Here is a 57,671-nt window from a genome sequence, read left to right as displayed (position 1 = left end):
TCTGCGAAGGTCGCACCTACCCGCTGGAACACCATTACAACCGTACCAGTGTGCCGGTCTCCGAGCGGGTGCAGGCAACCATAGACACCTGTTTAGAGGTTATCGATACACAAGACGGCGACATCCTCTGTTTTCTGCCCGGTGTTGGTGAAATTAACAGAGTAGCGGAAGCCCTTTCTGCCCGCTGTCAGCAAACCAATATCGACCTGCGCCAGCTGCACGGTCAGCAGAAACTTGCGGAACAGCAGGCGGCGCTGGCACCGGCGCAAAACGGCCTGCGTCGCTGCATTCTCGCTACCGCCATTGCGGAAACCAGTCTGACCATTGATGGCATCACCTTAGTGGTGGATTCCGGCCTTGCCCGTGAGGCGCGTTTTGATAAAGAAGCCGGTGTGGTGCGCCTGCATACCCGATCCGTCACCCGTGCCGAGGCAAAACAGCGCGCCGGTCGTGCCGGTCGTACTCAGGCGGGTACGGTGTTCCGCTGCTGGAGCGAAGATCAGCAGGGTGCACTCTCTGCCCAGCCGGAACCTGAGATCAACCGGCAGGATCTGTCGGAACTGGCGCTGCAGCTGATTCAGTGGGGCTCAGATGATCCCCAGGAGTTCGATTGGGTGACACCGCCACCGAAAGCGCGCTGGCAAAGCGCCCTCGCCCGTCTGCAGCAGCTGAAGCTGGTCGATAAAGCTCAGGGCAGCAGCAGTCTGCAGCTGACAGAATGGGGCCAGGCCTCCCGACAACTGGTGCTTTCTGCCCATCTGGGACGGGGCTGGCTCAGCCTGTTAAAAGCGGCGGATCACGCAGCACAACAACTGAATGCTGATCAGCTGGCCGCCTGTGCCTTTATCTTCAGTTTGTTACAGGAAGGCGCGCACCTGCCGGAAAATGAGCTGCTGGCCGCCTGCGAGCAACTGATTCAGTCCCGCGATACCGGCCATAAAGCCCTGTGTAAACGCATCGAACAGGGTGCGCTTCGTCTGCTGAAAGAGAGCCAGCAACTGATTCAAAACGATCAAAGCGATGCCGCAAATCCGAATCCAAACATAGACACTGTATATAAAAACAGTAAAGACTTACTATCGCTGTTAAGTGCAGCCCACAAGCCTGCCACCAGCCTGATAACTCAGCTGCAGAATGCCGCCTTTATCGACCTGATGATTGAAGGGTTGTGTCATACTTATCCTGACAAGGTGGGTTTAAAGCAGAGCTCTGCTAATACCCCTTCCGGCGATGCAGGTATCTACAAACTGAGTAATGGCCGACAGGCGCAGCTGAAAAGCCATCAGCAGCCGGAATTTGTGATCGCCCTGCACGCCCGCTCTTTCAGCCAGGACAGTCGGGAAACCCTGACCCTATGGCTGGTACTGGATAAAAAAACAGTGACTACTCACTTAGCAGATCAGATTGAGCAAAAGCCTTTCTGTCACTGGCAGGCTGACCGCCTGATTAACAGCGTACAAACCCGACTTGGGCAGCTGGTGTTGGATGAAAAACAGGGTGAGAAACCGGATCAGGACGCACTGAATCAGGCGGGTATTCTGCGGGTTCAACAACAAGGGGTTGATGCCCTGCCCTGGCAGGAAAATGATATCGCCCTGCGCCAACGCATAGAGTTTTTGCGCCTGAATGGTACGAATCAGAATGACGAGGAGCAGTGGCCGGATCTGTCTGATCAGGGTTTGCTCGCTTCAGTGGAAGAATGGCTGGTGCCGTTTCTGAGCGGCGTAAACAATCAGCGTCAGTGGCAACAGTTGCCGGTCAGCGAGATGCTGAAAAGCCTGCTTAGCTGGCCGCAACAGCAGGCTCTGGACAGTTTGGCACCGGCGGCACTTAAAGTAGCCTCTGGGCGCACAGTGAAGATCGATTACAGCCAGAATCCGCCCACCGTCAGCACCAAACTGCAGGAGATGTTCGGCACGGAAAATGTCCCGGCTATCGCAGGAGTTCCCGTCAGTATTCATCTGCTCTCCCCTGCGGGGCGGCCGTTAGCAGTAACGTCCAACCTCGCCACCTTCTGGCGGGAAGTTTATCCGGAAGTACGTAAGGAGATGCGAGGTCGCTACCCGAAACATCCCTGGCCGGAAGACCCGTTAACTGCAGAAGCAACTCATAAGACCAAACGAGCGTTGGGGCATTGAAGCAACAGTAAAGGCTCGTTCCCATGCTCCGCGTGGGAATGCATTCCAAGGCATCGTGCTTGCAATACTTCAGATTGAGTTAAAAACGGTGGGTTACCACGCAGAGCGTGGGAACCAGTTGCTGTGTGGTGTATTAAGCCGGGTACAATCGCACGACTCGCTCCTATGCTCCGCGCGGGAGTGTCGAGCCACTACAACTCAATCCCGCTTAAACCCATAAGGCACGTTGCGGCGTTTCACCGGTGTGGATTTGACGATAGAGGTATTGGTATCTGCCAGCGCGGAGACCTGATCGAGAATATCATCCAACTGCGGCATGCTCTGGAAGCAGATACGGGCATAGAAGCAGTCCTCGCCAGTAACTTTGTCACATTCGATAATCTCGGGGATATCCGCGATCAGGGCTTCAAGCTGTTTGAGTTTGCCGGGGTACTGGCGCATACGTACCAGCGCCGTTAGCGGGTAGCCAAGACTTTCCGGATCAAGTTCCAGGGTGTATTTGTTGATCACGCCCAGCTCTTCCATCCGTTTCAGACGTTCGTTAATGCTGGGCGAGGACATATTCACCGCTCGCGCCATCTCTGCGACGGAGATGCGGGCATTGTCATCCAGCAGCGCCAGCAGGCGGCTGTCGATGGCATCCGGAGACCAATTTTCGTTTTTAAGGATTTTCCGCATTTTCTCTCTCTTTTTTAAAGCCCGAAGCTTTCACAGCCTTATTTTTGCCATTAGAGTCTGGCTCAGTGACTATTAATCTATGTCTAATCAAAACGGTTAGCAAAGGATTTAAGAAATGATGCAATCTGATAAAAAAGGCACGCTGGAGATGGTCACCGCAATGGTGCTCTCCGGCACCATAGGTTTTTTTGTGATCGAGTCAGGTCAGTCGTTCTGGAATGTGGTGTTTTTTCGCTGCCTGATCGGCGCGCTATTTCTGGGGGGCTATATCGCTTTAAACGGTCAGTTCCGTCGGGAACAGTTCGATCTGAAAGTGCTGGGATTGATTATCGCAGGCGGTATCACCTTAGTGGGTAACTGGGTGCTGCTGTTTGCCTCCTTCGATCATATCCCCTTCTCTATCGCGACCATCGCTTATCATCTGCAGCCTATTATGCTGGTGATTGCCGGTGCTCTGCTGGCTCGTCAGCTGCCGGGGCTGCATATTCTGTTTTGGCTGGCGGTAGCTTTAGGTGGCTTATGGCTGGTGGTGGGTCTGGATTCAACTCAGCTGACGGCGCTGTTTGACGGCCAGTCCGCCACAGAATCTGTCATGACAGGCCTGCTATTGGCACTGGGCTCGGCCTTGTTGTACACCATCACGACTCTGCTGACCAAGAAAGTCAGCGATATTCCTTCCGGGGTGATCGCCTTTGTACAGGTGCTGTTAGGCGGTGCATTCCTGCTGCCTTTTGTGGAGTTTGGTGATCTGCCGACAGAACTACCTGCCTGGGGTTATCTGGCCTTTCTGGGTCTGATCAATACCGGCTTTATGTATGTGATTATGTACGATGCCTTCCAGCGCCTGAGTACCTCGCTGATTGCGATTCTCTCTTTCATCTATCCTGTGGTCGCGCTGTTTGTGGATTATGCCGCTTTCGATCATGCAATAACGCTGGCTCAGGGAGTGGGTGTGGTGCTGATTCTGCTCGCGGTCTGTGCGGTGAAATTTGACTGGAAACTGCGTTTTAAAGCACAGGTATTAGGAGCTGCCAGCTAAGTTCAATTTCTGCTGTTCGTTTCCTGTTGCTTGAGTTCTGAAAAATAAACCAAGCAAAACAAAACGGCCTCTGTCACTTCACCATGAGTGACAGAGGCCGTTTCAGATCGGTTATTTCAACCTATTCGGCGATTTCGACCCGGTTGCGACCATTGGCCTTCGCCTGATACATAGCTTTGTCCGCTCGCAGGATAATGGAGTGGAAGGTATCTTCAGGACGATACTCCGCGACTCCAAAGCTACAGGTGGCATGACCAACCTCATTTAACACCAGTTCACTGATACTGGATCTCAGCTTATCCGCGACGGTGATTGAATCTTCAAGCGCAGTCGAAGGCAGAATAGCAACAAACTCTTCCCCGCCCCAGCGGGCGAAAATATCGGTAATACGCATCTGCTTGCTGATACAGTGACTGATCTTCTGCAGCACCAGATCACCGGCAGCGTGGCCGTAGGTATCGTTCACCTTTTTGAAGTGATCAACATCGAAAAAGATGATGGAAAACGACTGAGACTTGTAGCGACGCACCCGGTCGATCTCTTTCTGCAGTTCCAGCTCAAACTTGACCCTGTTATAAACACCGGTCAGATGATCCACCACGGACAGCTCTTCAAACTTGGTGGCGCGAACCTTAAGGGCACGATTCATCTCTTTCAGACGGGCATCGTTGTGGCGCACCAGCTCCGACCAACGGGTATAGATACGGGAGATAAGTTCACCCTGAGTAATCTGCCCCACGATCATGCCTTCATGATCTTCCACAATCAGACGCTTAAACTGACGGGCCTGAATAAAATCCAGCGCTTCTTTGATGGAGGCATCGTAGGCAATTGTTTCGATAGGCGAACTCATATAACTGGAAACCGGCAGCTGAAGATCTTTGCCCTCACCAAACAGTCGAACCACCTCTTTGGTGGTGATAATGCCGACGGGCTCCGCCACATCAAAAATCATCACGCAATCATTCAGCATGTGATCCATCAGTCCGATCACATCGATAGCAGCATCAGTCGCCTGAGCACACTTTAAGTGCTGACTATGGATAATCTCACCGATGGAGCGCTTCTCCAGCAGCAGCTGAGGATCAACGCTGGAGATAATTTCAGTGTAAAAAACCACACCGCTCAGACTGTCGTTTTCATCGGTAACACAGAGACATTCGATATCGTGACTGACCTCATCGAGAATATCCGACAGCAGTGCCTCTTCGCTCACCGCAAACAGGCGATCATATTTAATGGTGTTGATCGGCAGGCTAAAATCGATTTTTGCTAAACGCAGCCGGATCAGGTCGTTGGCGGTCAAAAGGCCAAATCGGTGGTACTCGTTGTCTGAGGTAACAATGATATTCCGGTGGTTTTCCTGATACATCAGATCGATTGCACTCTGAATTGAGCACGTATCCGCAATCTTAATGACGTTTTTCTGGGCAATATCTCTGATTTTCAGGTTGTTCAACAGGCTGTCCTTCTCTTACAGGGTCGCTGGATGGTGGGCAGGAGTGTTTCCGGTCGGATAACGCAAAGATCTCCGATAAGGGTTACAATCCATGCCCTTTCAGCGTTTTAACGCTCTTTTTATAGCTTTATTGTACTGCCAATCAACATCCGGAAAGTAGCGCCAGCCGACAGTTTTTATGGCCAAAATAGAATTTGAATATGCCGACAGTCTGAAAAATGATTTTGAGATTAAAGGTGAGTTTTACCGCCTGACTCAGGATGAAGAAAATTCCCTTATCTGCCGCCGGCGGGTGGAAATCAGCCTGAAAGGTGCAACAGGTCATAACACTCAGCCGGATGCCGTTGCCGTACTGATGAATCCCGGCAGTATTCGCTTTGCTGACTCCGTTGAAGAAACCAGTCTTCCTCTGATAACAAATGCTGCTCAGCTGTCGCTGCGCGACACCCATCTGAAGACCCTTAAGCCGGATAATACTCAGTATCAGCTGATGCGCTTAATGCGTCAGATGGGCTGGGCACGACTTCGCCTGATCAACCTGTCTGATCTTTGTGATGCCAATAGTGATTCTTTCGCCCGTCTATATCGTGAGCTGAATGACGATAGCCAAGCTGAAGCTATCCCCCATAGCCTGCTTCACCCAAGCCGGGAAAAGGAACTGAAACGGTTGTTAAAAGCAGATCAGTTGATCCTTGCCTGGGGCAGTAATCCGGTTCAGCAGGCTGATGCAGAAGCATTTCTGAAATTGGTTAAACGGCGCAAACCGGTCGGACTGGCACTGGAATATCCCTGGTACCGCTTTGCCAGCCCCTACCGAAAAGATCAGAAAATGAGCTGGCTGCAGGAGATGGTTACTCTTCTGCAAGCAGACTGTTATTAGAAAGAGCAGGAAACCTCTACTACACAGTTTCGTCCCTGCTCTTTAGCCTGATAGAGGGCACGGTCCGCTTCTCCAGTGATCAGTTCGAAGTCGCAATTGGACTCCTCATCAAGTGAACCATGGATCATGCCGATACTGACCGACGCTTTGACACTGGCGTCAGAGTTCAGATCAAGTTTGATCTCTTCCTCAAGAGAATACCTGATCGCCTCTGCACAGCGATGATAGTCACTTACCGGAAGATTCCAGAGTAAAACGGCAAACTCCTCCCCCCCTAAACGCCCTAATATCGCGTTTGATGGCAGCTTCTCCTGCACCCTGCTCACGAAAGTTGCCAGTACCTTGTCTCCTGCAGCATGGCCACGGGTATCGTTGATCTGCTTAAAGTGATCCAGATCTATCATCATAAAAGCAAAACTGTGAGGCTTCTTCCGGCGTACCTGATCACTGATTGCTTTGTAAAACCCACCCCGGTTTAAGGCTCCGGTGAGACCATCGTGGGATGCCAGATAGGTGAGCTTGTCGATCTGCTGTAGGCGCTTATGAGCCATAATGGCATTCATCAGCGGTGCCAGTGCAATCATGGAGACACTGAGACGAAGGGACATCAGATTATCCCACGACACCAGATGGGCATAGGCAGAGATATAACCCTGTGCCACAAACAAGAGTGTCCAGAAGCAGTAGATCAGCGTCAGAACAGCTGTGGTAAACAAACTGTACGTCAGGCCACACCAGAGCAGCGCCACAATAGGAATTGCCAGAGACCCGGGGCCATCCACAACTGAAACCAGAATACAAAGCAGCACGAAAGCAATAAAGGGCAGCAGATCATAGAGCATAGAATGATCAGCCTGACGGCGATTACGATAGGAGCTTCGAAACTCCTGCATTGAGCCAGGAGCTGTCAGCACCAACGGCAGAAAAGCGATATAGTTGACGAATTCTGAGACACTCCAGAAGATTGCCCCTTCAAGCGGTGTACCATTCCAGAAGTAGGGATAAACAAAAATCCCCGCGATAGATGCCGAGAGTGATGCGATAAGGGCAACGCCGATCAGACGCAAAATTCCAAGTTTCTGGGTGATGGGAAACAAGCCGCCGGGCAGCAACCGAACCAGAGCCAGACCACCTGCTACACCTAAAAGATTACCAAGGTTTAGCAGCAGGTTTTTATCCCAACTAGAACCGGTTATCCAATCCGCCAGAAGATATCCTGAGAAGGCGGCAAGCCAGCCCGCTGGTCGGGTAAAACCTGGTTGGCGCGCCATTATCCCCAGCAGTAAAGCATTCGCCGGCCAGACCGATGCCAGTGAACCCACCGGACGGGAAAAAATCCCCAACAAGGACAAAGCAAAGATTGGAATCAGAATAAAGATCAGCAGCTGCACCAGACTTGGTGTCAGCGCCGGAGGGTTGAATGCTTCTGAACTGAATTGACGCCGCAAGTGATCCACACACACTCCAATCTTGTTGTGCAAATCCTTTGCGGGCATATTTCCTGATCATTATCGGTCACTTACCTGAGGCTATGTTATGCCTGCTAATAAGCGACCGACAGAATACTCTTTAACCTCAGTATAGAAAGATCTGCTTTTTGTACCAGACAAGTATGAATTGTAAGAATCGGGGAAATTGTAAGCTTTACTTTTAATGCCGCCCAAAACTTACAAAAGACAACATTGAGTTACAACAACCTTGATCACGGAATAAAGCACTAATAAAATACATCTATCTTCGGAACAGAATCAGGGTAGCGTTATGCCGATCGTGACATCCAACACCACCATTACTGCGGTTTTTACCCCTCGAAACCTGGATTCCAACAAACAAAACGAATTTCGTGCCTCTGAAGTTCAGACACGCCCCAACAGGGAATCCTCTGTCGTTGCAGATACCAATCAGCGCACCGGAACTCCCAACGACCTTGGGCTGTCATCCACCAGCCGTGTTGAAGGGCCGTCCAAACTTCAAAGCCTGAACGACATTATTCCGACAGGCCCTGAAAAAGCGCCTTCAGCGGTAGTTGATATCTCTGCAGAAGCGCAAAACGCACTGAAGAATGCGCAAAAAGAGATTCCGGCTCAGAGCAAAATTCAGGATGCTGAATTTGCCGCAGACCTTGCTGCCAGCACCGGTAAGCAGATGAGCGAACAGCCAACGACAACGGTAATGGCACAGGCGAACACAGCTCCTCAGCAGGCTATTGCTTCACTGCTTTAAACAGCCTTTTACCGATAGTCCTAATCGAACAAGCCCCGTTCAGTTGCCTGACGGGGCTTGTTTTTTATTGGGATGAGGATTGAGATTGGGATTGGGATTGGGATTGGCAGAGCGATAAATTGCTCAGAACACCGATAGCCATTGGTTCAGCAGATACAGCCCCGCCGCCAAAAGCCCCACGGCAAAAACACCAAATAGCGGGCTGATCTCATTCTGTTCCGGCGTCACCAGATTCCAACGATGACCTTCAAGACGCAGCGCCAGCTGATCAGGGGCTTCGCTGACTGATAGCTGAAGCTGATCGGCTACAGGTACTCTGGGAATCTGCTGCCAGAACTCAGGGCGCGGCTCTGCTGCAGAAAGGTCACTCAAGCCCTCACAAGCAGAAACCGGTAAGCAGGCTTTGATTCGGATATTTCCAGCCCTCCCGGCCTCGGCGGGATTTTTCAACTGCTGAATCAGGCTTTGGAAACTGTCACGATCCCAGGCAGCGGCGTTGCTTACTACAGCATCTTCATCACCGACAGCTTGCTCGACATAATGTACCGCCACCTGTTCGATATCCTGTGCCAGCTGCTCTTCCATCAATACAGGCAGGAGTTTATTAAGATTGCGCTTTACTCCTTCCGGTACGTCGACCTGATGAAAGCTCACCAGCTCATCCGCAAGAAACAGATAAAGATTAATCGGCAGATCACCTGCTGTACCAGCTTTCTGAGCCAGATGCTGTTGAAAACTATCAAACCCACCCTGCAACGCATTCCGAAATCCCTGATCCGCAAGGGAAGCTTCCAGTGGAAACCAGATCAGAGGCTGTTCCGGGTCATCATAAGGTCGGTAGATCACCGCAAAATTAAGACTCATGACAGGCTCCTTAGAGGTTTACGGCCAGACATTATTACTTTCTGAACTGTCAGATAGGTTAAGACGAAATTCATTCCTTCGACTCCCGGGAAAAACGCTGCTGGGACACCGGCTGAAACCGACGCTGCAAAATATCGATCTCACCAGTTTCAAGATTACGGTGCAGTAAAGTCGTCAGCGCCAGACGCTGCTCCAGCCAGTCCACCTGAGAGGTGATCATAAAATACTGGCTGCGGATGCTGAAGAGTTCCGCCAGAGCAATATCCATGGAACGGGCCGAGAGAAATTCATTAACCGAGGTAACCGGAGTGTATTCAATTCCCGCCAGCATCTGCTTTGCCTGATCGACACTCATCGCTAACACCGCAGCCAGCGCTTCGGGGTTGGCAGTATTCAGGTTCAGGGGGGTATGGTCTGGCAAGGCAACCATCAGCTCCCCCATACGGTAACGATCCTGTGGCAAAGCAGCTGTGAGCAGCATCAATTCATCGGTATCCAACAGGTACTGGTCAGCAGTACGGTAGGCAGGCTTTATCAGCAGATAATCGTTATCTTCCGCCCCGGTCAGCCCAGTGGGAATATTGTTACTGTCGATCCAGTCCAAAGCCTGATCCGCCAGCACTTCAGAAATCTGATTAGCAGCAAGCATGCGGCGCAGACCAGAGAGGTGACGGGCATCGGTATGCTCGCTCTCACCTTTCAGCAGGTTATTAATGTTGAAATAACCATCCAGAGGCAGAATCCGGATACGCAGATTATCTGCTTCTGAGGCAGCATCGCTGGCATCCAGAGCAAACTTATCTAACTGCCCCCATGGCTCGGAGGGATGATCATAAGCCTGATCACCAGCAGACTGATCCTGTTGCCAGTCTTCCTTAAGCAGCGCGATGGCGTAACTTTCTCCGCCCCGTACATAAGCTTCAAGCTGCTGTTGCTGCTGATAGTCACCGGCGCGCTCCGCCTGAATACTACCCTGACTCATCATACGAGTGGCCAAAATAGCGGCGATGGCAAAAATCAGCAGTACACTGATCAGGGCAACACCGGATTCTTTAGTATTCCCCGGTTGACCTAAACTCTTGCGGTTCAGCGAGACGGCCTGAGCGTTCAACATCAGATCCCCTCCCGGGCAAAGATACGTTGAATCTGACCATGGGTTTTATGGCTGAAGCGCACATCGATACCATCAGGCAGACTTCGGAAATCGATCTGTCCCTGCTGGCTTTCTACCGGCCAAAACTCCTGCCACTGGCCATCGCCCATCAGGCGTACAGAGAAACCGGAAACATCCTCCAGCAAGACCTGCACCTGCGGCTCACTGTCCTGAGCCCTGTCGAGTACAGACCAGACCAGACGCTGTAGCTCATCATCCTTCAGCCGGTAGCCAATACGCTGCTTTACACCGGTATTTACGATAGCGGATTCAGAGTCAGAATCTGACGCTGATGAACTCTCCTCCCCCGCAACCATCGACCAGCTCCCAGAGCGGGTAAACTCCAATGGCAAACCACCGCGATAATTAACGGAGAAAGCCGGTAGCGGGTCGCCCAACTCATCTCTGATGGAACGTCGGGTGAGTTGTTTCAGATCCTGCTCAATCACAGACACAGCTTTTTGCAACTGGCTGAAGCTATCGGAGCGATCTCGGGTGTGCTCGTAAGTGCGGATCACACTGTTCAGCATCCGGTAGCCGGCAAGGCCGATCAGCGCAAAGATCGCTACCGCGATCAGAAGCTCTAAAAGCGTGAAACCGGACTGGGATTTTGCTTTCACGCGGCGCGGATAATGAAGCGCTTTAGGCTTCGAAGCAGCGAGCATATTAAAGCTCCGTTCGCATAAAGCTGGTGAGTTGGGCCAAAGCAAAGTCAGATGCTGAGCCCTCACCCTCTTCATTACTGAAAACCTGCAACTCTACCCGAACCAGCAAAGGCGATTCTGTGGCACTGGTCTGAGCCTTAAGCAGAAATCGGCGACCTGCTAATTCAGCTTCGGCACGACTTTCACCAATTCTTGGAGGCGTACCGGCAAGACGCAACTCATTCATCCAATTCTGTGCCGCCCAGTTAGCGACAACCCGTTGCTCCAGTTGAGCACTCTGACGCACAAAACCACTGCTGGCGGTTAAGAGTCCAGCAGAGGTAACCGCAAGAATCGCCAGAGCGATCATAACTTCCAGCAGGGTAAATCCCTTCTGATGAGAAAGTATAATTTGGCGTCGGGAATGATGACTCATCATAAGCGAGGATTACTGGGTCAAATCCACGTAATCGGGCTCAGGTAGGTAGCTAAAGCTGATGGTACGGCGACTCTGATCAACATCGATCTGACTGAGTTTGGCAAAGCGACTCATAGCGAGCATAAACTCATGGGCTTTTCGGCTATCGCTATAGCGGATCTGAAGCTGACCCGTCTGTTTTGACTGAGCACCAGAGCCAGTTGCTTTATGCTGAATCAGACTGAGGCGATGCGCCGGTAGCTCCTGTTTAAGCCAGAGATCCATCGGCAGAAGATCGATCATGCCAAACTGGTTTAACCGGTTATAAGCTGCCAGTTGAGCGCGTTCAAGACGTTCACTCTGTTTCGTCTGCCAGTTTCTGCGTTCCTCAACCCTCTGCATCACTGGCTGCCAGATCGTGAGATACAGCAGCACCAGGAAAAGTACACCCGACAACAGCTTTAAGGCATTTCGGTCACGAACCGGCAGATTATTCCAGCCGGACTTCAGCCCATCAGGCAAACGGGCAGCAACAGCCGAGAGAAACCCACTGATTCCCTGACTGAATTTGCGGCCGATGTTTGCTGAAAAATCCCGATTAAACGCCATAAATTATCCATTTTTTCTAACTGCCAGCCGTTTGTTCTAACTGCCAGTCGTATGTTCTAACTGCCAAAAATAAAAAAAGATGCTCGAAAAAAGTAAGCGGCTCAACTCTACTGTGACTGTAACTGGTAATCCGGTTGCCCTGCGCCATCGCCGGAGAAAACCAACACTCGGTCCGGCATCTCAGGAAAATAAAAGCTCAGGCTAAAAGCCTGAGTCAGACCTGAAGCTTCTATCATCAATTCTGATTGCGCCTTGTCGGCTACCTTCAGCGTAAAGCGCATCTCCCGCTCAGGCTTATAGAGGCTCAGTGAGCGGAATTCGGCTTCCGTCCAACTGCCTTCCGGCTGGCGCTTCAACGTGGTCAGGGTCATGCCAGTTGCAGGTACTGCCCCTTCAGCCAGTGCAGGAGGTTCATCGCCATATTCCGGTTTAAAGACTTCAAAACCGTAACTGCCCGCTTTTACTTTTAGCCTTAAGGGCAAACCTGTGCGCACCGCCTGCTGCTGAGCGCTGATAAAAACACTACGCAGACGTTCGCCTTCAGCAATCAACGCCCGTTGACCGGAATGATCCCCGCGCAAAGCGATGGCAGCGGTCAGCAAAATGCCGATAATTACCACCACCACAAGGATCTCAATCAGGGTAAAGCCCTGCTGCCGGTTAACGGGTTTCACAGCCGTTTATTTGTCCCAGTTACCAATATCGGCGTCAGTGCCTTCGCCGCCTTCCTGACCGTCAGCACCCAAAGAGTAAAGATCGAAATGACGACTCTTCTGACCCGGACGCTGGTAGATATAAGCATTGCCCCAAGGGTCTTCCGGCATTTGCGGCAGGTAACCATCAGGATTCCAGTTTTTAGCCGACGCAGGCTTTTCAACCAGAGCCTTCAGGCCTTCTTCATTGGTCGGATAGCGAAAGTTATCCAGCTTGTACATATCCAGCGCATTGCTGATGGAACGGATATCATTCTTGGCAACGGTGACACGGGCCTCATCCGGACGACCCAGAATAGATGGCGCAACCAAGGCACCCAAAATACCCAGAATGACCACAACAACCATAATCTCAATCAGGGTGAAACCCTGTTGTTTTTTGGCCACTGCCTTCTTATCAGTAGAAACAACCTGTGATTCGGTTCGGGACTGCATCTGAATTTCCTGATCTTTCATAAAGATTCCTTTAAATATTTCACATAACGCACTGAACTGAATTCAACCAATCAGCTGATTCATATTCAAAATCGGTAACAGGATCGCCAATACGATGGTCAGTACCACACCACCCATGGCGATCAGAACGACCGGCTCAAATAAGCCCACAACGGTAGCAACCAGAGCTTCCAAAGTCTGTTGCTGCTGCTTAGCCGCCCGGTCCAACATATTTTCCAGTTCGCCACTGCGTTCACCACTGGCGATCATATACAGCATCATTGGCGGAAAACGACCGCTCTGCTCAAGGGCCTTAAACAAAGATGTGCCCTCTTTCACTTTACCGGCAATCTCGCTCACCTGCTGACGCATAAAGTGGTTTGGCATCACTGCCGCTGCAATACTAAGCCCCTCAACGAGAGGAACGCCACTGCGGGAGAGAATACTTAAGGTTCCGGCAAAACGGGAAGCGTTAATGCCCCGGCTGATCTTTCGGGTCAGGCGAAAATCGGTCAGCCAACGATCCACCGCCAACCTGAAACCGGGCTTTCGGTAAGCTGATGAGAAGGCCAAAAAACCTAGACAAAGCAGCAGTAAAAGATGCAGGCCAAACTGATTGAGAAAGTCGCTTACCGCAATAAGTCCTGCTGTCAGCGGCGGGAGATCGTTTCCGGTTCGGGTGAAAACCTTGACCACATCAGGCACGACTACCGCCAGAAGGAAACTGACAATCGCTATCGAAGCCACCGTCAGAAGCCCCGGATAGAGCAGTGCCAACTGAATCTTCTGACGAGCCTGCTCTCGCTGTTCGGTGTAATCTGCCAGCTCATTCAGTACCAGATCCAGATGACCGGCATGTTCACCGGCTGCCACTGTTGATCGGTACATTTCCGGAAAGGCATTGGGGAAGTCAGCCATGCCATCAGCAAGGGTATGACCTTCCAGAACGCGGGATCGAACCCCTAACAACAGGCTTTTCACTTTGGGACGTTCCGACTGAGCGGCAACGGCCTGCAAAACCTCTTCCAATGGCATTGCCGCCTGAACAAGGGTTGCCATCTGGCGGGTACAGAGCGCCAGCTCTTTAACGGACATGCCAGGACCGGAGAGGAAACGACTCTGCTTACTTTTTGACTCTGCTACCTGATCAACAGAAACCGCGATCAGGCCCTGATCTCTTAACAGCTGACGAATATGGCGAGGGCTCTCCCCTTCCATCACGCCTTTTTTCTTCGCGCCGGATGCGGTCAAAGCCTGATAGTTAAAGGCTGCCATTATGAATCACCATCAACCTTAATCATCTCGGGTCACACGCAAAACTTCTTCGACCGTGGTGATACCAGCCAGCACCAGACGCAAGCCATCCTGACGTATGGTCTGGTAAGCATCACTGCTATCAGCTTGTGAAGACTGTCTCAGATATTGATCGATCTCCTGCTCACCTGCCTGCTGATGGATCAATCGGCGCACATCTTCATTAACGGTCAGAAGTTCGTAGATACCGGTTCGGCCACGATACCCCTGCTGATTACAGTGCTCACAGCCTGCGGCATGGTAAAGGGTAACGTCAGCGTTATCACTTAATCCCATCAGAGCCCGCTCGGCATCATCGGGCTGGTAAGGCGTCCGACAATCAGTACAAAGCACCCGCACCAGTCGCTGTGCCAACACACCCAGCAGACTTGAAGCCAACAGAAAGGGTTCAACCCCCATGTCCTGCAAACGGGTCACAGCACCAGCAGCGGTATTGGTGTGCAAGGTCGAAAGTACAAGGTGACCGGTTAAACTCGCCTGTACTGCGATTTCCGCGGTTTCGATATCACGGATCTCACCGACCATCACCACATCCGGGTCCTGACGCAGCATAGCGCGCAACCCTCGGGCAAAGGTCATATCAACCTTAGGATTCACCTGAGTCTGGCCGACACCTTCAAGGTTGTATTCGATAGGGTCTTCAACCGTCATGATGTTACGGCTGGCATCGTTCAACGCCGTTAACGATGCATAAAGCGTGGTAGTTTTACCGGAGCCGGTGGGACCGGTTACCAGAAAGATTCCGTGGGGCTTAGCCAACAGTTGACGGAGACCACTATGAATCTGTTCAGACATACCCAGCTGAGCCAGATCCATACGACCGGCATTTTTATCCAGAATACGCAGCACAACCCGTTCGCCGTTACTGGACGGAAGTGTTGATACACGAACATCCACTTCACGGCCGCCCAGACGCAAGGAGATACGACCATCCTGTGGCACACGTTTTTCGGCGATATCCAGCTTTGCCATCACCTTAATACGAGAGGTCAGAAGCGGTGCCAGAGCCCGTTTAGGCTCCACAACCGGGCGTAAAACACCATCGACACGAAAACGAACGACAAGGCGCTTTTCAAAGGTTTCGATATGGATATCAGAAACACCTTCTCGAATCGCTTCCTGCAGCAAGCCATTGATCAGACGGATAATGGGCGCATCATCCTGTTGATCCAGCAGGTCTTCTGTCTCTGAAACAGAATCTGCAAGACTGGCCAGATCCATCTGATCACCAATACCCTGCACCATCTGCAGGGTTTCAGAAGAGTCAGACTGATAATGGCGGGTAAGTTGCTGCTCGAATTCTGCGGCAGGAAGGAGTACCACCTCACTCAGAGGGCCACAAATTCGCATCGCTTCGCCGAGCGCTGATGCATTCATCGGCTCTCGGACATAACAGATCTTTGTGACACCGTCGGGATCATCAACAGAAGAGCTGACCAAAACTCCCTGTTTTTTGGCAAAGGTAAAAGGCAGCGATGCCAAGAACTTTGAGTCACTTACGAAAGGCAATTGAGGCTGCTCTGAAACCTCAGCAGGCAGATCAACCGACTCGTGCGATTCAATGCTTTCTGAAAAATCAGCTCGCATATCAGTCTCTACCGCCTTCAAAGAGCTGCTCGACGCTGCCTTTTGGCTGCCCTGATTCCTCTGACTTTTTATCACTCAAGTCACCATCACGGGCTTCTACACGATAGATACCCTGATACTTGGCATCTGCGACAGCCTTAAGGCGGTTACTATCACGAATAATTTTTGGTCGCAGAAACACCAGCAGATTACGCTTGGTTTTGGTGACCTGAGTACTACGAAAAAGAGCGCCGATCAGAGGGATATCGCCTAACAAAGGCACTTTACTGACGGATTCCTGCACATCATCCTGGATTAAGCCGCCCAGAACGATGGTCTCTCCGTCAGAAACAAGAATTGTGGTATCGATAGAGCGTTTATTGGTAATACGATCCGCAGATCCGGTCGCCAAAGGGTTATCAGATGGCACCAACGATGACACTTCCTGCTGAACCTCGAGGCGCACGCTATCATCGTCATTGATCTGTGGTTTTACTTTAAGAGTGACACCGACATCTTCACGACTGATGGTCGTGAATGGATTTGTCGTCGTGGAGCTTGTTGTCGTTCCTGTCAGGAAAGGCACATTCTGACCAACAACAAACTCAGCCTCTTCGTTATCCAGCGTCATTACACTCGGCGTGGAGAGCAGGTTTGCGTTAGCTGTTGTTGCTAAGGCCTGAACTAAGACTCCAATATCCTGTCCTCCGACAGAGCCAGCCCCGCCCAGAAAAGCACCATTAACCTTTCCAATTGAACCTGCACCGCCAGTGGTTGCAACATCAGAAACTAAAGAGCCTGTAGAAACACCGGCATTACCAAAACTGGTTCCGCCAACTGGCCCATTCTCAAAATCACCCACCAGCCATTGAATGCCCAGTTGCTCGCCATTACTGCCACTGACTTCAACAATAACCGCTTCAATCAATACCTGAGCACGGCGGATATCCAGCTGGGAAACCAGACTTTTCACCTCAGACATCACAGCTGGTTCAGCCCGGATGACTAAAGCATTCAGGGACTCATCGGCCTGAAACTGTGCTTTGGTGACTGTTGGCGGGGCTTTCTCAGATGATGAGGAAGAATCGTTAATCACCTTGCTCAGAAGTTCAGCAACTTTGGCTGCTTCAGCATAGTTAAGCTGAATAACCTGAGTGACACCTTTGCTTTCAAATGGTTGATCCAGCTTAGAAATCAGTGACTTGATACGCTTACGATCCGGGTCACTGCCTTTGAGAATCAGTCGGTTTGAGCGTTCATCTGCAACAATAGTAAAGCGTCCCGCCTGGCCTTTTGCAGACCGCCCCGACTGAGGAACCAGTTCTTCCAGTAATTTTGCCAGATCACCAACCCAGGCATGACGCAGACTGATAACTTCAATCTGTTCGTCCTTGCCACCGTCGATACTCTCGATAATACCTTTCAGACGCTCAATATTAGCGGCATGGTCGGACAGAATGAGTGCATTTGAAGACTGCACACCGGCAAGATGGCCGTACTGGGGAACAAGGGGTCTTAATACAGGAACGACTTCGGCAACGGTTGCTGACTTGAGCTGAATGACCTCAGTAATAAAGCTATCGCCTTTGCGCAAGCCTGAACGGGTACCTTCCTGTTTACTGGTGGCATTAGGAATAACCTTGATTGCACCATCTGCAGTTTCAACCGCCACAAAGCCATGAACATTCAGAACAGATAGAAATAACTGATAGACAGCCTCATCATCCATAGAAGCTTTAGAAATAACCGTTACCCGGCCTTTGACACGGGGATCAACAATAAAACTTTTACCGGTGATATCAGCAATCTGGCTGATAAAGGCATCAATTTCAGCGTCTTTTATATTGACCTTCCACTGCCCAGCAAAAACCGGCAGCGACAGCAACAATAGGCTGGTTAGTATTATTTTTTTAATCACCGAAACTCCGTTTCTGCTTTAGCTCTGATGAAAACCCGAAGGCGTTAACTGGTAACCACTAAACAACATAAAACCGGGACGCGAAAGCCACAGTAAACTATTTAAAAGTAAGCGCAAAGCACATCATATTAAATCAAAAAGATAATAAGATTAACGACTTATAGGAAAAGTGACCGAAAACTGTCGGGATCCACGCTTAATCATCACTTCTACCTCATTTTGCTGTGACAGTTTACCAAGCAATTGAGCGTCAGATTGAGGATCACCTAACTGAGAACCGTTAACCGACAAAATGACATCGCCCATCTCTAAACCTGCCGCCGTCAGCAAGGAAGCATAAGGGCTATCTCCTAACCGATACCCGCCACCGGTTGCAGGGGTTATTCCAGCTTCACTGAACAATGCTGAAGGATCCTGTTCCATTTTCTGCTGATATTTACGCATAAAGGCAGCCGCGTTCAGCCTGCGAATATCACCACCAAGCTCCGTCTGAGGCAGATCGCGCACCGCTTTTGGCTGAACAGGCTCACTAACAGGGCGGGCAGGCAAAGACGGTGTCACTCTGGACTGAACACGAGGTTCGGCAACACTGGATAAACCACCTGAACTTGTAGATTCTTTAAAGTAAAGCGCCTCGGGGCTACCATTCCGATCCAGCACAACATGATCTTCATGCACACTTTTCAGATAAATACCGCTCTCAACCTCATCACCCACCTTGTAATAGCTGGCATTAGTATTAAGTGTCGCAATAATCGCCCCGGAGTCTATAGCATTGGGGGCGACAAAAACGGCACTCAAAACCATTTTCAGAGGCGTCTTGGGAACGGCTACTGGCTCGGGAGTCTTTTCCTTCTCAACAAAAAGGCGATCATAAGCTAACACCTGGGAAGTAACCTGAGGTCTTTGACCTGCAATTAGCCAGGATTCAACCACCTGATTGGATAATTCAGCCTTCCCCTCTTTAGCAAACTCCTGCCCCACGAGAGCACCAGACTGCCACCCAATAACGACAACCAGAACACAACCACTAATAGGAGCAAGCATGCTTTGAAGTTTTAACATCAGAACACCTTCTCCTTGTACTTAACCAGAGCCTGATCGACTGGCTTTCTTGGCACAGGAAGATCCGGGACAGCTTGTTTAAGACGCCCAAAAACCTGAGCAGACAACCAACCATCTTTCTTGAGATTAGCCTCTATCAAAGGAGCATCTTCATTCAAAGTGGTCACTTTAGCCTTAACAGTTCCATCTGTTTCTGTAGATACTTTAATAGCCAGTTGAGGATACTGAATAAGCTGAGGCAATTTACCTCCGGGTGGAATGAAATAAGTATCCCCGCCTTGCCAAATAACGGCACCCCGCACAAAATCCGGACGGCCATTGGTAACACGGAATGACAAATTATTGATTGAAGCATTACCGGATATCCATGCCTTATTCTGTTTTAAAAACGGATTGATCAGCAAGGGATGAAGATAACCCGATAGCTGGCCAGTAACAGAAGTAAAGCTCAGACTTGGCGAGGCCGAAAATTTCAACTCTGTCCCGGGATGGATCAGGGTAAAGGAGAGCAACTCCCCAGAGTCCAAAAATGAAGAGAAGCCTAGCCTCCACTTCCCTTTCAATTGCAACCTTTGCCCTTGATTGAGAACAGAAAAAACTGTTTCTCCACGCCAGACAGAACCACTGACTGCTTCAACAGAAACCTGATGAGGCAACTGAAGCTCAGGTTCTATATAATTCCAAACGACTGAAGCGGGAAAGTTAGCCAGAAGCCCCATTACAAATGCCAAAGGCAGAATTCGTTTCACCCACTTCCCTGGAAAAAACTCCGAGAGTTTACCCATATATCCCTTTCCTACAATAAACGTATAAGCAACTCAAATCTTAACGATTCCAAAGGCCTTCAATCTTAGTAATTTTTTCCTGATGTGCTACTAATTCATTTTCCGAAGCTATCAGAACAGGTAAAGGTCGACGATCAGCAGACAAACGATGGATCGCTGTCACATCAGAATGATCATTCCCCCCCTCTTCACTTTCAGCAACCAGCTTCAGATCTGTCTGACCGCCGGTCATCCGCAGATAAACATCTGCCAGAATCTCGGCATCCAGCAAAGCCCCATGCAGCTCACGATGGGAGTTGTCGATATCGTACTTTTTACAGAGAGCATCCAGCGAGTGACGAGAACCAGGATGCATCTGACGGGACATCACCAGGGTATCAAGAATCTGGCAATGATCTTCTGTCTTGCCAAAGTTTGACCCGGTGGCTTCATCAAGCCATTTGAACTCATGGTCCATAAAGCCCACATCGAAGGGAGCGTTATGAATGACCAACTGACTGCCACGAATAAAATCAAAAAATTCCTGAGCCACCTGAGCAAAGACAGGTTTATCGCTCAAAAACTCAAGAGAGATGCCGTGAACTTCCTGCGCTTCTGCATCGATTTCACGCTGAGGATGGATGTACTGATGGTAGGTACGGCCAGTAAATTTACGGTTAATCAGTTCAACACAACCGATTTCAATAATGCGGTGTCCCTGGGACGCTTCAAGGCCTGTGGTTTCGGTATCAAGTACAACTTGTCTCATGGGCTCTGTTCTCAAAAACTCTTGTACTGTAAAGCAGGCAACATCTCAGATGAGTGTGCCTCTGTTCAAATAAAAGGTTACTTCGCCAACAGTTCAGCGATCGCTTCGTTGGCAAGTTCGTCGGCCCGTTCATTATCAGGATGACCCGCATGCCCTTTAACCCATGACCACTTAACCTGGTGCTGGGCAACTGCTTCATCAAGTCGCTGCCACAGATCCTGATTCTTTACCGGTTTCTTATCTGCTGTTTTCCAGCCCCGTTTCTTCCAGTTATGGATCCACTGGGTAATACCCTGACGCAGGTATTGAGAGTCTGTTGTTAACTCAATCTCGCAAGGTCTTTTCAGTAACTCAAGTGCCTGAATCGCCGCCATCAACTCCATACGATTATTGGTGGTCTCAGGCTCCGAGCCTTTAATCTCTTTTTTTGCATCGCCGTAATAGAGAATAGCGCCCCAGCCACCCGGGCCGGGATTTCCTTTACAGCCACCGTCGGTAAAAATTCGAACGAGCTTACTCAAAACAACACCTGTTTACGCCTTAATCCTCACCAAGGCCTACACATCCTTGATTGAACTTAATCCGGCTCTTAGAAAAAGGGAAATATTAACAAATAAAATGACTTAGCGGATAAAAATAGCGAGTTGCTACGCAAGAGTTCAGCCAAACTAGGGGCGGCGTTTTTGCATTGACCGGCGTGCAACCTTCGGTCGACTCATGCCTTTATTAGATGCCGATGTCACAACACCGGGAATAAACTGATTCTGTTGCCAGCGTTTTCGGATCGGTGTTGCACAGCCAACCTCTTTCTTCGCCCAGACAATATAAGCAGCCCCAAAACGATTCAGAACCCCGACAGAATCCAGCCAACGGCTTCGTTCCAGCCAACGACGATTATTGATCGCCGGACGCAGCATTACTGTCTCGACATCCTCAATCCGGTAATCCAACAGCGTCAGCCAGTCATTCAAACGTCCCAGACCAATAAAACGCCCGCCCCAGGGGACTTTCTTACGAGACCGAACTAAGCGGCACGCATTCCAGCTGCTGATGGGATTGAATCCAACAATAATAAGATGTCCCTTATGCTGAGTAACCCGGGCAGCTTCACGCAGAACCATGTGCGGATTTTCAACAAAATCCAAAAGATGGTGAAGCAACACGACATCGATACTGTCATCAGGAAGAGGCAGAGCATCGGCCTTAGAAACCAGCACCGAATCACCGGCATCCGTTACCAACGCAGGACTCCATACCATCGGATGCTTAATCGGTGACAAGTGCTCTAGACTAACGTGAGGAGAAACACCCAGATTCAGAAAGTGATAACCAAAGGTTTTCGCCAGAAAAGGCTCAAGACGCGCAGACTCAGCCTCAAAAAGCTCCCGCCCTAAAGGCTGCCGCCACCATAATTCAAGCGCTTCGGAGAATGCCGCCAATGTTCGCTTATCTTTTCTTAAACCGATAAATTTCACGCGGATTACACCTTATGGGAATTCTGTTTTATCGCACCGTCCGAAGACAACCCGCCCGATGAATGAGTAAAGGCACGGTCTGAACCCGCCGGTTAGCTTCATGGACTTTTCAGCATAACGGAACCAACTACTCTTTCGCTATTGAAAGACCATGTGCGCCTGAGTCATTATGATGAAAAACAAACAGTTAACACGATCAATCACTGTCGTTGTTAATTAAGATCACAGCCCTAGCCAGAGAGTTCAATATGTTAGAGATTAAACCGATTCCTGCATTCAATGATAACTATATCTGGATTATCACTAACAGCGACAACAATGCCTGGGTTGTCGACCCCGGGGATGCAACACCTGTCATCGAATACCTCTCTCAGGAAAAGCTGTCTCTTAAGGGCATTCTGATCACTCATCATCACAAAGACCATACGGGTGGCGTCAAGCAACTGAAAGAAAACTATTCGGTTGAGGCTTACGGTGCGGATGTAAAAGACTGTACGGACAACGTATTAACTCAGGGTGACTCGATAAATGTTCTGGATGTGGAGTTCTCCACACTGTCCATTCCGGGACACACACTGGATCATATCGGTTTCTATTCTGAATCCGAGCAAACTCTGTTTTGTGGCGACACTCTATTCTATGCTGGCTGCGGACGGATTTTTGAAGGCACACCAGAGCAGATGTATTCCTCTCTGCAAAAGCTTGCCGCACTACCGGATGACACCAAGGTTTTCCCGACCCATGAGTACACTCAGTCCAACCTGAAATTTGCTTCCGCGGTAGAGCCTGACAGCCCTTACGTGCTTAACGCTGTTCATAAAACAGATCAGATTCGTAACAGGAATTTACCGACTTTACCCACGACAATTGGCGCTGAAAAATGTCATAATCCGTTCCTCAGAAGTCACCAGCCCCCGGTTATCGCTGCCGCAACGGAGCAATCGGGCACGTTAGTTGTTGATCCTGTTGAAGTTTTTGCCGCGATTCGTCAGTGGAAAGACAATTTTTAATCAGGACTGTACTCAGTTATTTCTAATTTATGATGGTTAACAAAATCAAAAAAGCCGGTTTTTGCCTCTTACCCTTCACCTTGTCATTGGCATTAAGCGGCTGTATCACCACAAAACCTAATCAGGAAGAGCCGGTTGCCAACTCCGCGGTTGCCCCGGCAGATGAACACTTTATCTCTCTGAACGCTTATCGTGCTCAGAGCGAACAAACCATTCAGGATCTGGGGCTTTCAAACCCAAGTTTTGAAAACCCCGGCACCGAGTGGCGCTCATGGGAATCGCCGACTCTACCACAGTTCAACCTGTGGGATCGCCTGTTGCAGAGCTTCAAGCTGGACCTTGAGATCAACAATCCTCGCATTGAAGCCCAGCTGAACTGGTACAAACGCCACCCTCGCTACCTCGAGCGCGTATTCACCCGAGCAGAACGCTACATGTTCCATGTGGTTGAAGAAGTGGAAGCACGCAACCTTCCGGGCGAACTGGCACTGCTACCAATCGTAGAGAGTGCTTACGATCCTTTTGCGTATTCCCACGGCCGCGCATCCGGAATGTGGCAGTTTATCCCGTCTACAGCCCGATATTTCGGCATCGAAAACGACTGGTGGTATGACGGTCGCCGCGATGTACTGGACTCTACCGACGCGGCGCTGACCTATCTGGATCGTCTGGCCCGTCGTTTTGATGGTGACTGGATGCACGCACTGGCAGCTTACAACTCCGGTGGTGGCACCGTTAACCGTGCGATCCGAAAAAACCGTGAAGCGGGCAAATCCACCAGTTACTGGGCTCTTAAACTACCGGATGAAACCAAAGCTTATGTCCCTAAGCTGATCGCTCTGGCCAAACTGGTTAAGCATGCGGATGAATATGGCATCAAGTTACGCCATATCCCGAATGAAGCCTATTTTGCAGCGGTGGATACCGAAGCCCAGATTGATCTGGCTCAGGCAGCCAAGATGGCGGATATCACAATCAATGAGCTGTACCTGCTGAACCCCGGCTACAGCCAATGGGCAACATCGCCTAACGGCCCGCACCGCCTGCTGGTTCCAATTGAGAATGCAGAAATTTTCCGTGAAAACCTGCAGAAGGTTCCGCCTAAAAACCGTATTGCATGGCAGCGCTATAAAGTTGAGTCCGGTGACAGCCTGATCAGCATCGCCAAGCGTTTCCGAACCACCCCTGAGCTGATTCGCGATGCCAATCAGATGCGCGGCAACTCGATCCGTGCTGGCAGTAAGCTTTTGATTCCGATTCCGAAAGCCAGCGCCAGCCACTACGCCCTTAGCTCCAGCCAACGTTTGAAACGCAAACAGAGCTATGACCGCAGCAACACAGGTGGCAACAAGATTGAATATTATGTTCAACCCGGCGACAGCTTCTGGGGGCTTTCCCGTAAGCACAAAGTTGGTGTGCGTGAGCTGGCTCGCTGGAACGGCATGGCGCCAACTGATCCGCTAATGCCGGGTAAAAAGCTGGTGATCTGGTCCAAAGCGGACCGCGCTGTCAGCAACAATGCGAAAAACCGTAAGATCATTCGTCGGGTCGGTTACAAAGTACGTCAGGGCGACTCTCTGGCTCGAATCGCGGGCAAGTTTAATGTCAGCGTAAAACAGATTGTCAGCTGGAATAAGATTGATAAGCGTAAATATCTGCAACCGGGTCAGAGCCTGACTCTTTACGTGGATGTAACCCGCAGCCACTAATTGAACCAGAAGCATATATTTCAGTCTTATCTGTCGCACAGGACAAAAGACGCAACAAAAAAGGGTGCAACGCACCCTTTTTTGTTGCCTATCATTCAGAGATCCGTATTCTCTTAGCTAGACTAAAATCTTCGTAGCCTATTGAAGAATATAAGAAAATCGGCAGGAGCCCACGACTATGCTCAACACATTGAAGCAAGCAACAAGGTTAAGTCACCAAAGCAAGGTTCAAACCAAAGTACAGCAGTTGGCTAAAGCAACACTGGCCTGTTTTGCTCTGACCGCCTCCAGCATCGCTCTCGCCGCAACGCCACAACATGGATTGGCGATGCACGGCGACTTAAAGTACCCCGCCGATTTTTCTCACTTCGATTACGTCAATCCGGACGCCCCCAAAGGCGGCACACTCAAACAAGCTGCTCTTGGCACTTTTGACTCCCTGAATCCTTTTATCATTAAAGGTGTACCGGCAACCGGTATCGGCCTGATTTACGATTCACTGATGGAGTCTTCAGCAGATGAACCCTTCTCTGAATACGGACTGCTGGCAGAAACGGTGACCCGAGCTGAAGATAACAGCTGGGTTGAGTTCGAATTGCGCAAGGAAGCCCGCTTCCATGATGGCAAACCGGTAACGCCCGAAGATGTTATTTTCACTTTTAACACCCTTCGGGAAAAAGGCCGCCCCTTCTATCGTGCTTACTATGCCGATATTGCTGAAATTGTGAAAACCGGCTCACAAACAGTTCGCTTTAATTTCAAATCGACTAAAAACCGTGAACTGCCTCTGATTATTGGTCAGGTTCCGGTACTGCCAAAACATTACTGGCAAGATAAAGACTTCAGCAAAACGACTTTGACGCCTCCTGTGGGTTCTGGTCCCTATAAAATCGCCAAAGTTGACAGCGGACGCTCTATTCACTATCAGCGTGTTGAGAATTATTGGGGAAAAGACCTGCCCATTAATGCAGGTCGTCATAACTTCGATAAACTGGCTTTCGAATATTACCGTGACAGCACAGTTGCACTTGAAGCCTTCAAGGCTGGCGATCTGAATTACCGTCAGGAGAACAGCTCCAAGTTCTGGGCGACAGCCTACGATTCTCCCGCACTGAAAGAAGGCCGTATCGCTAAGGAAAGCATCGATCACAAGAATCCAACCGGTATGCAGGCATTCACCTTCAACCTGCGTCGTGACAAGTTTCAGGACATTCGGGTTCGTCAGGCTCTGAATCTGGCCTTTGATTTCGAATGGACCAATCAGAACCTGTTTTATGGTGCCTACAGCCGCACAGAAAGCTATTTTTCCAATTCTGAACTGGCTGCCAAAGGACTACCTTCAGCAGAGGAAAAAGCGTTACTGGAGCCTTTTAAAGACCAGCTACCCAAAGAAGTTTTCAGCAAAGAATTCAAACTGAACAAAACCCGAGGCGATGGCAACATCCGCAACGAACTGCGACAGGCTACACGCTTGCTGGGTCAGGCCGGATGGAAGGTAAAAGATGGCAAACGAGTTGACCAGAATGGCAACCCGGTTGAGATCGAGATGCTGCTCTACGATTCAACCTTCGAACGAGTTGTGCATCCTTACAAAAAGAATCTGGAGCGCCTCGGTATTACGCTAAATATCCGTATCGTTGACACCACCCAATATATCAATCGGGTTCGTGGATTCGACTTCGATATGATCGTTTACAGCATCGGGCAATCGAATTCTCCGGGTAACGAGCAGCGGGAATTCTGGCACTCGGAATATGCTGACAAAGAAAACTCAGGCAACATCATTGGCATTAAAAATCCTGTGGTAGATGTACTGGTGGAAAAAGTGATCACTGCGGAGAACAGACAAGCTCTGGTTACTGCAACCCGTGCTCTGGATCGTGTACTGCTCTGGGGACACTACGTTGTACCGCATTGGGGAATTACACAGTACCGGGTCGCCTTTGACCATCGTATTAAACACCCTGAAAACACGCCACCTTACCAGCTGGCAACCGATACCTGGTGGTATCAGGATAAGTAAACCATTAAGCCTTTAAACCCTGGGACTGACTTTAAATCAGAACTCAGGGGCATCGCCAATTTGAAGCACCTTCTGCACTATCAGGATTCCCTATGTGGAGCTACATCGCCCGCCGTTTACTGCTGATGATTCCGACTCTGTTCGGCATTATGCTACTCAACTTTATTATTGTTCAGGCTGCTCCCGGCGGCCCTGTTGAGCAGGTTCTGGCCCAGTTGGACGGCATGGACAGTCAGTCCAGCACTCGTATCGGCTCCGGTGAACAAACCGAGCTACAGTCACAAAACTCAGGTTCCAGTTCGGGTTCTGATTATCGAGGAGCACAAGGGGTTGATCCTGCGCTGATTAAAGAGATCGAGCAGCAATTTGGTTTCGACAAACCGGCGCACGAGCGTTTTTTCCAAATGATTGGTCAGTATCTGACCTTTGATTTTGGTGACAGCTTCTTTCGGGACAAACCGGTACTGGATCTGATTCTGGAAAAGATGCCGGTTTCCATCTCTCTGGGACTCTGGACAACACTGATTGTCTACGGAGTTTCCATCCCGCTAGGCATCCGTAAAGCGGTGCAGCATGGTTCACCCTTTGATGTCTGGTCATCAGGTGTGATTATTGTCGGTTATGCCATCCCCAACTTCCTGTTTGCCATTCTGTTAATTGTTGTTTTTGCCGGAGGCAGTTATCTCGACTGGTTCCCGCTACGGGGACTGACCTCAGAAAACTTTGATCAACTGCCCTGGTACAGCCAGATTACCGACTATTTGTGGCATATCACTCTGCCGGTGCTGGCTTCTGTGATCTCAAGCTTTGCCACCCTAACCATGCTGACCAAAAACAGCTTTCTGGATGAGATCAACAAGCAATACGTGATGACCGCCCGTGCCAAAGGCGCGTCGGAAAAACGCGTCCTGTACGGCCATATTTTTCGTAATGCCATGCTGCTGATTATTGCCGGTATGCCTGCTGCGCTGATCGGTATTTTCTTCTCCAGCTCCCTGCTGATTGAGGTGATCTTCTCCCTTGATGGCCTGGGCCTTCTGGGTTTTGAAGCTGTGATGCAGCGGGATTATCCGGTGATTTTTGGCACTCTCTATATCTTTACCCTGATCGGCCTGCTGCTGAAACTGATCAGCGACATCACCTACATTATGGTGGACCCGAGAATCAGCTTTGAAGGACAGAATCGCTGATATGAACGAGACATCATCCACAATGCAGAAGAAAAACCTTACACAGAAACTGGGCTGGATCCCCTCTCCCATTACTCTGCGCCGGATAAGAAGTTTCCGCCAGAACCGTCGCAGTTACTGGGCTCTGATTATTTTCAGCCTGCTATTTGTACTGACCTTGTTTGCCGAAGTAATCGCTAACGACAAACCTCTGCTGATCCGATATCAGGGTGAATGGTTTACACCAACCCTGGAGGTTTACTCGGAAACCCGGTTTGGCGGTGACTTCACCACTGAAGCTGAATATACCGATCCCTACATTCAGGAACTGATCGAATCGGAAGGCTGGATGCTGTGGCCTCTGATTCCTTTCAGTTACGACACCATCAATTATCAGCTGGATCAGCCCGCACCCAGCCCGCCAAGTGCAGAAAACTGGCTGGGCACCGACGATCAGGGCCGTGATGTGCTGGCACGAGTGATCTACGGTTTTCGCATCTCTCTGCTGTTTGCCATAGCGCTGACCATTGGCAGTACGCTTGTTGGTGTGTTTGTCGGTGCAATTCAGGGCTTTTTTGGTGGCAAGATCGACCTGCTTGGCCAGCGTTTTATCGAGATCTGGTCTGGCCTGCCAACCCTTTTTATCCTGATTATTCTCTCTAGTATTGTTGAGCCCAATTTCTGGTGGTTACTGGGCATTATGTTGTTGTTCAGCTGGATGGCACTGGTGGATGTGGTACGGGCGGAGTTTCTGCGCTGCCGGAATCTGGAGTATGTCACGGCAGCCAAGGCATTAGGCGTGCCTAACCGGCTGATTATGTGGCGACACATGCTGCCCAACGCCATGGTCGCCACCATGACCTTTATGCCCTTTATCTTTACCGGCGGTGTCACCACCCTGACTGCGCTGGATTTCCTCGGTTTTGGTCTGCCACCGGGCTCACCATCACTGGGTGAACTGGTCGCCCAGGGCAAAGCCAATCTGCACGCGCCCTGGCTCGGTATTACCGCCTTTGTGGTGCTCTCCGGCATGCTGACACTGCTGGTCTTTATCGGCGAAGGGGTTCGCGATGCCTTCGATCCACGCCATACAGGAGGCCTGTGAGATGAATCCATCCCTCTTAGAGGTCAAAGAGCTGACATTGGCCTTTGGCAATGCGGATCCTGTGGTCAAACAGGTCTCCTTCAGTGTCGCCCGAGGCGAAACGTTAGGTATTGTGGGCGAAAGTGGCTCCGGAAAATCTCTGTCAGCGCTGAGCATCCCCCGCCTGCTACCCGCTAATGCCAGCCTCCTGTCCGGCGAGATTCAGTTTGATGGCCTGCAGCTGCATCAGTTAAGTGAAAAAGAGCTGATGCGCCTGCGCGGTGAGCGTATCTCGGTGATTTTTCAGGAACCCATGTCATCGTTAAACCCGCTGCACAGTATCGGTAAACAGATTGCCGAAATCATTCAGCTGTACCGCCCCATGGGCAAAAAAGAGGTGTTTGCCGAAGTGGTTAAACGCCTGCAGGAAGTGGGTATCGACAACGCTGAACAGCGTTTTGATACCCTGCCCCACCAACTCTCGGGCGGGCAACGGCAGCGGGTGATGATCGCCATGGCGATCGCCAATGAACCTGAGCTGCTGATTGCCGATGAACCAACCACCGCACTGGATCAGCAGATTCAGACTCAGATCCTCGATCTGATCAAAGATCTGCAGCAGAAATACCAGATGGCGGTACTGCTGATCACCCATGACCTCAATATTGTCCGGGATTACGCTGACCGGGTTTGTGTTATGCAACAGGGACAGGTTGTTGAATCGGATTCAACGGAAGCGATCTTTTCCCAACCGAAACAGGACTATACCCGCATGTTGCTGGCGGCAGATCCCGATGGTGAGCCGGTTCCGATACAGCCGGATGCACCAGAGCTATTGAAGGTTAAAGGGCTAAACGTCTGGTATCCAATCCGAACCGGACTTCTGAAGCGAGTAACCGGTCACATCAAGGCTGTCACAGGGGCGAAATTTAATCTGCGACAAGGGGAATGTATTGGCTTTCTGGGTGCCAGCGGCTCCGGAAAAACCTCGCTGGGCATGGCGATTTTGCAGCTAATCAATAGTGATGGTCAGATCCATTTTGATGGCAAAGATCTTAACCAGCTTTCCACTGAAGAGATGCGTCAGATGCGCAAAGAGATTCAGGTGGTACTGCAGGATCCCTTTGGCAGTCTGAGCCCGAGAATGACTGTGGGCGACATTATCGCCGAGGGGCTGAGAGTCCATTATCCGGCCTCTGATGATGAGATTGAACAAGCAGTAGCTCAAGCCATGCTGGAGGTAGGGCTCGATCCTGACACCCGTTATCGCTATCCCCATGAGTTTTCAGGCGGTCAACGGCAACGTATCGCTATTGCCCGCGCACTGATTCTGAAGCCATCTCTGATCGTGCTGGACGAGCCTACCTCGGCACTGGATAAAAGCGTTCAGAAACAGGTGGTGGAACTGCTGAAATCCCTTCAGATCAAACGCCAGATCAGCTATATCCTGATCACCCATGATCCAACAGTCGCTCTGTCCATGTGCCACAAGGTAATTCGACTTGATCAAGAAAATAGTTTGCAGGAAACAGAAAACGTCACCTGATTGCGACTCTGAGCAATCGTTTCGCGTTAGCAGAAGCATCCTGATGCTTCTGCTAACGCTGGCTTTTGCCGGGCTCTTTGTCGCAGAAGAGCGTAATCAAAGCATGTTCTTCACTCTGAATGCTTTTTTAAGCCAACTGCCAGACTTTTTTTGGATCAATATTACCAACCTCGGCAGCACTCTGGCCGGTGCAGCCCTGCTTTGCCTGTTACTGCCCAAGCGACCTAAGCTTGCAGTGCATCTTCTGATCTCAGGTTTACTATGCACTCTGATAATTTATGGGCTTAAACATTCTTTGGATGTGCTTCGCCCTCACCTGATTCTTGATAAAGCGTCTTTCCACTTTATCGAAACGAATATCACATCACCGGCAAGACCCTCCGGACATACGGCAACGGGCTTTTTTATTGCCGGAACAGCCTGGATCTTCCTACGTACAAAAACCTTAAGGCTGGGGATTTCATTGCTCGCCATTTTGATAGGGCTTTCAAGGGTGGCCATTGGCGTTCACTGGCCCTTAGACCTCATCTGGGGGGCTTTAATAGGCCTTGGTATGGGGTATTTCGGAGCTTTGTTGATAACACGCCCTTTTCTGATAACACGCCTAAGCAGCTATAGAAATAGCCATGAAGCTGAGGCGAAAGAGATTGGCTACAGGATTCTGAGCTTGTGCCTGATCTGCTTTATATCAGCATACTTTATCGTTAAGCCTTTGCCTTATTCTGGCGAAAATCTACCTTCCCTCATCGCTATTTACCTCGCATTAACGGTAAGTTTCCTAGGCTGTATAAAGGCGCTGAAAGAAAGGAAGAAGCCTTTAATTTAACAATCAACAGACAATAAAAAAGGAAGCTCATTGAGCTTCCTTTTTCGTTCAATTCTCACCAAGCATTTACAGACGGGTTACGTCAGCCTGATCAGTAATTGCGGTGCGCAGCTGCTGAGTGGTGTTACGCGCCTGAGACAGCTGGATTGCCTGCTCATAGAAAGTAACAATCTCTTCAGACATCTCTGGCTGCTCCACACCGGTCACCTCAACCAGATATACAGTATCGCCCGCTACAACCTTTTCCACCGAACCCTTAGGTTGTGCAAAGGCTTGCTGAACAACTACACGAGGCACATCCTGAGATACACGGGAAACCGCTTTCGCTGATTCAACAGCAAGCTTGGAAGCCTTTGCTGCTGCTTCAAGATCAGAGTTTGCAGACTGAGCAATCAGCTCGCTAGCAACAACCTCAACCGCTGCAACCTGCTTCTCAATCGTCAGCGTCTGTCGGATCTGATCCGCAACCTCATCCAGCGGACGTACTGAAGGCTCTTTGACATCAACAGCGCGAATAACAACAGCATTATGGTCATCCAGTTCAATCAGATCGCTGTTTGCACCTTCCTGCTTAACCAGATCAGAGAACGCCGCGCGTACAACTGCAGGATGAGAAGTAATACCCTCACCACCCTGTGCGGAGAAGAAGTCAGTACTTTCGACTGCCAGCTTCAGCTCTTTAGCTGGCTCCTGAAGGTCTTTAGAGGCAAAACTAGCGTTTGCCAGCTCTTCTGTCAGCAGCAGGTATTTCTCAGCTGCTTTTTTAGCTTTCAGATCCGCTTCCAGAGTCGGCTTCATCTCTTCAAAGGATGCCAGAGCAACAGTCTCCTTCTTATCCAGATAAACCAGGTGAACACCAAATTCAGTCACTACCGGTGCAGAAACCTGACCTTCTTCCAGTGCAAACAGAGCGTTTTCAAAGTCTGCATCGAAGCTATCAGGCTCAACCAGACCAAGCTTACCGCCATCAGCAGAGGAACCAACATCTTCAGAAACTTCTTTAGCCAGTTCAGCAAAGGATTCACCCTGCTCAACACGAGCTTTCACTTTTTCCAGCTCGGCTACCGCTTCCTCTTCCGAACGGCTTTCAGTATCCAGCAGGATGTGAGAAGCATAATAGCTCGCCTGACTGGCGCTACGCTGCTGGTAACTCGCGTAGGCACTTTGCAGTGCTTCTTCAGAAACCACCGCTTCAGCAACGTAATCATCCTGACTAATCTGGATGTAGTTCAGCTTAACGCGCTCAGGCAGCGCAAACGCCTGCTGGTTATTCTGATAGTAAGTATCGATCTCGGCGTCAGAAACAGTGATACCTTTTTGCTGATCAGCTTTCAGAGCAACAAAACGCAGGTCACGGGTCTGGCTATCCAGAGCAATCACCTGACGGATATATTTCTCCGGCATAAACTCGCTCAGGCTAACACCACCCTGCAGCTGATTGATCAGCACATCTTTACGCAGCTCTTCACGGAACTGACGTGGAGCCATACCAACGTTACGCAGCATCATCTGGAACTGATCCGCACTGAACTGGCCATCAGGACCACGGAATTCAGGAGTAGACAGAATCAGACGGTCGATCTGAAGTTCGCTGACTGTCAAACCGCCATCCTGTGCTGCCTGAAGTGCCGCTTCGCGGTTGATCAGAGTCTGCAGGGCGCGCTGACGAATCAGGTTTTCGTTAAGAGCAGACGGATCAGCATCCGGCCCCATTTGAGACAGAGCCTGACGCACCTGACGTTGAGTGGAAATCTCCAGCTCATAACGGCTGATTTTCTTATCGTTGACTGTGGCAACCTCATCGCCACCACCGGTGAACGCCCCAACAATGGCGTCCAGACCAAACATCGCAAAGGTCAGAATAATAAAACCTACGATGAATTTAACCACCCAGCCGGATGACTTGTCCCTGATGTTCTGAAGCATTTAAGTGTCTCTTTTGGGTTCTGAATTATGAATTGTTAGAAAAATTCCAATGATTATAACTGTCTGAGCAGTAATACAAAATGCTGTGACAACAATTAGCGGTACAAATTCAGACAGGAATTACAACAGAGCCAGCCAGGCTACGGAATAAGGGTGCCAATGAACTGCCTCCCTTATTTCAGGCATAAAAAAAGCACATCCGAAGATGTGCTTTTTTATTTGGCGGACCGGACGGGACTCGAACCCGCGACCCCCGGCGTGACAGGCCGGTATTCTAACCAACTGAACTACCGGTCCAAACCCTTTACGCTAAGAAAGAATCTTAGTTTACAGCGTCTTTCAGAGCTTTACCTGGCTTGAAGCTAGGTACTTTAGCAGCTTTGATTTCGATCGGAGCACCCGTTTGAGGGTTACGACCAGTGCGCGCAGCACGCTCTTTCACAGAGAAAGTACCAAAGCCAACCAATACTACTGAATCACCTTTTTGCAGAGACTCAGATACAGTTTCGATCATTGCGTCCAGTGCACGACCAGCAGCAGCTTTAGGAATATCAGCAGACGCTGCAATCGCATCAATCAGTTCAGACTTGTTCACTCTTCACCCCTTAACAATACGGCCAAATCGGCCAAAAACAAATGCGTAGATTATTGGTGGCTTACGCAGAAAAAAACAGGCGCAATTTATACCAATAGACCCTCTAAGCGTCAAGTAATCTAATGAGTACTTGCCTGTGATCCTTTATCTTTTCCTTGAGCGGCATCATCCTTGGCTAAAGGCGCTACAAAAGGGACCGGAGCTTCTGCCAGAGCGATCTCTAAAACTTCATCAATCCACTTGACCGGACGAATATCCAGCTCGCCCTTGATGGAGTCAGGAACCTCTTTCAGATCCTTGCGGTTCTCCTCAGGAATAACTACCGTTTTTATACCACCACGGCGGGCAGCCAGCAATTTTTCTTTCAGACCACCAATCGGTAATACTTCTCCACGCAGGGTGATCTCTCCAGTCATGGCAACCGTACTCTTGACCGGAATACCTGACAATACAGAAATCAGTGCAGTAGCCATACCGATACCAGCACTAGGGCCATCTTTCGGCGTCGCACCTTCCGGCACATGGATATGAACATCTTTCTTCTCATAGAACTCAGGATCGATACCCCAGCCCTGAGCCCGACCACGAACAACAGTCATCGCAGCCTGAATAGACTCTTTCATCACATCGCCAAGAGAGCCGGTCTGAATAGTACGACCTTTGCCCGGAACCGCAGCCGCTTCAAGATTCAGTAACTCGCCACCAACCTGAGTCCAGGCCAGACCGGTTACTCGACCAACCTGATTATCTTCATCAGCAAGACCGTAGCTGAACTTGCGCACGCCACAGTACTCTTCGATCTTTTCCTGAGTTAACTGGATTGGATCATTAAAGCCTTCGGAACCTCGCTTGATAATTTCACGCACTGCCTTACGACAAACTTTGGCGATTTCACGCTCAAGACCACGAACACCGGCTTCACGGGTGTAATAACGGATCAGTTCAAGCAGGGCTTCTTTATCAAAAGCCAGCTCTTTGTCAGACAAACCATTCTGTTCGAACTGCTTCTTAACCAGATAACGTTCAGCAATGGCCAGCTTCTCGTCTTCGGTGTAACCCGGCAGACGAATTACTTCCATACGATCCAGCAAAGGGCCTGGAATATTCATCGAGTTCGAAGTACAAACAAACATCACATCGGACAGATCGTAATCCACTTCCAGGTAGTGATCGTTAAACTTGCTGTTCTGCTCCGGGTCCAACACTTCAAGCAATGCAGATGCCGGATCACCGCGATGGTCCATACCCATCTTATCGATCTCATCCAACAGGAAAAGTGGGTTTTTCACACCGACTTTGGACATTTTCTGCAGCAGCTTGCCCGGCATTGAGCCGATATACGTACGACGGTGGCCACGAATCTCAGATTCATCACGAACACCGCCCAGCGCCATACGAACATACTTACGGTTGGTTGCTTTAGCGATAGACTGACCCAGAGAGGTTTTACCCACTCCCGGAGGGCCAACCAGACACAGAACAGGGCCTTTCAGCTTTTTAACGCGCTTTTGCACGGCCAGGTAATCAAGGATTCGTTCTTTAACTTCTTCCAGACCGTAATGATCTGCTTCCAGAACTTCCTCAGCCTTTTCCATATCGTGAGAAACCTTGGAACGCTTCTTCCATGGCAGGCTCACCATCCAGTCGATATAGCTGCGAACCACAGTTGCTTCGGCCGACATGGTGGACATCATCTTCAGCTTTTTCAGTTCAGCTTCCGCTTTGTCCTTCGCATCTTTAGGCATACCAGCCTTTTCGATACGCTCTGCCAGCTCATCAGCTTCAGAGGCACCATTATCCAGCTCACCCATCTCTTTCTGAATAGCTTTCATCTGCTCATTCAGATAATACTCGCGCTGATTCTTTTCCATCTGCTGCTTAACACGACCACGAACCCGTTTTTCAACCTCAAGCAGGTCGATTTCCGTTTCGATAAAGGTCATCAGCTGCTCGATGCGATCACGCACATTAGCGGATTCCAACAGCTTCTGCTTTTCAGCCACGTTCAGAGACAGATGCGCTGACATGGTATCAACCAGACGACTTGGGTCTGTGATGTTTTTCAGAGAGGTCAGAACTTCTGCCGGAACCTTCTTACTGAGCTTAGTGTACTGCTCAAATTGGTTCATCAGCACATGACACAGGCTCTCAGACTCGCGGTCACTCAGCTCTTCCTGTGAACTCAAGGTAACTTTTGCCTCAAGGAAATCACCGTTATCGGTGATTTCATCCAACTCCGCTCTAGAGTCACCTTCAATCAGAACCTTCACAGTGCCATCAGGCAGTTTTAAAAGCTGCAGAACAGACGCAACAGTACCCACGTTGTACAGATCTTCTGCAGAGGGCTCATCGACGCCCGCTTCTTTCTGAGCAGCCAAAAATACCTTCTTGCCATCAGCCATCGCAGCTTCAAGTGCAAGAATAGAGCGCTCACGACCCACAAATAAAGGCAGCACCATCTGTGGGAAAACAACCACATCCCGCAAAGGTAAAAGCGGCAGGGTCTGCGTTTCTAGAATTTCGTTTGCTTGTTTCTGCTCCATAGCAGAACCACCTCTAAACCGGAACGTACCGGCCAATCCAATACGTTGAAAACTTATAATTTGCAGATGGGGACATTAAAAAATAATACAACCCCTTGATCTGACGTAAAAAAATAATCATCAGATCACGGTGATAAAGCCAATACTTAACTCAGAATAGCCATCTGCAATTTAACTCAAAAAAAAAGGGCCCCACAGGGCCCCTCTTCTATGCAGAAATCAGCCCTTATCACCGGAGGCCAGATCTGCATTGTCATTGCTGTATATCAGCAGGGGTTCAGACTCGCCCCGGATGACATTGTCATCGACGACAACTTTACTCACCCCCTCCGAGGAAGGGATATCGTACATTGTCGGCAGCAGAACAGACTCAAGAATCGAACGAAGACCACGAGCACCGGTTTTACGCTCCATCGCTTTCTGTGCAACAGCAACAAGCGCCTCGTCACGGAATTCCAGTTCAACGTCTTCCATCTCAAACAGCTTAGCATACTGCTTGGTCAGTGCGTTCTTAGGCTCACGAAGAATCTTAACCAGAGCATCTTCATCCAGCTCCTGAAGAGTCGCCACAACCGGCAAACGACCAACAAATTCAGGAATCAGGCCAAAGCGAACCAGATCTTCCGGTTCAACATCCTGCAGCATGGCACCAACAGACTTATCCAGCTCTTTGCTTTGAACTTCAGCAGAGAAGCCGATACCGCCTTTGGATGAGCGATCCTGAATCACTTTCTCAAGACCGGCAAATGCACCACCACAAATAAACAGAATATTTGAAGTATCAACCTGCAGGAATTCCTGCTGAGGATGCTTACGACCACCCTGCGGAGGTACAGATGCCACTGTTCCTTCAATCAGCTTCAGCAGCGCCTGCTGAACACCCTCACCGGATACATCACGGGTGATTGATGGGTTATCTGATTTACGGGAGATCTTGTCGATCTCGTCAATGTAAACGATACCGCGCTGAGCTTTCTCTACATCGTAATCACACTTCTGCAGCAGTTTCTGGATGATGTTTTCAACATCTTCACCCACATAGCCCGCCTCAGTCAGCGTCGTCGCATCAGCAATAGTAAACGGAACATTCAGCAGACGAGCCAGAGTCTCAGCCAGCAGAGTTTTACCACTACCGGTCGGGCCAATCAGAAGAATATTACTCTTGCCCAGTTCAACATCGTTTTTAGAACGACCACCATGACGCAGACGCTTGTAGTGGTTATAAACCGCCACAGCCAGAGTCATCTTAGCTTTAGGCTGACCAATAACATACTCATCCAGAGTTGAGCGAATCTCTTTAGGAACAGGTAAACGCTCAGATTCAGTCTCTGGTTTATCTTCAGCAATCTCTTCGCGAATGATGTCATTACACAGATCAACACATTCGTCGCAGATATAAACAGAAGGGCCGGCAATCAGCTTGCGTACTTCATTCTGATTTTTTCCGCAGAATGAGCAGTACAACAGCTTGCCGCCATCATTACCGGAATCATTTTGGCCCATTCGTTACCTCGGTTACTCAGTCGCGGCAGCCACGCAGGCCACCGCTAAAATTCAACAGCGCTGAATCAGCCCTGCGTTCGCTGATTCAGTACTTTATCAATCAGCCCGTATTCTACTGCAGTCTCACCATCCATGAAGTTATCACGGTCGGTATCTTTAGCGATCTCATCGATCGGCTTACCGGTGTGATGAGACAGAACCTTATTCAGCTTCTCACGAATCGTCAGAATTTCGCGGGTATGGATCTCAATGTCAGACGCCTGTCCCTGGAAACCACCTAAAGGCTGGTGAATCATCATTCGGGAGTGTGGCAGACAGTAACGCTTACCTTCAGCACCACCAGCCAGTAAAAGCGCGCCCATACTTGCCGCCTGACCGATACACATAGTGCTGACATCTGGTTTGATAAACTGCATGGTGTCATAGATCGACATACCTGCAGTTACAGAGCCGCCCGGAGAGTTGATGTACAGATGGATATCTTTATCCGGGTTCTCGGACTCTAAAAACAGCAATTGAGCGACGACTAAATTTGCCATGTGATCTTCAACAGGTCCAACCAGAAAGATCACACGTTCTTTTAAGAGACGTGAGTAAATATCGTATGCACGCTCGCCCCGTGATGATTGCTCAACAACCATTGGCACCAGGCCAGAATTCATAATCTCGTGCGGATTGCTCATATGCATATTCCCTTAGTAAAAATGCCTGACCCCCATAATAGAGGTCAGGCCATGAAGTCGTCAAAACGATATTTGCAGATTAAGCAGCTTCAGCGTTTTTCTCAGCTGGCTTAATAGCATCGTCGTAAGACATTTCTACTTCATTTACAGATGCTTCGTTCAGCAGATTTTCAACAACCTGCTCTTCCAGCACTGCAGATTCCAGCTGCTGACGCATTTGCTCGTTGTTCATGTAGTAATCAACAACCTGCTGAGGATCCTGATAAGACTCAGCCAGTTTTTCTACATAAGCGCGGATCGCAGCTTCATCAGCCTTCAGTTCTTTAGCTTCAACAACAGAAGCCATCAGCAGACCCAGTTTAACACGCTTCTCAGCCTGCTCCTGGAACAGCTCTGCAGGCAGCGCAGACGCATCAAAGTTAGAAGGACCACCGAACTGCTGAACAGCTTGCTGACGCAGAGCATCGATTTCGTTGCTGATCAGAGCCTTAGGAACATCGAACTCGTTACGCTCAACCAGAGCAGTTACGATCTGTTCTTTAACTTTGTTTTTGATAGTCTGTTCCAGCTCACGCTCCATGTTTTTCTTAACATCAGCGCGGAAAGCTTCCAGACCACCTTCTTCAACGCCGTACAGCTTGAAGAAGTCATCGTTCAGCTCAGGTTTCTGCTGTTCAGATACTTTATTCACTTTAACTTTGAATACTGCATCTTTACCTTTCAGCTGTTCAGCCTGGTAATCTTCAGGGAAAGTTACGTTTACGTCTTTCTCTTCACCTGCTTTAGTACCTACCAGCTGAGCTTCAAAGCCCGGAATGAAAGTACCGGAAGACAGACCCAGGTCGTGACCTTCTGCTTTACCACCTTCAAAAGCTTCACCGTCGATGAAACCTTCAAAATCGATATTAACCTGATCCTGCTCAGTTGCAGCACGGTCAACTTCGTTCCACTTAGCTTGCTGCTCACGCAGAACTTCGATCATTTTGTCCAGATCTTCGTCAGATACAGAAGCAACTGGCTTCTCTACAGACAGATCTGCTACTGAACCAACTTCAACTTCTGGGTAAACTTCCAGAGTTGCAACGAATTCCAGGTCTTTACCTGCTTCGTTTACAGAAGCATCGATTTCAGGGAAACCAGCTGGGTTCAGCTTTTCCTGAGTGATTGCTTCAACGTACTTGGTACGCATAACTTCAGAAACAACCTCTGCACGCACTTCGTTGCCATACTGACGACGAACAAAGCTCATTGGCACCTTGCCACGACGGAAGCCGTTGATACGTGCGCTTTTAGCAGTCTGCTGCAGACGCTGTTCAACTGCTTCATCAATTTGCGCTGCTGGCACCTGAATTGTGACGCGACGCTCAAGACCAGAAGTCGTTTCAACGGAAACTTGCATGAAAAATCCTCGCAATACTTTTTTAATGCTTCTTTATAGATAAGCCGAAAGAGTGAGATTTTAAGAGCAGAAACACTCGCAAGCAAGCGGTTATCGCTCTTTCAGGGCATCTGAAGAGAAAAGAAATAGCAAAAAGATTCAGACTTCAGATATCTGACGGCCAGATTCACAGTAAACACACAAAGGCGATATAAATCAAAGCGTTACAGGAATTAAATAAAGAAGAGATGAGATACAACAGATAAGAAAAGAGATGGTCGGGATAGAGGGATTCGAACCCCCGACATCCTGCTCCCAAAGCAGGCGCGCTACCAGACTGCGCTATATCCCGACATATAAATCTGATCATTCTCGAAGAGAATGGGGTGAACGATGGGACTCGAACCCACGACAACCGGAATCACAATCCGGGGCTCTACCAACTGAGCTACGCTCACCACAAAACATGCAAAAGCATGGGTAGAAAAGATGGTCGGGATAGAGGGATTCGAACCCCCGACATCCTGCTCCCAAAGCAGGCGCGCTACCAGACTGCGCTATATCCCGACTTCAACAACTCAGAAGATTAACCCAAGCTGCTTACAACACTCTGCCGAAGCAGAAACTGGGGTGAACGATGGGACTCGAACCCACGACAACCGGAATCACAATCCGGGGCTCTACCAACTGAGCTACGCTCACCACCGAACCAAATGACTACTCATTCAGCAAAACGTCGAACTGAACACTGGCGCGCCCAGCAGGACTCGAACCTGCAACCTACGGCTTAGAAGGCCGTTGCTCTATCCGGTTGAGCTATAGGCGCGTTACAAGTCCAAAAATGGTCGGGATAGAGGGATTCGAACCCCCGACATCCTGCTCCCAAAGCAGGCGCGCTACCAGACTGCGCTATATCCCGACTTACTTTCGACTAACACTATTGATTGGCTTCCGTGAGTGGCCGTCTCAACATGGGGCGCATTTTATACACACCTACAAAGCTCGTCAACACTAATTTTAAAAAAAATTTAAGTTTTTCATTTAGATACAAGACATTGGCCTTGGATATTCCCCCGCAACGGGGAACATGCGAAAATAGATATATCAGTCACACAGCATGGGCAGGAGCACCTCCAAAAGATGAACGCCAAAATTATTGATGGCAAACAGATTGCGCAAGACATCCGCGATTCTATCTCCTCTAAAGTACAACAACGTGTTGCCAATGGTCAGCGCGTACCCGGCTTAGCCGTTGTACTTGTTGGTGAAGATCCGGCTTCCGAAGTATATGTACGTAACAAGAAAGCCGACTGCGAAAAAGCCGGTTTCAAATCCTTCTCCTATGATATGCCTGCATCAACTTCTCAGGATGAACTCCTGAAGCTGGTTGATAATCTGAACAGCAACCCTGAGGTTGACGGCATTCTGGTTCAGCTGCCTCTGCCTGCCCACCTGGATTCAGATCTGATCCTGGAACGCATTCAGCCGAACAAAGATGTTGATGGCTTCCACCCCTATAACCTGGGTCGCCTGGCGCAACGCCTGCCGGTTCTTCGCCCATGCACTCCAAAAGGTATTGTTACCCTTCTGGAAAGCACCGGTGTTGACATGCACGGCCTGAAAGCAACCATCGTCGGCGCTTCAAATATTGTTGGCCGCCCAATGGCACTTGAACTGCTTCTGGCAGGCTGCACAGTTACCGTTACCCATCGCTTCACCAAGAACCTTGAAAAAGAGGTTTCTGAAGCTGACGTACTGGTTGTTGCTGTTGGCAAACCGGGCCTGGTTAAAGGTGAATGGGTAAAAGAAGGCGCCATCGTTATTGATGTAGGCATCAACCGCCAAGAAGACGGCAAACTGGTAGGCGATGTTGAGTACGATGTCGCTGCAACCCGCGCCAGCTGGATCACCCCGGTTCCTGGTGGAGTAGGCCCAATGACCCGCGCAGCTCTGCTGGAAAACACCCTGCAGGCCGCAGAGATGCATGACGCTGAGTAACCCATCAGCTTCAGCACAAAAAAGGGGATGCCAATTGGCATCCCCTTTTTTATTCACCCTGTCCCGTCCTGAATAAGACCGACACCTCAGAGAGGACTACTTATCTATCAAATGCAGCCTCCCAACAAGATGACAAATCAGCTTATTCGCGAACCCAGCTGGTTCCTTCACGGGAGTCTTTCAAAATAATACCCTGCTCCGCCAATGCATCCCGAATGCGATCAGACTCGGCAAAATCTTTATTCTTACGCGCCTGATTACGTGCTTCGATTTGAGATTCAATCTCTTCTTCTGACAAACCATCCGTTTGAGGCTCGCCTTTCAGAAACGCATCCGCATCCTGATAGAAAAGACCCAAGACATCACCAAAAAGACGCAGTGTTCCGGCTAATTGAGCTGCACCAGCAACATCACCCTCTTTTTTAGCGATGTTCAACTGCTTGGCCAGATCAAACAATACCGCAAAAGCCTCTGCAGTATTGAAATCATCATCCATCGCAGTTTTGAAACGCTCAACCCACTCACCTTCAGGCTTCACTTCAACGGCATCTACACCCTGCAGAGCGGTATAAAAACGCTCCAGCGACTGACGCGCAGATTTCAGACCGTCTTCTGAATAGTTGATCGGGCTACGATAGTGACTGGACAACAGGAAGTAACGTACTACCTCCGGATTGTATTTATCCAATACCTCACGAATGGTGAAGAAGTTACCCAAAGATTTGGACATCTTCTCCTGATCAACCCGCACAGCGCCAGCATGCATCCAGGTGTTAGCATAGGTCTCACCAGTCGCCGCTTCAGACTGGGCAATCTCATTCTCATGGTGCGGGAACGGCAGATCCGGACCACCACCATGAATATCAAAGTGATTACCCAGACAGCAGGTCGACATAGCAGAACACTCGATATGCCAACCAGGGCGACCTTTACCCCAAGGAGAATCCCAGCTGACTTCACCCTCTTTAGCCGCCTTCCAAAGCACAAAATCCATTGGATTTTCTTTGGCATCCTGAACATCAATACGGGCACCGGCCTGCATATCTTCAAGATTACGATTGGTCAGCTTGCCGTAGCCTTCAAACTTATTAACCCGGTAATAAACATCACCGTTATCCGCAGCGTAGGCAAAACCTTTTTCAATCAGGGTCTGAACCATATCCAGAATATCCTGAATATGGTGTGTCGCACGAGGCTCATGATCCGGGCGCAGCACATTCAGACGGTCTTCGTCATCATGCATCGCCTGAATCATACGCTCAGTCAGCACCTCAACAGGCTCACCATTTTCACCGGCACGACGGATAATTTTGTCATCAACATCCGTAATGTTACGCACGTAATTGACGTCGTAACCACGATGACGCAGATAGCGGGTGATCATATCGAACCCCACCATCACCCGGGCATGACCAATATGGCACAGGTCGTAAACCGTAATACCACAGACATACATGCGTACCTTGTTCGCATCAATCGGTGTAAAAACCTCTTTTTTGCGCGTCATGGTGTTGTAGATCTGTAACATGCCCGATTATCCCTTCTTCTGAATTTTTGCCCAGCTGTCCTTCAGGCCAACTGTCTTGTTGAATACCAACTTGCCATCTTTACCGTGATCGAAACGATCTGCGCAGAAGTAGCCCACACGCTCAAACTGGAAACGGTCTTCCGGCGCTGCTGTCAGCAGGCTTGGCTCGCAATATCCGGTCGTCACTTCAAGAGACTCCGGGTTGATGTGCTCAAGGAAGTTAACGTCTTTTTTGCCATCCGGATTCGGATCAGTGAACAGGTTCTCGTACAGACGAACCTCAGCAGGCACAGCATGCTCTTCAGAAACCCAGTGAATCACACCCTTAACTTTACGACCCTCAGGGTTTTTGCCCAGGGTTTCAGGATCATAGGTGCACAGCAGCTCAACAACGTCGCCCTGCTCGTTTTTGATCATTTCTTCACACTTGATCACATAGGAGTTGCGCAGACGCACTTCGCGCCCCTGAGACAGACGGAAGAACTTCTTAGGCGCATCTTCCATAAAGTCTTCAGCATCGATCAGCAGGGTACGGCTAAACGGAATAGTACGCTCACCCATCGCCTCATTCGCAGGGTGCGAAGGTACAACGTACTCTTCAACCTGATCTTCCGGATAGTTCGTGATGGTTACTTTGATCGGATTCAGCACACACATCGCACGCGGCGCATTTTCTTCCAGATCAGAGCGAAGTGCGTGGTACAGCATCGCCACATCAACCACACCATCGCTACGGGTAACACCTACCATGTCGCAGAATTTACGCAGAGATGCCGGGGTGTAACCACGACGACGCAAACCAGCCAGCGTCGGCATACGAGGGTCATCCCAACCAGCCACATGACCTTCATCCACCAGCTGCTTCAGCTTACGCTTACTGGTTACGGTGTAGTTCAGGTTCAGACGGGAGAACTCAATCTGCTTTGGCTGAGACGGCACAGGCAGGTTTTCAATAAACCAGTTGTACAACGGACGGTGATCTTCAAACTCCAGCGTACAAACGGAGTGAGTGATACCTTCAATCGCATCAGACTGACCATGGGCAAAGTCGTAACTTGGATAGATACACCACTTGTCACCAGTTTGGTGATGGTGAGCACGACGAATACGGTACAGAATCGGGTCACGCAGGTTGATATTCGGTGCAGACATATCGATCTTGGCGCGCAGCACTTTAGCGCCATCATCAAATTCGCCAGCACGCATGCGCTCGAACAGATCCAGGTTTTCTTCAACAGAACGATCACGGAACGGGCTGTTTTTGCCCGGCTCAGTCAGCGTACCGCGATACTCACGCATCTGCTCAGCATTCAGCTCACAAACATAAGCCTTACCGGCTTTAATCAGCTCAACCGCATAACCAAACAGCTGATCAAAATATTCGGAGGTGTAACGGATATTGCCCGCCCACTGGAAACCCAGCCACTGAACATCGTCTTTAATAGAATCGATGTATTCCTGACTTTCTTTTTCAGGGTTGGTGTCATCAAAACGCAGATTACAAGCACCATCAAAGTGCTCAGCCAAACCAAAGTTCAAACAGATCGATTTAGCATGACCAATATGCAGATAGCCGTTTGGCTCAGGTGGGAAACGGGTAACAATCTGCTCGTACTGACCTGCAGCCAGCTCTTCCTGAATCAGTGTACGAATAAAATTTGGAGCAGGTGTATTTTCAGTGTTGCTCATAATCTTTAGCAAATCTCTGAGTAATCGCGTGAATTTCTGGGGGCTTGCGCCCGTTCTCTTGTGGTCTTAGCAAAGACGGTTTAAACCGTAAGACCCGGCCTCAGTTAACGGCCCGAATAGCGGTCAGGTAAATCAGTACAAACATAGTGATTTTGAACACAGAAAAGAGCGTCGCCGGTTCTGATTCATTAACCCTTGCCTGATTCTTTTGCCAAACACGCAAAAGCGCTATTATAGCGTGACGGAGAGCCATTAAGCCATCCTGTTTAATGCATCAATGAAGCAAAACCGACAACAGGCTTTGCTGATTAAACAACGAGATAAGGTCATACCATGATTGTTCTGCATACTAATTTCGGCGACATCAAAATCGAACTGAACTACGAAAAAGCGCCGGTAACCGCAAAAAACTTTGAAGAGTATGTGACCAGCGGCCACTACAACGACACCATCTTCCACCGCGTTATCAATGGCTTCATGATTCAGGGCGGCGGTTTTGATGCAGAGATGCAGCAAAAAGCAACTAACGACCCAATCGAAAACGAAGCAGACAACGGCCTGTCTAATGAAACAGGCACTCTGGCTATGGCTCGCACCATGGACCCTCACTCCGCATCTGCACAGTTCTTCATCAACGTTGCAGACAACACCTTCCTGAACCACACCGGCAAAGACATGCAGGGCTGGGGCTACTGCGTATTCGGTAAAGTTGTAGAAGGTATGGAAGTGGTCAACCAGATTAAAGAAGTTAAAACGACTTCTAAAGCTGGCCACCAGGATGTGCCTGCCGAGGCAGTTGTTATTGAGTCTGCTGAACTGATTGAAGAGTAATTCATTCTTCTGATCTGACTTCCTCCTTTATTGTGCATTCGATAGAAGAAGAAGGATAAAAAGAGCCGTTCGCGGCTCTTTTTTGTATCTGCCTTCTGAACCGACATCAGACGCACCTGCAATACAATTTAACAAGACAAGAAAGCGACCAATGCTATGAAAAGACTCTTTATCTCTGATCTTCACCTAAAAGATATCAACGCACCGGTGACCCAGGCATTTTTCGCTTTTCTGGAACAGAAAGCTCCCAACGCTGACGAACTCTACATTCTGGGGGATTTTTTTGAGTACTGGATCGGCGATGATGCAGGCAACGAACTCTCAGACACTGTCGCTAATCACCTGAAAACCCTTAGCGAAAAGCACAACACACGCCTCTACTTTATGGTTGGCAACCGAGACTTTCTGGTCGGAGAAGACTACTGCGCTCAGGCAGGGATGCAGCTTATCGAAGAACCCTACAAGCTGTCGGGCACCGAAATTTTACTCTGCCATGGCGATGCAGAATGCACCTCCGATACCGAATACCAGAAAATTCGTCAGATGCTCCGCAATCCGCAATGGCAACAAGCATTCCTCAGTAAAAGCCTTGAAGAGCGCATCGCTTTCGCAGAGCAGGCCCGCGCTCAAAGTAAAGAGCACCAGGAAGGCTATGCGTTAACGGATCTTGATAACAGCGCCGTCACAGCGTTACTTGAAGCCCACAATGCTGACTTCCTGGTTCACGGCCACACTCATCAGCCGGGCATCCGGGACGTCTGTAACAGCCGTTACAAACGACTGACTCTGAGCGACTGGGATCATGAGATCTGGTATGCCGAAATCACAGGCGATAACGCCCCCAAACTGCATCAATTCACGCATGATGCTTGATTTTGACATCAACTGACTGAGATCAACGACCAAAGTTGAACCCTGTACCCCGTTCACCCAACTTAACATTGTCGACATTTTACTTTAGAATCGTGCCACCGAATAAGAAGGTCGATGAATACATCGAACGCTTTGATTTCACGTAAAAATCTTTCTTTTTTACGCTGAGTCAGGGCATAAACTGATGAGGGTCTTACCGTGCTTGAAGCATATCGCAAACACGTAGAAGAGCGTGCAGCTGAAGGTGTTGTACCTAAGCCGCTAAACGCTGAACAAACTGCGGAACTGATTGAACTGCTGAAAACTCCACCAGCAGGTGAAGAAGAATTCATCCTTGATCTGATCACCAATCGTGTACCGCCTGGTGTAGACGAAGCTGCATACGTTAAAGCTGGCTTCCTGTCTGCTATCGCTAAAGGTGAGGCATCCTCCCCTCTGATCGACAAGAAACAAGCTGTTAAACTGCTGGGCACCATGCAGGGCGGTTACAACATTGAAACTCTGGTTGGCCTGCTTGAAGACGCAGAGCTGGCTGAAGCTGCTGCCGCTGAACTGAAGCACACTCTGCTGATGTTTGATGCGTTCCACGACGTAGCTGACAAAGCCAAAGAAGGCAACGAAAACGCTAAAGCGGTTATCGAGTCTTGGGCTGAAGGTGAGTGGTTCACCTCTAAGCCAGAGCTGGCTGAAAAGATCACTCTGAGCGTATTTAAAGTAACTGGCGAGACTAACACTGACGATCTGTCCCCAGCTCCTGATGCGTTTACCCGTCCTGACATTCCTAAGCACGCTATGGCGATGCTGAAAATGGAGCGTGACGGTATTGTTCCTGACGAGCAAGGCGTACAAGGCCCAATCAAACAGATCCGTGAACTGCTGGATCAAGGCCACCCTGTAGCATACGTTGGTGACGTTGTTGGTACCGGTTCTTCCCGTAAGTCCGCAACCAACTCTGTACTGTGGTTCTTCGGTGACGACATCCCATGCGTACCTAACAAGCGTGCTGGCGGCTTCTGCTTCGGCGGCAAGATCGCTCCTATCTTCTATAACACTATGGAAGATGCAGGCGCCCTGCCAATCGAGATGGACGTTGAAAACCTGAACATGGGCGACGTTATCGACGTTTACCCATACGAAGGTAAAGTGTGCAAGCACGGCACTGACGAAGTTGTTTCTACTTTCGAACTGAAAACTCAGGTTCTGCTGGACGAAGTACGTGCCGGCGGTCGTATCCCACTGATCATTGGTCGTGGCCTGACTGAGAAAGCTCGTGAGTTCCTGGCAAAAGGTCCTACTGACCTGTTCAAACGCCCTGAGCAGCCAAAAGATACCGGTAAAGGTTACTCTCTGGCTCAGAAGATGGTTGGTAAAGCGTGTGGTGTTGAAGGCGTTCGCCCTGGCACATACGTAGAGCCTAAGATGACCACTGTTGGTTCTCAGGATACCACTGGTCCTATGACCCGTGACGAACTGAAAGATCTGGCATGTCTGGGCTTCTCTGCAGACCTGACCATGCAGTCTTTCTGCCACACAGCTGCTTATCCTAAGCCAGTTGACGTGAACACCCACCACACTCTGCCTGACTTCATCATGAACCGTGGCGGTGTATCTCTGCGTCCTGGTGACGGTGTAATCCACTCCTGGCTGAACCGTATGCTGCTGCCTGATACTGTAGGTACTGGTGGTGACTCTCACACCCGTTTCCCAATCGGTATCTCTTTCCCAGCGGGTTCCGGTCTGGTTGCATTCGCAGCAGCGACTGGTGTTATGCCTCTGGATATGCCTGAGTCTGTTCTGGTTCGCTTTAAAGGCACCAAGATGCAGCCTGGTATCACTCTGCGCGACCTGGTTAACGCGATTCCTTACTACGCGATTAAGCAGGGTCTGCTGACTGTTGCTAAAGCTGGTAAGAAGAACATCTTCTCTGGCCGTATTCTGGAAATTGAAGGTCTGCCGGATCTGAAAGTTGAGCAGGCATTCGAACTGTCTGACTCTGCAGCAGAGCGTTCTGCAGCAGCTTGCTCTATCAAGCTGAACGAAGCGCCAATCGCTGAGTACCTGCGTTCTAACATCACCATGCTGAAGTGGATGATCTCTGAAGGTTACGGCGATGTTCGTACCATCGAGCGTCGTATCAAAGGTATGGAAGACTGGCTGGCTAACCCGGAACTGCTGGAAGCTGACGCTGATGCAGAATACGCAGCTGTGATCGAAATCGATCTGGACGACGTTAAAGAGCCAATCGTTGCATGCCCGAACGATCCGGACGACGTTAAACTGCTGTCTGAAGTCGCTGGCGACAAGATTGATGAAGTATTCATCGGTTCTTGCATGACTAACATCGGTCACTTCCGTGCGGCAGGTAAACTGCTGGATGCAGCAGGTCAGCAGATCCCTACCCGCATGTGGATCGCTCCTCCTACTAAGATGGATCAGGCTCAGCTGACTGAAGAAGGTTACTACAACATCTTCGGTAAAGCGGGTGCTCGTATGGAGATGCCGGGTTGTTCTCTGTGTATGGGTAACCAGGCACGTGTTGGCGACAACACCACTGTGGTATCTACCTCTACCCGTAACTTCCCTAACCGTCTGGGTACTGGCGCTAACGTTTACCTGTCTTCTGCTGAGCTGGCCGCTGTTGCTGCTCTGATCGGCAAACTGCCTACAGTTGACGAGTACATGCAGTACGCTTCTAAGCTGGACACTATGGCTGACGATGTGTACCGCTACCTGAACTTCGACCAGATCGCTTCTTATCAGGCGGCTGCTTCTAAGTTCATCCCACTGGCTCAGGAAGCTTAATTCTGACTTATCAGAAAGCATACTGAACCAGAAAACCCCGGCCTTGCCGGGGTTTTTTTATGCCTGAAATAAAAAGATACTAACGAACTGCTTTTTTTAAAGGATTAATTAAGTCACGAAACGGATTTTTATCTGGTGTTAGAATCCTGCGGTTGCCATTGATATATCGTCAGTTGGCTCTTTTTACTTGGCCACAGGAGTTATCCGCCAAATGGAATTTATTATTGAAGCACTTCTCTCCTTTGAAGTGATTTTGCTGATTCTGGTGCTCTTCCTTATCAAAAGCACCATCAAGTTTGTCCCACAAAATCAGGCATGGCTGATTGAGCGATTTGGTAAGTATCAGTCCACCAAAGAAGCTGGTCTCAACTTTATTATCCCCTTCATCGACCGCATTGCTGCAGAGCGCAGCCTGAAAGAACAAGCTGTTGATGTTCCGTCGCAAAGTGCAATCACCAAAGACAACATCTCTCTGGTGGTTGATGGCGTACTCTACTTCCGTGTTCTGGATCCTTACAAAGCTACCTACGGCGTTGATGACTACGTGTTTGCGGTAACTCAGCTGGCACAAACCACCATGCGTTCTGAGCTGGGTAAAATGGAGCTGGATAAGACTTTCGAAGAGCGTGACATGCTGAACGCCAATATCGTATCTGCCATTAACCAGGCAGCAGAGCCATGGGGTATTCAGGTTCTGCGTTACGAAATCAAAGATATCGTGCCACCGAATTCCGTTATGGAAGCTATGGAAGCTCAGATGAAAGCAGAGCGTGTTAAGCGTGCGCAGATTCTGGAGTCTGAAGGTGATCGTCAGGCTGCTATTAACGTCGCAGAAGGTAAGAAACAGGCTCAGGTTCTGGCGGCTGAAGCTGACAAATCTGAGCAGATCCTTAGGGCTGAGGGTGAAGCAAAAGCTATTATGGCAGTTGCAGAAGCTCAGGCAGAAGCCCTGCGTAAAGTGGGTGAAGCTGCAGATACCGAGCAGGGTCAGAAAGCGATTCAGCTGGACCTGGCGACCAAGGCTATCGAAGCAAAACAGGCTATTGCCCGTGAAAGCTCAGTCGTTCTCCTACCCGAAAGTGGTACAGATGCCAGTTCTCTGGTTGCGTCCTCCATGTCTATCATTAACTCTCTGAACAGCAAACAGAAGGCTTAAGATATGGATTTTCTGCTGCAGAACCTTGCTGAATCCCTGATGATTCTGGGTGTTTTAGCCCTGATCATTGAAGTGGCTGTTTTAGGTTTCTCTACCTTTGTGCTTTTCTTTTTCGGTCTGTCCCTGCTGATTACAGGTGGCCTGATGACACTCGATGTTTTATCGGCAAATGCCAGTACAGCATTCTGGTCGAATGCTATTCTGACAGCCCTGCTCTCGTTGAGCCTCTGGCAGCCCTTGAAGAAAATGCAAAGCCAGACCGATGACAAGCAGGTAAAACACGACTTTGCCGATCACAGCTTTGTGCTGGAGTCTGATGTTGATAGCAAAGGTGAAAGCCTTTATCAGTACTCGGGTATAAGCTGGAAGCTTAAAAGCGAGCAGCCAATAGCGAAGGGAACCTTGGTTCGCATTAGCCGCATGGAAGTGGGCGTGCTCTGGATAGAGGCTGTAGCAGAATAAGTCATGTTCTTGGCATGATGAATCAAAGAAGGCGCTGAATTAACCATTCAGCGCCTTTTTCTTTTACCGGGCAAAGCTCTCTTAAACAAGTTCTCACTCAAACCGAAATGCCGGAGCCATCTGTTGAGTGTAGTGACCGGATTTAATAACTTGCCGCTCAACCAGATGCTGATGCCGACAGGCTTCTTCAAAAGTCAGTACAGGCTCAACGCAGGCGTCAGTTTGAGCAAAGGCGGTACACCAGTGACTGAATGTTTCGCCCAGAAAGACCTCCCGTATTGAAGCCTTAACCCGCGACTGTGCCTCTTGGCTGAAATCAGCGCAATCGACGGCCAGATGAGTAAGGTTCAACACCTCCAACAAACGCTGCTGAAACTGGGGTTCAAGACTCCCCACCGCCATATAGCGGCCATCGGCAGTCTCATAGTAATCGTAGAAAGTGCCGCCATTAAGCCAGCCTGTTTCGGCTTCCGGCTGCTCTCCCCCCGCTAAAGCTGCAGCGCCCGCCATACCGTTCAGAGAAAAGGCCGCATCAGTCATACTGATATCGATATACTGCCCTATCCCCTGAGTCTGTCGTTGAATGACTGCAGTAAGAATAGCCATAACAGCTTGATGAGAGCCTCCCGCCAGATCTGCTACCTGCATCCCCTGAGGCACCGGTGCTTCACCTTTGCGACGGCTGTAGTCCGCTAAACCGCTTAAAGCCAGATAATTAATATCGTGACCCGCGCGATCACGATATGGCCCGGATTGGCCATAACCGGTAATACTGCAGTAGATAAGGTCTGCCTTGCATTCACGAAGCGCTTCATAACCGACACCGAGACGATCCATCACTCCGGGTCGGAACTGCTCAAGAACGATATCGTAGTCCTTAACCAGAACTTTGACCTGCTCGGCCGCCTCAGGCTGTTTCAGATCCAGATAACAAACATCTTTTTTATCATTCAGTTGACGGTAGGCCGCGGAAACACCTTCGATTTGCGGTGTTAAACCTTTGACAAGATCAGGGCGGGAGGGAGATTCAACTCTGAGTACTTCAGCCCCCATCTCAGCCATGATCATGGAGGCATAGGGTCCGGGCAGGAGTGTGCTGAAATCGAGAATTTTAAGCCCTGCTAAGGGCTTTTTTGACTCTGGCATATCCTTCAATCCTTTTATTATTGTTTTGATTGAGGTGCCGTTCAGAAGTTGTTCTGGATAGGCACCACAGAGATAGAGTTCTTGGGAGAACCTTCGATTACCTTGTCTGAATACACCAGATAGATCAAGGTGTGACGACGTTCATCATAAAAACGCACCACCTGCAGGGTTTTAAAAACCAGGCTGGTACGTTTATTAAATACTTTTTCACCATCTTCCAAATCATCCGGCAGCTTAATCGGCCCAACCTGACGACAGGCAATAGAGCCATCCGAAGGATCTTCTGCTAACCCCAAACCACCACTGATACCGCCGGTCTTAGCCCTCGCCAGCCAACAACTCACCCCGGAAATATCCGGATCATCAAAGGCTTCTATGACAATTTTGTGATTGGGTCCCAACATCTTAAAGACAGTACTGACAGAGCCGATCTCTTCGGCTTTTACGGATAGTGAAAACACCATCCCGAGAGCAATCAAAATGCCCGTGAAATTAATACCCGAGAAATAGTTACGCATAATTCTGTCCCTCAATTGTTTCCGCCATAAGATTACGCTCTTCAACAAAAGCCTCAAAATCAGCAGCATCGAGAGGCTTAGCAAACAGATATCCCTGAATATAGTCACAGGACAGTTTCTGCAGAAAAGCCAGCTGCTCACGGCTATCAACACCTTCTGCAACGGTTTCCATGCCAAGACTATGTGCCAGAGCCATCGTCGCACGAACAATATGCTCATCGGACTCGTTAACGCCAATGCCTATGATAAAGCTACGGTCAATTTTCAGGTGGTCCGCATCCAATGCCTTCAGATAACTCATGGAGGAATAACCGGTACCAAAGTCATCAATGGATAGGGTAATTCCAGCCTTTTTCAGACGTCTCAGGTTTTCTGTCACCATCTCCGAATCTGTCATCAGAGTGGTTTCAGTGATTTCGACGCAGACCTGAGTGTATGGAATAGAAAATTTATCCAACAGATCCAACAGGCGTTGCGCCAGAGTATCCCTTGCCAACTGAACCGAAGAGATATTCATGGAGATCTTACCAAAAGCTAAACCTTTGGCATTCCATTCAGCCATCTGACGGAACAGGCTCTCCATCAGCCATACACCTACCTCCAGAATCTGGCCGGTTTCTTCTGCCAGAGTGATAAACTCAGCGGGAGAGACCCATTCACCATCTCCCACCTCCCAACGCAGAAGTGCTTCAGCGCCGTAAACTCGCCCGGTTTCCGCTTCCACCTGCGGCTGGAACCTCAGGCTGAGATCGGTTTCCCGGTGCACCGCCAACTCAAGCTGTTGCTGCAGGAATACCCGACGTTTCATCAAAGCATCCATCGCTTCATCAAAGAAGCGGAAGGTATTCTTGCCATCATGTTTAGCCCGATACATTGCCAGATCAGCCTGACGCAGCATCATGGAGGCATCTGTGGCTGAATACCCTCCCATCGCAATACCAACACTACAGGTCACACTGAAGGTACCGTCGCCGTAATGAAATGGCTGCGCCACTGCCGCAATAATTTTTTCAGCCAGAGTCGCCTGCTGATGATGCTCAGTAGCTCCCTCGGACAAGACGGCAAACTCGTCACCACCTAAACGAGCCAGCAACGCTTGCTCTGGCAAAACTTTCTGCAGGTTATCAGTCGTATGAATCAGCAGGGCATCACCCGCCTCATGCCCCATGGTATCGTTGATCTCTTTAAACCGATCCAGATCGATAAACAGAATGGAGACTTCATTAAGATTCTTACTGCGAAAAATGTCGTATAAATGATGTTCAAAATAACGGCGGTTCGGCAGCGAGGTCAGCGGATCATGATCCGCCAGAAACAATGCCCGTTGTTCGGCGCTTTTACGCGCGGTCATATCCTCATGCACAGCGATAAAGTGCTCAGCTTCACCCTGATTATTCATAATGGGCGTGACGGTTTGCTCCACCGTCATGGTATGGCCTTCCTTATGACGATTAACCAACTCCCCCCGCCAGCTCTTTCCAGCCAGAATGGCAGCCCATAAACCACCAAAGAAATCCTTTGAGTGACAGCCTGAATTAAGAATTTTCGGGTTCTTGCCCTTCACCTCTTCAAAGCTGTAACCCGTCAGCTGAGTGAACGCTTTGTTGATCCAGTGGATCTCCCCAGATCGGTTGGTAATAAAAATGGCATTGGCGGTACTGCGAATCGCGGTACTTAACAGATAGTTATCACCTTCTGTCAGCCGACGCTTTTCCATAAGAACAGCAATAATCAAAGCAGCAAAGATGGTAAAGACAGCAGCAAGCAACAGAAAGAGACGTATCATGCGCTCATCATGCTTCCAGGAGGCAAGCGCAGCGTTTTCTTCGGAAACCAGAACGGTAATCAGCGGTAAAAGCGATGTCGACCGGTAACTAATCAGATAGTTATGTCCTGAAATAGTCTCCCGATATTGCCCCCAGCTGGTTTCTTTAACCTGTGTTAAAAGCGCACGGGTATTAGGTGTAGCCTGATCATCACCCAGCAAACCCGCACCATCATAACGATAAAGCTGAACATAAGAGTGCAAAGTATCACTTACGGAGCTAAAGAGATTACCAAAGTACTGAGGATTGATGGATGCGATCAATATCTGCTGAACGACACCCTGTTCATCACGGACCGGCAAGCAAAACGGGATATGACTTAAGGCAGTCCTGTCGGCAAAAGGATCATTGGGGTATCGCCCGGGCTTGGGAGTTCCGATAATAAACTCCGTCATCGCTTCATTTTTTAAGCGGTCAATACAGGAGTAAGACAGCTTTGAACCGAAGTTACGGGTTACCGTAGCGGTAATCACACCCTCGGCATTCAGAAGGTCGATAGAACGTAATTGAGGTGCTGTCCTCAACTGCTCACGCAAGATATTCTCGACTTCGATTCGCTCACCCAGTTGCGGCAGACTCTCAACCAGGGTGATCATAGAGCTATTGACGGACTGGAAAGAACGTACAACGGAATCTTCCAAAGCATGAGCCAGAAGACCATTACTGGCTTCCTGTTCAGCAAGACTCCTGGAGACGCCTTTATTAACGGTATGCTGTAAAACCAGCCATAAGAAGACGAGTACAAATAGCGCTCCCAGAAAGATCCACTTCTGACGAACAAGAGCACTTTTTAAAAAGAAAAGGCTATTCACTAACACAGATCAAGTCACACCTTGAGTAAAGCAATAAAATATCAACAAGTTACATCATTTAACAGTGATCACAAGCAAAGGTTATCTATATGAGACAACAACTTAGAGTATCTGGACTAAATACAAATAGCATCCGATTCTTAGTCGCCCTTATCATTTTTTTCGCATTAAGCAGCCTGCTTCTCAGTCAAAAATCTCATGCCTCATCAGAACGGGAACAGCAGATTGTCGAGTCCGGTAAACTGCGGGTCTGCATCTGGCCGGATTATTTCTCTATCTCCTACAAAAATAAGAAAACAGGTGAGCTGGAAGGGATCGATATCGGCTTGTCTCAGGAATTTGCCAAAGATCTAGGTGTTACTGTTGAGTATGTACCTACCCACTTCGGTATCTTTATGAATGACATTGAACAGGACAAATGTGATCTGGCTATGTTTGGTGTCGGTAAGACCGAAGCACGCGCTAAGCGGATCGACTACAGCCAACCTTATCTGAGTAGCGGGATGTATGGTATTGCCAACAAGACCAACCCAATTGTAAACAGCTGGGAATCAATGGATCAGCCCGGTGTTGTTGTCTGCGTACAAAAAGGCACCTATATGGAAGGTGCTATGCGCAGCAGTCTGAAAAATTCCGAACTGATGACGGTTGTAAAGCACAGCCAGCGTGAAGTTGAGGTTCGCTCTGGTCGTGCCGATGTGTTTATCACCGACTACCCTTATGGCCAGAAGATGATCAAGGTATACGACTGGGCTCAGCTATTAACCCCTAAGAGCGAAACAGAGCAGTTCCAATACGCTTATGCCGTTAAAAAAGGCCAGCCAGAGTGGCTGGAGCGCGTAAACCAGTTTGTCACCGATATCAAAGCCGACGGCCGTTTGAAGCAATACGCAGAGCAAAACAACCTGCTACCGATCGCCCTGATTCCATCTAAATAGTTAGGGTTCACTAGCCTGATCTTCTGAAATGAAAAAAGCCTCAGAAATGTTCTGAGGCTTTTCAAATTTTTACTGGCTAATTATAAACACAGATTAACCTTTATTCGCTTTCTCAATCTGAACACTAACCACTTTCGGTAACTGAATATTCAGCTCTTCAACAGCGGCCTTGATCTTAGCAATCAGCTCAGATTTGTTTTCCTGCATCCGAATCAGAGCTTCGCTCTTACCCTGCTTCTTATCCAGTTCCAGCTTCAGCCCTTCGACTGTTTCAGGTAAGCCTTCAAGCTGCTTAAGCTGAGCATCAAAGTACTGATCAAACTGGCCAAGAGTCTCCTGCACTTCTTTAGACAGAGCCTCAAACTTATCCTGCATATCCGCATTGTGCCGAATCGCAGATTCACCACCACTCTCTTCAATATGCAGACGGTTCTGGAAGTCTTTCAGCTGAGATTCAAACTGATCAATCTGGAAACGCATCACATCCAATGTTTCGTTACACTCATCTTGGAAGGCATCAGATTCGATACCATAAGTACGATAGATTTCGTCGTAATGACCAAATTTCTCAAAAATAGCTGCAATCTGAAGCATGATCATGCTGAGTGTTATAGGATCAGCATCCTCATCACCTTCGCCACTATCAGCTTTAGAGGAAGGAGTTTCAGAAGTCAGCGCAGCAATTTCAAACTTCTTATCGATATAAGCCACAAGCTCTGTTTTCATCTTATCAACAGAACTCTGAACCAGTTGCTGGACTAAGCTCTCAAGCTCGGGGGTAAGTGCAGAATTTTCGCTCATACTGGTAAAGTGACCTTATTACAAAACTTGTTTAGACACGTATATATTAACCTGAATACTAGGTGATTTCCTACGAGCCTGCCTACGTTCATTTCAATTGTCCGCAGCGCGTCATACATTCAGTTCAGGCATAAAAAAACCCCGTCTCGTAAGAGACGGGGTTTTCGTATTA

Annotated in this window: 48 protein-coding genes and 7 tRNA genes (1 of these 55 running past the window's edge); 18 read left to right on the top strand and 37 right to left on the bottom strand. The window is 49.4% G+C overall.

Translation table 11 applies throughout. From position 1 onward, the window contains the following. Nucleotides 1-2,138, top strand: partial view of an ATP-dependent RNA helicase gene (locus BV405_RS12500; RefSeq protein WP_086481231.1) — the 3' portion only. 571 nt of this gene lie to the left of the window's left edge; the window shows 2,138 of its 2,709 coding nt (coding positions 572-2,709); its start codon lies off the left edge, out of view; its stop codon occupies nucleotides 2,136-2,138. A 198-nt stretch (nucleotides 2,139-2,336) separates the two neighbouring features. Here BV405_RS12500 and BV405_RS12495 read toward each other — a convergent pair whose 3' ends face one another. Continuing rightward, nucleotides 2,337-2,816, bottom strand: a complete 480-nt coding sequence (locus tag BV405_RS12495) for an Lrp/AsnC family transcriptional regulator (RefSeq protein WP_086481230.1) — start codon at nucleotides 2,814-2,816, stop codon at nucleotides 2,337-2,339. Nucleotides 2,817-2,931: 115 nt separating this feature from the next. Between BV405_RS12495 and BV405_RS12490 the strand changes: the two genes are divergently transcribed. Further along, complete coding sequence (locus tag BV405_RS12490) at nucleotides 2,932-3,855, top strand: DMT family transporter (protein WP_086481229.1); 924 nt, start codon at nucleotides 2,932-2,934, stop codon at nucleotides 3,853-3,855. Between the two features lie 121 nt (nucleotides 3,856-3,976). Here the strand turns inward: BV405_RS12490 and BV405_RS12485 are convergent, their stop codons facing one another. Next, nucleotides 3,977-5,314 (bottom strand): diguanylate cyclase, encoded by a 1,338-nt coding sequence (locus BV405_RS12485; protein WP_217895650.1) that lies wholly within the window; start codon nucleotides 5,312-5,314, stop codon nucleotides 3,977-3,979. 178 nt (nucleotides 5,315-5,492) lie between these two features. Between BV405_RS12485 and BV405_RS12480 the strand changes: the two genes are divergently transcribed. Then, complete coding sequence (locus BV405_RS12480; protein ID WP_095533090.1) at nucleotides 5,493-6,194, top strand: DUF1643 domain-containing protein; 702 nt, start codon at nucleotides 5,493-5,495, stop codon at nucleotides 6,192-6,194. Here the strand turns inward: BV405_RS12480 and BV405_RS12475 are convergent. Further along, complete coding sequence (locus BV405_RS12475) at nucleotides 6,191-7,651, bottom strand: GGDEF domain-containing protein (protein ID WP_176330148.1); 1,461 nt, start codon at nucleotides 7,649-7,651, stop codon at nucleotides 6,191-6,193. The genes BV405_RS12480 and BV405_RS12475 overlap by 4 nt on opposite strands. A 304-nt stretch (nucleotides 7,652-7,955) precedes the next feature. Here BV405_RS12475 and BV405_RS12470 point away from each other — a divergent pair, with 304 nt between their 5' ends. Further along, nucleotides 7,956-8,417: a hypothetical protein gene (locus BV405_RS12470; RefSeq protein WP_086481227.1), complete on the top strand. Its 462-nt coding sequence runs from the start codon at nucleotides 7,956-7,958 to the stop codon at nucleotides 8,415-8,417. 123 nt (nucleotides 8,418-8,540) lie between these two features. Here BV405_RS12470 and BV405_RS12465 read toward each other — a convergent pair whose 3' ends face one another. The 15 genes from BV405_RS12465 to BV405_RS12395 form a co-directional block, all read right to left on the bottom strand. Then, on the bottom strand, nucleotides 8,541-9,281 hold the full coding sequence (locus BV405_RS12465; RefSeq protein WP_086481226.1) for a type II secretion system protein GspL: 741 nt from the start codon (nucleotides 9,279-9,281) through the stop codon (nucleotides 8,541-8,543). A 70-nt stretch (nucleotides 9,282-9,351) separates the two neighbouring features. Continuing rightward, nucleotides 9,352-10,395 (bottom strand): type II secretion system minor pseudopilin GspK, encoded by a 1,044-nt coding sequence (gene gspK, locus BV405_RS12460; protein WP_086481225.1) that lies wholly within the window; start codon nucleotides 10,393-10,395, stop codon nucleotides 9,352-9,354. Beyond that, nucleotides 10,395-11,099 carry a type II secretion system minor pseudopilin GspJ gene (gene gspJ / locus BV405_RS12455; protein ID WP_176330147.1) on the bottom strand — a complete coding sequence of 235 codons (705 nt, stop codon included), beginning with the start codon at nucleotides 11,097-11,099 and terminating at the stop codon, nucleotides 10,395-10,397. The genes gspK and gspJ overlap by 1 nt, the downstream gene beginning before the upstream one ends. Nucleotide 11,100: 1 nt before the next feature. Next, a complete protein-coding gene (gspI, locus tag BV405_RS12450) occupies nucleotides 11,101-11,517 on the bottom strand; it encodes a type II secretion system minor pseudopilin GspI (RefSeq protein WP_086481223.1) in 417 nt (138 codons plus the stop codon). A gap of 9 nt (nucleotides 11,518-11,526) precedes the next feature. After that, nucleotides 11,527-12,105 carry a type II secretion system protein GspM gene (gene gspM / locus BV405_RS12445; RefSeq protein ID WP_086481222.1) on the bottom strand — a complete coding sequence of 193 codons (579 nt, stop codon included), beginning with the start codon at nucleotides 12,103-12,105 and terminating at the stop codon, nucleotides 11,527-11,529. Between the two features lie 107 nt (nucleotides 12,106-12,212). Then, nucleotides 12,213-12,779 carry a prepilin-type N-terminal cleavage/methylation domain-containing protein gene (locus BV405_RS12440; RefSeq protein WP_086481221.1) on the bottom strand — a complete coding sequence of 189 codons (567 nt, stop codon included), beginning with the start codon at nucleotides 12,777-12,779 and terminating at the stop codon, nucleotides 12,213-12,215. A gap of 6 nt (nucleotides 12,780-12,785) precedes the next feature. Next, nucleotides 12,786-13,274 (bottom strand): type II secretion system major pseudopilin GspG, encoded by a 489-nt coding sequence (gene gspG / locus BV405_RS12435; RefSeq protein WP_342743964.1) that lies wholly within the window; start codon nucleotides 13,272-13,274, stop codon nucleotides 12,786-12,788. 42 nt (nucleotides 13,275-13,316) lie between these two features. Further along, nucleotides 13,317-14,528 carry a type II secretion system inner membrane protein GspF gene (gene gspF / locus BV405_RS12430; protein WP_086481220.1) on the bottom strand — a complete coding sequence of 404 codons (1,212 nt, stop codon included), beginning with the start codon at nucleotides 14,526-14,528 and terminating at the stop codon, nucleotides 13,317-13,319. An 18-nt stretch (nucleotides 14,529-14,546) separates the two neighbouring features. After that, nucleotides 14,547-16,154, bottom strand: coding sequence for a type II secretion system ATPase GspE (gene gspE / locus BV405_RS12425; protein WP_086481219.1), 1,608 nt, complete (start codon nucleotides 16,152-16,154; stop codon nucleotides 14,547-14,549). A 1-nt stretch (nucleotide 16,155) separates the two neighbouring features. Continuing rightward, nucleotides 16,156-18,051, bottom strand: coding sequence for a type II secretion system secretin GspD (gene gspD, locus BV405_RS12420; RefSeq protein ID WP_086481218.1), 1,896 nt, complete (start codon nucleotides 18,049-18,051; stop codon nucleotides 16,156-16,158). Between the two features lie 150 nt (nucleotides 18,052-18,201). Further along, nucleotides 18,202-19,116 carry a type II secretion system protein N gene (locus BV405_RS12415; RefSeq protein WP_086481217.1) on the bottom strand — a complete coding sequence of 305 codons (915 nt, stop codon included), beginning with the start codon at nucleotides 19,114-19,116 and terminating at the stop codon, nucleotides 18,202-18,204. After that, nucleotides 19,116-19,901, bottom strand: coding sequence for a hypothetical protein (locus BV405_RS12410; RefSeq protein WP_086481216.1), 786 nt, complete (start codon nucleotides 19,899-19,901; stop codon nucleotides 19,116-19,118). The genes BV405_RS12415 and BV405_RS12410 overlap by 1 nt, the downstream gene beginning before the upstream one ends. 40 nt (nucleotides 19,902-19,941) lie before the next feature. Then, nucleotides 19,942-20,649: a DNA polymerase III subunit epsilon gene (dnaQ, locus tag BV405_RS12405; RefSeq protein ID WP_086481215.1), complete on the bottom strand. Its 708-nt coding sequence runs from the start codon at nucleotides 20,647-20,649 to the stop codon at nucleotides 19,942-19,944. Between the two features lie 77 nt (nucleotides 20,650-20,726). After that, nucleotides 20,727-21,170, bottom strand: coding sequence for a ribonuclease HI (gene rnhA, locus BV405_RS12400; RefSeq protein WP_086481214.1), 444 nt, complete (start codon nucleotides 21,168-21,170; stop codon nucleotides 20,727-20,729). 147 nt (nucleotides 21,171-21,317) lie between these two features. Next, the gene (locus BV405_RS12395; protein ID WP_086481213.1) at nucleotides 21,318-22,124 is read right to left on the bottom strand and encodes a class I SAM-dependent methyltransferase; all 807 of its coding nucleotides are present in this window, start codon (nucleotides 22,122-22,124) and stop codon (nucleotides 21,318-21,320) included. A gap of 248 nt (nucleotides 22,125-22,372) precedes the next feature. On the opposite strand from BV405_RS12395, the gene gloB reads away from it, so the two are divergent. The 7 genes from gloB (at nucleotide 22,373) to BV405_RS12360 (ending at nucleotide 31,491) form a co-directional block, all read left to right on the top strand. After that, nucleotides 22,373-23,134 carry a hydroxyacylglutathione hydrolase gene (gene gloB, locus BV405_RS12390; protein ID WP_086481212.1) on the top strand — a complete coding sequence of 254 codons (762 nt, stop codon included), beginning with the start codon at nucleotides 22,373-22,375 and terminating at the stop codon, nucleotides 23,132-23,134. Between the two features lie 29 nt (nucleotides 23,135-23,163). Then, nucleotides 23,164-24,843: a lytic transglycosylase gene (locus tag BV405_RS12385; protein ID WP_245832317.1), complete on the top strand. Its 1,680-nt coding sequence runs from the start codon at nucleotides 23,164-23,166 to the stop codon at nucleotides 24,841-24,843. Nucleotides 24,844-25,021: 178 nt separating this feature from the next. Next, on the top strand, nucleotides 25,022-26,866 hold the full coding sequence (locus tag BV405_RS12380) for an extracellular solute-binding protein (RefSeq protein WP_086481211.1): 1,845 nt from the start codon (nucleotides 25,022-25,024) through the stop codon (nucleotides 26,864-26,866). 92 nt (nucleotides 26,867-26,958) lie between these two features. Next, nucleotides 26,959-28,056 carry a microcin C ABC transporter permease YejB gene (locus tag BV405_RS12375; RefSeq protein ID WP_086481210.1) on the top strand — a complete coding sequence of 366 codons (1,098 nt, stop codon included), beginning with the start codon at nucleotides 26,959-26,961 and terminating at the stop codon, nucleotides 28,054-28,056. Between the two features lie 22 nt (nucleotides 28,057-28,078). After that, entirely contained in the window at nucleotides 28,079-29,140 is a 1,062-nt protein-coding gene (locus tag BV405_RS12370; protein ID WP_217895651.1) for an ABC transporter permease, read from the top strand. A gap of 1 nt (nucleotide 29,141) precedes the next feature. Further along, nucleotides 29,142-30,665, top strand: a complete 1,524-nt coding sequence (locus tag BV405_RS12365; RefSeq protein ID WP_086481208.1) for an ABC transporter ATP-binding protein — start codon at nucleotides 29,142-29,144, stop codon at nucleotides 30,663-30,665. Between the two features lie 43 nt (nucleotides 30,666-30,708). Further along, on the top strand, nucleotides 30,709-31,491 hold the full coding sequence (locus tag BV405_RS12360; RefSeq protein ID WP_086481207.1) for a phosphatase PAP2 family protein: 783 nt from the start codon (nucleotides 30,709-30,711) through the stop codon (nucleotides 31,489-31,491). A gap of 66 nt (nucleotides 31,492-31,557) precedes the next feature. Here the strand turns inward: BV405_RS12360 and BV405_RS12355 are convergent, their stop codons facing one another. From BV405_RS12355 to BV405_RS12295, 13 genes are all read right to left on the bottom strand, one after another. Next, entirely contained in the window at nucleotides 31,558-33,417 is a 1,860-nt protein-coding gene (locus BV405_RS12355; protein WP_086481206.1) for a SurA N-terminal domain-containing protein, read from the bottom strand. A 220-nt stretch (nucleotides 33,418-33,637) separates the two neighbouring features. Continuing rightward, nucleotides 33,638-33,714 (bottom strand) — tRNA-Asp (locus BV405_RS12350). 25 nt (nucleotides 33,715-33,739) lie between these two features. Continuing rightward, the gene (locus BV405_RS12345; RefSeq protein WP_028303739.1) at nucleotides 33,740-34,012 is read right to left on the bottom strand and encodes an HU family DNA-binding protein; all 273 of its coding nucleotides are present in this window, start codon (nucleotides 34,010-34,012) and stop codon (nucleotides 33,740-33,742) included. Between the two features lie 119 nt (nucleotides 34,013-34,131). Further along, the gene (lon, locus tag BV405_RS12340) at nucleotides 34,132-36,555 is read right to left on the bottom strand and encodes an endopeptidase La (protein ID WP_086481205.1); all 2,424 of its coding nucleotides are present in this window, start codon (nucleotides 36,553-36,555) and stop codon (nucleotides 34,132-34,134) included. 219 nt (nucleotides 36,556-36,774) lie between these two features. Further along, on the bottom strand, nucleotides 36,775-38,058 hold the full coding sequence (gene clpX, locus BV405_RS12335; protein WP_086481204.1) for an ATP-dependent Clp protease ATP-binding subunit ClpX: 1,284 nt from the start codon (nucleotides 38,056-38,058) through the stop codon (nucleotides 36,775-36,777). Between the two features lie 65 nt (nucleotides 38,059-38,123). Further along, nucleotides 38,124-38,741 carry an ATP-dependent Clp endopeptidase proteolytic subunit ClpP gene (clpP, locus tag BV405_RS12330; protein ID WP_086481203.1) on the bottom strand — a complete coding sequence of 206 codons (618 nt, stop codon included), beginning with the start codon at nucleotides 38,739-38,741 and terminating at the stop codon, nucleotides 38,124-38,126. A gap of 79 nt (nucleotides 38,742-38,820) precedes the next feature. Further along, nucleotides 38,821-40,140 (bottom strand): trigger factor, encoded by a 1,320-nt coding sequence (gene tig / locus BV405_RS12325; protein WP_086481202.1) that lies wholly within the window; start codon nucleotides 40,138-40,140, stop codon nucleotides 38,821-38,823. Nucleotides 40,141-40,394: 254 nt separating this feature from the next. Beyond that, nucleotides 40,395-40,471 (bottom strand) — tRNA-Pro (locus BV405_RS12320). 30 nt (nucleotides 40,472-40,501) lie between these two features. Beyond that, nucleotides 40,502-40,577: transfer RNA gene (locus tag BV405_RS12315), tRNA-His, on the bottom strand. Nucleotides 40,578-40,609: 32 nt separating this feature from the next. Beyond that, nucleotides 40,610-40,686 (bottom strand) — tRNA-Pro (locus tag BV405_RS12310). A 59-nt stretch (nucleotides 40,687-40,745) separates the two neighbouring features. Beyond that, nucleotides 40,746-40,821 (bottom strand) — tRNA-His (locus BV405_RS12305). A gap of 47 nt (nucleotides 40,822-40,868) precedes the next feature. Next, nucleotides 40,869-40,945: transfer RNA gene (locus BV405_RS12300), tRNA-Arg, on the bottom strand. A gap of 16 nt (nucleotides 40,946-40,961) precedes the next feature. Continuing rightward, a tRNA-Pro gene (locus tag BV405_RS12295) sits at nucleotides 40,962-41,038 on the bottom strand. A 221-nt stretch (nucleotides 41,039-41,259) separates the two neighbouring features. Here BV405_RS12295 and folD point away from each other — a divergent pair. Beyond that, entirely contained in the window at nucleotides 41,260-42,117 is an 858-nt protein-coding gene (gene folD, locus BV405_RS12290; RefSeq protein WP_086481201.1) for a bifunctional methylenetetrahydrofolate dehydrogenase/methenyltetrahydrofolate cyclohydrolase FolD, read from the top strand. A 142-nt stretch (nucleotides 42,118-42,259) separates the two neighbouring features. Here folD and cysS read toward each other — a convergent pair whose 3' ends face one another. Together cysS and BV405_RS12280 are read right to left on the bottom strand one after the other, a co-directional pair. Beyond that, nucleotides 42,260-43,645 carry a cysteine--tRNA ligase gene (gene cysS, locus BV405_RS12285; RefSeq protein WP_086481200.1) on the bottom strand — a complete coding sequence of 462 codons (1,386 nt, stop codon included), beginning with the start codon at nucleotides 43,643-43,645 and terminating at the stop codon, nucleotides 42,260-42,262. Between the two features lie 6 nt (nucleotides 43,646-43,651). Then, nucleotides 43,652-45,334 (bottom strand): glutamine--tRNA ligase/YqeY domain fusion protein, encoded by a 1,683-nt coding sequence (locus tag BV405_RS12280; RefSeq protein WP_086481199.1) that lies wholly within the window; start codon nucleotides 45,332-45,334, stop codon nucleotides 43,652-43,654. 333 nt (nucleotides 45,335-45,667) lie between these two features. Here BV405_RS12280 and BV405_RS12275 point away from each other — a divergent pair, with 333 nt between their 5' ends. The 5 genes from BV405_RS12275 to BV405_RS12255 all read left to right on the top strand — a co-directional run bounded on the left by BV405_RS12275 (nucleotide 45,668) and on the right by BV405_RS12255 (nucleotide 51,458). Next, entirely contained in the window at nucleotides 45,668-46,165 is a 498-nt protein-coding gene (locus tag BV405_RS12275) for a peptidylprolyl isomerase (RefSeq protein ID WP_086481198.1), read from the top strand. Between the two features lie 156 nt (nucleotides 46,166-46,321). After that, a complete protein-coding gene (locus BV405_RS12270) occupies nucleotides 46,322-47,038 on the top strand; it encodes a UDP-2,3-diacylglucosamine diphosphatase (RefSeq protein WP_086481197.1) in 717 nt (238 codons plus the stop codon). A gap of 198 nt (nucleotides 47,039-47,236) precedes the next feature. Then, nucleotides 47,237-49,840 (top strand): bifunctional aconitate hydratase 2/2-methylisocitrate dehydratase, encoded by a 2,604-nt coding sequence (acnB, locus tag BV405_RS12265; protein WP_086481196.1) that lies wholly within the window; start codon nucleotides 47,237-47,239, stop codon nucleotides 49,838-49,840. A 211-nt stretch (nucleotides 49,841-50,051) separates the two neighbouring features. Next, nucleotides 50,052-50,996, top strand: coding sequence for an SPFH domain-containing protein (locus BV405_RS12260; RefSeq protein ID WP_086481195.1), 945 nt, complete (start codon nucleotides 50,052-50,054; stop codon nucleotides 50,994-50,996). Nucleotides 50,997-50,999: 3 nt separating this feature from the next. Beyond that, entirely contained in the window at nucleotides 51,000-51,458 is a 459-nt protein-coding gene (locus tag BV405_RS12255; protein WP_086481194.1) for an NfeD family protein, read from the top strand. Between the two features lie 93 nt (nucleotides 51,459-51,551). Here the strand turns inward: BV405_RS12255 and BV405_RS12250 are convergent, their stop codons facing one another. From BV405_RS12250 to BV405_RS12240, 3 genes are read right to left on the bottom strand one after another with little or no spacing between them, the layout of a single operon-like run. Further along, the gene (locus BV405_RS12250; RefSeq protein ID WP_086481193.1) at nucleotides 51,552-52,604 is read right to left on the bottom strand and encodes a CaiB/BaiF CoA transferase family protein; all 1,053 of its coding nucleotides are present in this window, start codon (nucleotides 52,602-52,604) and stop codon (nucleotides 51,552-51,554) included. A 41-nt stretch (nucleotides 52,605-52,645) separates the two neighbouring features. Next, nucleotides 52,646-53,122, bottom strand: a complete 477-nt coding sequence (locus BV405_RS12245) for a CreA family protein (protein WP_086481192.1) — start codon at nucleotides 53,120-53,122, stop codon at nucleotides 52,646-52,648. Then, the gene (locus tag BV405_RS12240; RefSeq protein WP_140054601.1) at nucleotides 53,115-55,766 is read right to left on the bottom strand and encodes a bifunctional diguanylate cyclase/phosphodiesterase; all 2,652 of its coding nucleotides are present in this window, start codon (nucleotides 55,764-55,766) and stop codon (nucleotides 53,115-53,117) included. Before BV405_RS12240 ends, BV405_RS12245 begins: the two co-directional genes overlap by 8 nt. Nucleotides 55,767-55,849: 83 nt before the next feature. Here BV405_RS12240 and BV405_RS12235 point away from each other — a divergent pair, with 83 nt between their 5' ends. Next, nucleotides 55,850-56,698, top strand: coding sequence for an ABC transporter substrate-binding protein (locus tag BV405_RS12235; RefSeq protein ID WP_086481190.1), 849 nt, complete (start codon nucleotides 55,850-55,852; stop codon nucleotides 56,696-56,698). Between the two features lie 93 nt (nucleotides 56,699-56,791). Here BV405_RS12235 and BV405_RS12230 read toward each other — a convergent pair whose 3' ends face one another. Continuing rightward, the gene (locus BV405_RS12230) at nucleotides 56,792-57,499 is read right to left on the bottom strand and encodes a hypothetical protein (protein WP_086481189.1); all 708 of its coding nucleotides are present in this window, start codon (nucleotides 57,497-57,499) and stop codon (nucleotides 56,792-56,794) included. Between the last annotated feature and the right edge of the window lie 172 nt (nucleotides 57,500-57,671).

Source organism: Oceanospirillum sanctuarii, from assembly GCF_002150805.1.
Taxonomy (GTDB): Bacteria; Pseudomonadota; Gammaproteobacteria; order Pseudomonadales; family Halomonadaceae; genus Oceanospirillum; species Oceanospirillum sanctuarii.
The sequence above is the reverse complement of the archived record's forward strand: the minus strand, read 5'-3'. Positions and strand labels throughout refer to the sequence as shown.

What these genes read in the sequence shown, in the direction of transcription:
- BV405_RS12415 (WP_086481217.1), bottom strand. Translation starts at nt 19,116, where the DNA reads ATGTTAAAACTTCAAAGCATGCTTGCTCCTATTAGTGGTTGTGTTCTG.
- BV405_RS12365 (WP_086481208.1), top strand. Translation starts at nt 29,142, where the DNA reads ATGAATCCATCCCTCTTAGAGGTCAAAGAGCTGACATTGGCCTTTGGC.
- BV405_RS12480 (WP_095533090.1), top strand. Translation starts at nt 5,493, where the DNA reads ATGGCCAAAATAGAATTTGAATATGCCGACAGTCTGAAAAATGATTTT.
- BV405_RS12375 (WP_086481210.1), top strand. Translation starts at nt 26,959, where the DNA reads ATGTGGAGCTACATCGCCCGCCGTTTACTGCTGATGATTCCGACTCTG.
- BV405_RS12465 (WP_086481226.1), bottom strand. Translation starts at nt 9,281, where the DNA reads ATGAGTCTTAATTTTGCGGTGATCTACCGACCTTATGATGACCCGGAA.
- lon (WP_086481205.1), bottom strand. Translation starts at nt 36,555, where the DNA reads ATGGAGCAGAAACAAGCAAACGAAATTCTAGAAACGCAGACCCTGCCG.
- BV405_RS12470 (WP_086481227.1), top strand. Translation starts at nt 7,956, where the DNA reads ATGCCGATCGTGACATCCAACACCACCATTACTGCGGTTTTTACCCCT.
- dnaQ (WP_086481215.1), bottom strand. Translation starts at nt 20,649, where the DNA reads ATGAGACAAGTTGTACTTGATACCGAAACCACAGGCCTTGAAGCGTCC.
- gspJ (WP_176330147.1), bottom strand. Translation starts at nt 11,099, where the DNA reads ATGCTCGCTGCTTCGAAGCCTAAAGCGCTTCATTATCCGCGCCGCGTG.
- BV405_RS12355 (WP_086481206.1), bottom strand. Translation starts at nt 33,417, where the DNA reads ATGCTTCAGAACATCAGGGACAAGTCATCCGGCTGGGTGGTTAAATTC.
- gspF (WP_086481220.1), bottom strand. Translation starts at nt 14,528, where the DNA reads ATGGCAGCCTTTAACTATCAGGCTTTGACCGCATCCGGCGCGAAGAAA.
- gspM (WP_086481222.1), bottom strand. Translation starts at nt 12,105, where the DNA reads ATGGCGTTTAATCGGGATTTTTCAGCAAACATCGGCCGCAAATTCAGT.
- tig (WP_086481202.1), bottom strand. Translation starts at nt 40,140, where the DNA reads ATGCAAGTTTCCGTTGAAACGACTTCTGGTCTTGAGCGTCGCGTCACA.
- clpX (WP_086481204.1), bottom strand. Translation starts at nt 38,058, where the DNA reads ATGGGCCAAAATGATTCCGGTAATGATGGCGGCAAGCTGTTGTACTGC.
- BV405_RS12255 (WP_086481194.1), top strand. Translation starts at nt 51,000, where the DNA reads ATGGATTTTCTGCTGCAGAACCTTGCTGAATCCCTGATGATTCTGGGT.
- cysS (WP_086481200.1), bottom strand. Translation starts at nt 43,645, where the DNA reads ATGTTACAGATCTACAACACCATGACGCGCAAAAAAGAGGTTTTTACA.
- clpP (WP_086481203.1), bottom strand. Translation starts at nt 38,741, where the DNA reads ATGAGCAATCCGCACGAGATTATGAATTCTGGCCTGGTGCCAATGGTT.
- BV405_RS12235 (WP_086481190.1), top strand. Translation starts at nt 55,850, where the DNA reads ATGAGACAACAACTTAGAGTATCTGGACTAAATACAAATAGCATCCGA.
- BV405_RS12410 (WP_086481216.1), bottom strand. Translation starts at nt 19,901, where the DNA reads ATGGGTAAACTCTCGGAGTTTTTTCCAGGGAAGTGGGTGAAACGAATT.
- BV405_RS12250 (WP_086481193.1), bottom strand. Translation starts at nt 52,604, where the DNA reads ATGCCAGAGTCAAAAAAGCCCTTAGCAGGGCTTAAAATTCTCGATTTC.
- BV405_RS12280 (WP_086481199.1), bottom strand. Translation starts at nt 45,334, where the DNA reads ATGAGCAACACTGAAAATACACCTGCTCCAAATTTTATTCGTACACTG.
- BV405_RS12380 (WP_086481211.1), top strand. Translation starts at nt 25,022, where the DNA reads ATGCTCAACACATTGAAGCAAGCAACAAGGTTAAGTCACCAAAGCAAG.
- BV405_RS12370 (WP_217895651.1), top strand. Translation starts at nt 28,079, where the DNA reads ATGCAGAAGAAAAACCTTACACAGAAACTGGGCTGGATCCCCTCTCCC.
- BV405_RS12360 (WP_086481207.1), top strand. Translation starts at nt 30,709, where the DNA reads ATGCTTCTGCTAACGCTGGCTTTTGCCGGGCTCTTTGTCGCAGAAGAG.
- BV405_RS12230 (WP_086481189.1), bottom strand. Translation starts at nt 57,499, where the DNA reads ATGAGCGAAAATTCTGCACTTACCCCCGAGCTTGAGAGCTTAGTCCAG.
- BV405_RS12270 (WP_086481197.1), top strand. Translation starts at nt 46,322, where the DNA reads ATGAAAAGACTCTTTATCTCTGATCTTCACCTAAAAGATATCAACGCA.
- folD (WP_086481201.1), top strand. Translation starts at nt 41,260, where the DNA reads ATGAACGCCAAAATTATTGATGGCAAACAGATTGCGCAAGACATCCGC.
- BV405_RS12275 (WP_086481198.1), top strand. Translation starts at nt 45,668, where the DNA reads ATGATTGTTCTGCATACTAATTTCGGCGACATCAAAATCGAACTGAAC.
- gspE (WP_086481219.1), bottom strand. Translation starts at nt 16,154, where the DNA reads ATGCGAGCTGATTTTTCAGAAAGCATTGAATCGCACGAGTCGGTTGAT.
- BV405_RS12260 (WP_086481195.1), top strand. Translation starts at nt 50,052, where the DNA reads ATGGAATTTATTATTGAAGCACTTCTCTCCTTTGAAGTGATTTTGCTG.
- BV405_RS12495 (WP_086481230.1), bottom strand. Translation starts at nt 2,816, where the DNA reads ATGCGGAAAATCCTTAAAAACGAAAATTGGTCTCCGGATGCCATCGAC.
- gspK (WP_086481225.1), bottom strand. Translation starts at nt 10,395, where the DNA reads ATGTTGAACGCTCAGGCCGTCTCGCTGAACCGCAAGAGTTTAGGTCAA.
- gspG (WP_342743964.1), bottom strand. Translation starts at nt 13,274, where the DNA reads ATGAAAGATCAGGAAATTCAGATGCAGTCCCGAACCGAATCACAGGTT.
- BV405_RS12490 (WP_086481229.1), top strand. Translation starts at nt 2,932, where the DNA reads ATGATGCAATCTGATAAAAAAGGCACGCTGGAGATGGTCACCGCAATG.
- gspI (WP_086481223.1), bottom strand. Translation starts at nt 11,517, where the DNA reads ATGATGAGTCATCATTCCCGACGCCAAATTATACTTTCTCATCAGAAG.
- BV405_RS12385 (WP_245832317.1), top strand. Translation starts at nt 23,164, where the DNA reads ATGATGGTTAACAAAATCAAAAAAGCCGGTTTTTGCCTCTTACCCTTC.
- BV405_RS12245 (WP_086481192.1), bottom strand. Translation starts at nt 53,122, where the DNA reads ATGCGTAACTATTTCTCGGGTATTAATTTCACGGGCATTTTGATTGCT.
- gloB (WP_086481212.1), top strand. Translation starts at nt 22,373, where the DNA reads ATGTTAGAGATTAAACCGATTCCTGCATTCAATGATAACTATATCTGG.